The sequence below is a fragment of the Edaphobacter sp. 4G125 genome, from assembly GCF_014274685.1.
Lineage (GTDB): Bacteria > Acidobacteriota > Terriglobia > Terriglobales > Acidobacteriaceae > Edaphobacter.
Map to the genome: position 1 here is coordinate 2,886,598 of NZ_CP060393.1, position 57,671 is coordinate 2,944,268.

The window sequence follows — 57,671 nt, forward strand, 5'->3', positions numbered from 1 at the left end:
GTTGCTACGAATGCATTGAGCCCCAGGTCTCCAACCTCTTCAAGCGCGAGACCCTCTCCGGGGAATTCATGCAGATCAATCGCTATCTCGTCCAGGAGCTGAAACAGCTCGGCCTGTGGTCCGAAGCCATGAGGACGCAGATCAAACTGGCGGAAGGTTCCATCCAGGGAGTTAAGGAGATTCCTGAAGAGGTACGTTCCACCTATCGGACTGTCTGGGAGATTCCTATGCGCTCCCTCATCGATATGGCTGCCGATCGCGGAGCATTTATCGATCAAAGCCAATCGTTAAATCTCTTCGCTGAATCCCCCAACATCGGCAGACTCAGCTCGATGTATATGTACGCGTGGAAGCGCGGAATCAAGACCACCTATTACCTGCGCTCGCGACCTGCAACCAGAATCGCCAAGACAACGGTCTCTGCCGCCGCGCGTGAACAAGTTGTGCCTACCATGAATGCCTCTGCGAGCGTTACCTGCTCGCTCGATAATCCTGAAACCTGCGAAGCCTGCCAGTAACGGAGATCCATTATGTCCACCGCCACGCCCCATGCCATCCTCGATCCCGGCCTCTCCCTCACGCTTCGGCCCATGCGTTATCCCGTCTTCTTTGAGATGTTCAAGGATGGAATCCGCAATACCTGGACCGTCGAAGAGGTCGACTTCTCAACTGATCTTGTCGACCTTCGCTCGCGCCTGACTCCTGCGGAGACTCACCTGATCCAGCGCCTCGTCGCTTTTTTCGCAACCGGCGATTCGATCGTCTCCAACAATCTCGTCCTGAATCTCTACAAGCACATCAACTCGCCGGAAGCCCGGCTCTACCTCTCCCGCCAGCTCTTTGAAGAGGCCGTGCATGTGCAGTTCTATCTCACCTTGTTGGACAACTACGTTCCCGATCACGAAGCGCGTGCCGCAGCCTTTGCTGCAGTCGAGAACATCCCTTCCATCACCAAGAAGGCGCAGTTCTGCATGCGTTGGATGGATTCGATCCAGAAGCTGGACGAGCTGCGCACGCCACAGGAGCGCAAGCAGTTCCTCTTGAACCTGGTTTGCTTTGCCGGATGCATTGAGGGTCTTTTCTTCTTCGCCGCCTTTGCTTATGTCTACTTCCTTCGTTCCCGTGGCCTGCTCAATGGATTAGCAGCCGGAACCAACTGGGTCTTCCGCGACGAGAGTTGCCATCTTGAATTCGCTTTCGAAGTTGTCAACGTCGTCCGCGCTGAAGAACCCGGGCTCTTCGACGAGGAACTCCAGCAACAGATCGTCGAGATGATGAAAGAAGCCGTCGACTGCGAGCTGCAGTTCGCTGCAGACCTTCTCTCCGGCGGAGTCGCTGGGCTTTCCGTTCGCGAGATGCAGCAGTACCTGGAATATGTCGCCGATTCACGTGTTGTACGATTGGGAATGCAGCCGATCTTCGGGTCGAAGAATCCCTTCGCGTTCATGGAACTGCAAGACGTGCAGGAGCTGACAAACTTTTTTGAACGGCGCGTCTCGGCCTATCAGGTCGCAGTCGCAGGGGAGGTCGCCTTTCACGAGGATTTCTAAGTAGGCAAAGTCCTACCTAACCACAATCATCATTAGCCTTCGCGGTGCCGATCTCAGTATCGGCTTAAAAGGGAATCCGGTAAGAATCCGGAACTGCCCCGCAGCGGTAAGCAGGAACGAAAGCTTCAAAAAGCACTGGTTCAAAACTGGGAAGCTGAAGCAAGTAGGTAGCCTGCAAAGTCCGAAGACCTGCCGTGAAGGTATTACTCGTCCGCCTCCGAGGGGAGGGAGAGATGGCAATGGCGCATAGATCTGTGTAGTCCCATCGTCACCTTTCTCTTCTCCTTAGGCCGTAATTAAGGAGAAAGAAATGGCATTTCCAAAGACTGGTAATCTCGGATTCCCGCGCATGGGAGCGCACCGCGAGCTGAAGTTTGCTCTCGAAGGCTTCTGGAGCGGCAAGCAAGACGAAGCATCCCTGCTTAGCGTTGCGCGTCAACTGCGCACTGAACACTGGAAGTTACAACACGCAGCAGGAATTACCACGCCTCCTTCCAACGACTTTTCTCTCTACGATCACGTCCTCGACATGGTAGCCACTCTGGGAGCAATTCCAAAGCGGTACGCTCACCAGGGCGGTCCCGTACCTCTCGCGACTTACTTTGCCATGGCTCGTGGCTCTGCCAACGCTCCTGCAATGGAGATGACCAAATGGTTCGACACGAATTACCACTACGTCGTCCCTGAGTTCGAACCAGGAATGAAGTATGCTCTGCTTTCGGCTAAAGTTGTCGACGACTATCTCGAAGCCAAGTCGCTCGGTATCGAGACAAGACCAGTTCTGCTTGGCCCCGTCTCCTTCGTTCTCTTGGGCAAACCGACGGACAATAACGTCACTCGCACGAGCGTACTCGAAGCTATTCTCCCGCTCTACTCCACGCTGCTCTCACAACTCCAAGCCGCTGGTGCCGAGTGGGTCCAGATCGACGAACCCTGCCTCTGCCTCGATCTGAACGACGAAGCGCGGTTGTTCTACCAAAAGGCCTATGCAATCCTGCGGGGAGTTGTATCGCCCAAGCTGATGCTCACAACTTATTTTGGCGATCTCGCCGAAAACCTCGATCTTGCCTTAAGCCTTGGCACAGAAGGCCTGCATCTCGATCTGGTCCGTGCACCACAACAACTCGAGGCTTTGACTTCAAAGGAGATTAACGGCCCTCATCTCTCGCTTGGACTCATCGATGGACGCAATGTCTGGCGCACTGATCTCGATCACGCCGTCACACAGATTGAATCCGCCGTTGCCCACTTCGGAGCCGACAAAATCCAGATCGCTCCCTCGTGCTCTCTTCTCCACTCCCCTGTCGATCTCGATCTCGAGCACAGCCTCGATCCCGAGATTCGCTCCTGGATGGCATTCGCCAAACAAAAACTCGACGAAGTTGTATTGCTGGCACGCAGCATCGGCGGCAAAGACAAGATCGCGGCAGAACTTCAGACAAATGCGAAGATTCTGACCTCCCGGCGCTCTTCTCCGCGAATTCACCGCGAGGAAGTGCAACAACGCCTCGACGCTATCGACTCACCGATGCTACAGCGGCACGGCCTTTACCCCGCTCGCCGCAAAACTCAGGAAAAAGCCCTCGCACTTCCCTTTCTCCCTACCACCACAATAGGCTCATTCCCTCAGACCACAGAAGTCCGCAAAGCTCGTGCAGCCTCTCGCGCTGGCAAACTCGATGCAGCAGCTTACGAAAACTTCCTCCGTCAAGAAACCGAGCGCTGCATCCGCTTTCAGGAAAGCGCTGGCCTCGATGTGCTCGTTCACGGTGAATTCGAGCGCAACGATATGGTGGAGTACTTTGGCGAACAATTGGAAGGATTCGTCTTTACCTCCAACGGCTGGGTGCAAAGCTACGGTTCCCGCTGCGTCAAACCTCCCGTGATCTTTGGCGACGTCTTCCGCCCTCAGGCAATGACCGTGCAATGGTCGACCTACGCACAGTCACTCACATCATCTTTGGTGAAAGGAATGCTCACTGGCCCCGTTACCATCCTGCAGTGGTCATTCGTGCGCGACGATCAACCGAGGGCGCAAACCTGTCAACAGATTGCGCTCGCCATTCGTGACGAAGTTCAGGATCTGGAAGCAGCCGGAATCAAAGTCATCCAGATCGACGAGCCAGCAATCCGTGAAGGGCTTCCCTTGCGCCGTGCCGATTGGCCAGTCTATCTCGCGTGGAGCGTCGACTGCTTCCGTCTTGCGACCTCCGTCGTAAGAGACGAAACCCAAATCCATACCCACATGTGCTACTCGGAGTTCAACGACATCATGGATGCAATTGTTCGTATGGATGCCGATGTCATCTCCATCGAATGTTCGCGTTCGCGCATGGAACTGCTGGATGCATTCCATCGTGTCCGTTATCCCAACGAGATCGGACCCGGCGTGTACGACATTCATTCCCCACGTATTCCTTCTGGCAAAGAGATGGAAGACCTGCTACGCAAGGCGCTCGAAGTCCTCACTCCGCAGCAGCTCTGGGTCAATCCAGACTGCGGCCTCAAAACACGAGGATGGGAAGAGGTTCGCCATGCCCTGACTGCAATGGTCCACACAGCCAAACAGGTACGCGCATCGCTATCAGCCTGATAAAACGAATGCGCGGCTCTCACCCCGGGAGCCGCGCATTGCAACAACTATTCCACGAATGGTGAAACCGAAAGACCAGCGCCTGCCTTATCCCGCGACAACAATCTCCGAAAAATCCGCGATTCCAGAGAAACTCTGCAAGATAGAGTGCAGAAGCGCAAGCCTGCTTCTGCGCACTGCCTCATTTGGATCCATCACCATCACCTGGTCGAAGAAGGCATCCACCTGTGGCCGCAGAGTTGCTACTGATTCCAACGCAGCGCCATACTCTTGCTGTGCGCTCAAGCCACCGACCTTGCTGCCAACTTCCTTCGCAGCATTCGTTAGAGCTAACTGTGCAGGATGAACCTCTTTTACCTCATCACCGGAGGTCGTAAACTGCTCACCCTTTTCCTTGGCCTGCGACAGAATATTCTTCATCCGTTTGAAGGCTGCGCTCACTGCTTCAAAGTCCGCCGATCCACGAACCGCGCTCACTGCTTCAGCCCTGGCTAGGGCATCGCGAACATCATCGCTGCCTGCAGCAAGAACAGCCTTCACAACGTCATAGGCATGCTTCTTCGCCTCGCGCAGATAGAACTCTAACCGTTCCACAAGGAACGCACGCACACGCGCCTCAACAGCTTCATTCTCTGTCGCACGTCCAGCGACCTCGCTCAGGGTCAATGGCAATGGAGTCACACTCTCTGCAAGAATCTTCACAATGCCATTCGCCGCCCGTCGTAGCGCAAATGGATCCTTCGATCCCGTCGGCTCCATCCCGAGCCCAAACATTCCCGCGATCGTATCCGCCTTGTCTGCAATGGCAAGCAACGAACCTTCAACCGTTCTCGGCACCTCGTCTTCCATCGACTCAGGCAGATATTGATCATAGATCGCAGTAGAAGCAGCATCAGAAACACCCTGGGCCTTCGCATACAACCCACCAACAATTCCCTGTAGTTCAGTGAACTCTTTGACCAGATCTGTCGTCAGGTCTGTCTTCGCCAGCGTTGCCGCCTCGTCTAGAGCGGCGATATCAACTTTGCCACTACGAGCAATCACCAATTCAGACAAACCTATTGCAAGTTTGCGGACACGCGTTGTCTTCGCCGCATAGCTGCCCAACTCCTTCTGGAAGGTGACATTCTCCAGCAGCTTCACTCGCTCTTTCAGAGCAATCCGTTGATCAAACTCCCAGAAGAATCGTGCATCGTTGAACCGCGCCCGCAACACGCGTTCATTGCCATGCCGAATCACCGCAAGACCTTCGTCATCGGCCTCCATGTTCAACACCGCAAGAAAATACGGGGCGAGTTTTCCAGTTGCATCCTCTACCGCAAGATACTTCTGGTGATCGCGCATCACCGTCACCAACACCTCTTCCGGCAGCGCCAGATACTCTTGCTCAAACCCACCTAGAATTACCGATCGATCCGAGGCCCACTCTGTCAGATGTGTCAGCGTATCGACCAACGCATGATCTTCGCGCCACCGAACGCCATCGACTGTGCGTGCCACTCGATCAAGAGCTTTGCGAATCTTCTGCCGTCGAGCCTCCACATCGGCAATCACATAGGCGGTCAGCAGAGCCTCCTCATACTTTGCCGGAGCTTCCAATCGGATCGCAGCTTCGCCAAACAGCACGCGATGGCCATAGGTCACAGCTCCTGCGGTCTTGCCCCCAAACGCCACTGGAACAATTTCGCCACCCAGCAAAGCCAGCATCCACCGCACCGGCCGAACAAACCTCTCCGGCTTGCCCGCACGCCAGTACATATTCTTTGCCCAATAGATTGCAGCAATCTCTTTCGGCAGATCCTCGGCAATCACCTCAGCAGCAGAACGCCCCGGCTTCACCACCGTCGCCGCCAGATACTCCCCCTTCGGGGTTGTGATCGTTTTCAGGGCTTCAACTTCAATACCAGCCTTCTTCGCGAACGCCACTGCCGCCGGAGTTGCAACACCATCTTTGTAGCCTACTTTCATCGAAGGCCCGGTCAGTTCTTCGCTCGCGTCCTCCTGCCTTTCGGCTACGCCCGAGATTAGAACCGCAAGCCGTCGCGGCGTCGAGAAGCTTTTAGCATCAGAACCCGCCGCAATCAGCCGCTCACGCTCCAACAGAGCGACGACACGCCGCTTCAACTCAGTCTCAGCTGCCGCGATCATCCGCGCCGGAACCTCTTCCAAACCTATCTCAAAGAGAAAATCTGCCATTCACTCACTCTCTATGCGCTGACTTGCTGACTCGCAGTTTGCTGGCTCACCGACTCCGCCAATAACTCGCCTTGTTCCGCGTAGGCTTTCGCTACTCCCGTAACCAACGTGCGAATTCTGGCCATCACGCCCACGCGTTCTGTTACTGAAATTGCGCCTCGCGCATCCAGCAGGTTGAAGACATGCGAGCACTTCAACGCCAGTTCATATGCTCCCAGTACGGGGAACCGTTTCAGAGTCAGCGCATCCATCCTTTTCATGCCCTTCGCTTGCTCCAGCAAATCCAGGCACTCTGCTTCATATAGCTTCAGATGCTCCCATAGCTTGGAAACTTCAGCGTAATCGAAGCTATACGCCGAGAACTGCTCTTCTTCGGCCAGACGCATCTCGCCATATGTCACCTTGCGGCCAGTGTCCGGCTCGACAGCCCAGACGATGTCGTAGATCGAGTCGACGTCCTGCAGAAACCCCGCGATCCGCTCCAGCCCATATGTGATTTCTCCGCAGATCGGATCCAGATCCATACCCCCGCACTGTTGGAAGTACGTGAACTGTGTGATCTCGAGACCATCCAGCATCACCTGCCAGCCCACTCCCCACGCCCCGCCAACTGGCCACTCCCAGTTGTCCTCTTCGAACTTGATATCGTGCTCACGCAAATCGATCCCGATCGCCTCCAACGACTCGAGATACAGCTCCTGAATCCGTTCCGGTGGTGGCTTCAGAATCACCTGCAACTGCGTATGCCTATAGAGACGGTTGGGATTCTCTCCATACCGCCCATCCGCAGGTCGACGTGAGGGTTGCGCATAGGCAATCCGCACCGGCTTCGGTCCCAGCACACGCAGAAAGGTGTCTGGAGACATCGTGCCTGCGCCAACCTCTACGTCATACGGCTGCTGCAACACACACCCCTGTTCGGCCCAAAACCGCTGTAGCCGGAACAGAAGCTCCTGAAACGTAAGCACTTTCTTCTCGTCTTTGCGCGTCACCCGCTTAACTCACCGTCCAGATTGATCTTTTCTTGATTCTAAATGCATTGCGCTACGGATTAGGTCCATTCGAGTGTATGAAAGCCAACAGATCGCTGGTGAACCGTTCCGGACGTTCCCAGTGCAGTGCGTGCCCGGTCTCTGGATACGCCTTCAAGGATGCATGGGAAATGTTCTTCAAAAGCACTTCCTGGTCCTCCCTGTGAAAGATCGAATCCTTCTCTCCCCAAAGCAGCAAGGTAGGAACCTTGATCTTCTTCAAATCCTCCAATGGATCGCCCGCGCTGATACTGGCTCCCAACCCATGCCATGTTGCCGCCGGAACCCGTTGGGCCTCACCCACCATCATCTCGAAGAACCACGCTGGCACCGGATGGTAGATCGTGCTGGCCTGAAAATCGCGGGCAAACGTATACGGAATCGGGTCTGTTAATTTCGCAAATGGGCTGGTCACCTCGTCTTCCGACGAACCCGCCTTATGCGTCCCCGGCCCTGAGCCGACCAGCACCAGCCGGTCCAGATGCCCCGTATCCTGTTCTGCAACCTTTTGCGCAACAAAACTCCCCAGCGAGTGCCCAACAAGCGTTGCATGTTGAATGTGGAGCTGATCCAGAAATTCGAGGATATCTCCTGCAAAATCAGCGCGGGAGTATCCCCGTGCAGGATGGTCCGAAAGCCCATGACCACGCAGGGTTATGGCGTAGACACAATAGTTGGCAGGCAGTAGAGGAAGGACTCTGGCAAAAGAGTGCCAGGAGTCCCCTGCTCCGTGCAGCATTACGATGACCGGACCGTTTGGATCCCCTTGAACGGCATAGTTAAGAGTGATGCCGTTCCGAAGCTTAATCACCTGCGACGAGATACGGTCTTCATCTGACCAATGAGTAGAAGGCGTCTGCGCATACAGCCGTCCCCAAGCCAAAAGTAGAACAAGGAAAAAACTGGAGAGGGTGCCCCAACGACGCAAAAAACCTGAGTGCTCCATAAGATACCTTCCTTAACAGATAGGTCTTGCACAGCATGGAAAATGCCGGTTATATATGTCCGGCAGGAGTTTTTACCGATCGGTAACGTCACTCTACACTATCCGCCCTAGACAGTTTCGAATCGACAGGATGTAGACGATTTCAGAAACGAGGATCAGCGTGAGCAGATATACAACTCGAACACTGCTGACGATCCTGATGTATGCCGGGGTAGGTCTCTTTCTTCTTCCCTATTTCACAGGCAAAGCCTCGACGGCTCCGTTGCTGATGCTGCTCGGTGGAATCATCTCTGTCGTCTGCGGCCTGCTGCGTTGTTATTTGACGGAAGACAAATAACTTCCCTACCGCGAGGAAGTCTCTGAAGGAGTCATCGGCCCCGTAGCGGTTGCCACCTGAGCTGTCTTGAGTACGCGATATCCATCCCGCGTGCGAATACGATATTTCTGAGCATTCTCTCCAACCAACTTGACCGAAATTGATCTCCACCCTCGATTTGGATTCGGTTGAGGATAATAGCTCAGCGAATAGAGGTGTGCTAAATCTTCGCGGATGGAAGCAAACGCGTCTTTCTCATCCTTCCAGCTCTTCGCAAAATAGGCCTTGCCTCCCGTAGCCTTGCTCATCCTTTCGAAAACAGCGGTCGAGATTGGTTCGGCCTGTGCATCGCGTGTGCTGATCATGTAGATGATGGTGCCCGTGGACTGTGCTAACTCTGCAACATCCTCTGGAGGAACCAGGCTCGCATTATCTGGACCGTTGGAAAAAACAACGATTGCCTTGCGCCCAGTAAACTGCGCAGCGTCTTTTACCGTCATCAGAAGTGAGTTATAAAGAGCCGCATCATCTCCCGCCACAGTGCTGCGAACCCCTCGCAACACGGTCGCCCGATCCGACGTAGGAGGAACAGCTCGCAAAAGGTCGCGACTGTAAGAGTAGAGTGCTACCCGGGAAGCTCCTTCCAGCGATCTCACAAAATCAGCAATCGCATCCTGGGCAAATACAAAGCCGCGATACATGTAATTGCTGGTATCGAAAAGAATAAAAACATTGGAACCGGTTGGCATTGGACCAGCTGGCGCAGGAGTAGCTTCAGTCGCAGCCTCTCCAGAAGGAATGACGATTTTTTGCGAAATCATCTTTCCCTCCGGCGCGCTCCATACCAGGCGTCGCGTCGGCTCGTTACCCTCTTCAAATGTCGCAACCTTCTCTGGAATCTTGTCTTCCGTAATCACAAAGTCTTCTGGTTTAAGTCCACTGATGTAATTCCCTTTACGGTCCGTAACCGCTATATTCAGCTGCACCAGAACTACGTTCACCAGGATCCGCGAATCATCCTGAGCCGATACCTGCCGTCCCCCTCCAAGGGGCAACAGAAAAGAGGAAAGGACTGCCATCGAAAGTAGATCTTTTCTCATCGAGCACCTCCAATTGCGGTCTCTCGCGAATCCACTTGAGGAGATCGCAACGATACAGCCGTCGTTACAGGAGACGGCGCAATCTTACCTTGTAGAAACTCCTGACCGGTCTCATACATCGCACGCTCCAGCGCAGGCCAGTCTTCCAGGTCTGTTGCAAAGATCTTGGCTGTCATGCTCTTCGCAAGTTCTGGAACCAGTCGATTGAGCGCTGCCGGTTCATACCCCTTCTCATCCGCGAGACGCGCCCAGTAAAGGTTGTTCGATTCCCACGACTCCCCAAACAAGCGACTCGACTCCCCACCAAATGAGGGAAAGGGTTTGACATACAGCAACCCCGGAGCATAGCTCCGCGCAAGAATCGGATGCGGAACTCCAAAGTCCTGAGAAAGACGTTTCGCCGAAGTCTCCTCCGGGTTCTTCGTGCAAAGAGTATCCAGTTCCTGGTTTTCCGCTCCGATCGAAGAGGCATGCCCCGGGTATCGGCTCCGAAATTCCGTCGAAAGATAAAAGGTATCGGCCGGCATCGTCTGCGAAAGCACCGCGACCGCATCTTCGTGCTGAACAAGAGATCTCTCAAGCACTTCAAGTCGCTGCGGCCCCATGCGATCGGCTAGGATCTGCACGACTTCACCCCGCAGCGCCGCGTCACCTTCGGCTGCTATCAATATCTCTTCTCCAGCTCGCTGATAAAGGGTCACCGCATGGAGCTCATCCCGGCTTACATTCCACCAGCGTGGAACAGTCGCACTCACCAACAGGTCAGGAACCAACTCCTTCCAGATGAGCGCCTGCACATTCTCAGGAGCAATAAAATCCTGCTCCGTCGCAGCCAGAGCGTACGGAAGGTCAGCAAGTGAACCCATCAGGTAGGCTCCTCCACCAGCTGGCGTCCCTACTCCCATCAACTCTGGAGCAAGCCATGAGTGCTCTGTTGCAGATACCGAGACGCCCGAAAAATCGTGGGAACGTACGAAGAGCGAGTTATTGTGCAACACCTGCGCCCCAGGAGGCTCGTAATACGCATAGTTGAGCCCGACCAATGCGTCCCGCAGGAATGGCATCAGTTGTCCACGTGCTGTCTCAAGCTGCCCTTTATTGCCCGGCCCTTTAATCACCTTTGTCAGGTCCGTTTTAATCTGCAATTCCGCGTGATGCGTGGAATACACTCCGGGGGCCCAGTTGATCTTTTCGCTATTGGTAAAGATCGGACGCGGCATCTCAAACTCGCGTAGCTCCCCAGCCATGGCCAGCATATTGGCTGGAGCTGGCGCCCCTTGCTCCATCGCGCTTAGACCATCGCTCAATCCGAAGAGCGTATCCAGCGAGACGAGCCTCTGGTCCTCCAACACATTCCGAATGCGATTCGCAATCTCCTGACGGGCTCTCTGAGCTTCTGCCCCAGGCTGCTGCGGCCCTGCCAGAAGCTCAACCAGCTGGTCCTGGGTAAAGTTTGGTTTGCTCGCAGCCAGCATCACTTCGTTCAGAGAAGAACGCGTCGCATCGAACAGTTCCGTGGACGAAGTCACTTTAGCGAAAGGACCAATCATCTTCAACCACGAATCGTTCCACTCACTTTCAGGAATCTCCCTCTGGCGCGCAAGAATCTGCCACAACCCAACGTTCGCCTGAAATGCTCCAACTGCATTTCCCCGTAGTGTTCCGTTCGAGGTGTTTCCGACAGACTCCGCAACAGTCATGAAGCGTGTAATCGACTCATCCGTCAGTTCAGGAAACTCAGAAAAGATCAGATACCATGCTCCAAAGCGCGGAAAGTTTTTGGCCAGAAGCTGAGCTGTTGCAGGGGAAAGCCCTCGATCGGCTGGTCGCCTCGAATCAATCTCGCTCAACATCAGATACGTTTGCAGAGGGCCGGTATCTGAGTCCATGCGCGAAAGAGACGTCATCCCCTCCAATAATTGTTCTGGGCTGTTCCATCCGCGAGCACGTTTCGTCCAGAAGTGCACCAGTTTGTAATCAGACTTTTGGGCAAGATCATCCTTCCATACGGTTAGGCCCCCAGGCACATGAGGCTGGCCATCAGGATCCCATGCCACGCGAGTAAACAACACCAGCATGCCAGGAGCTTTACGAAAGACGCTTGCCGTAGAAGCAGGCTCAATCCCCGGCGAACGAAGGGCTTCATACATCCGTTTCAATCGATCGGGTTGCGTCAGGTGTTGTTGCTGCGTCTGGCTTACACGCGAAAGCGCATCATAATACGCTGCGAGCCAGCCATTATCTTTCGCCAGAAGACGCAGAACAAACTCTCCCGGATTTTCAGGGCTGGCCCCTACCAACTCTTTCCATACCGGTTCCGTACCCACTCCTCCCGGTACCAGAACTCGATTATTGCGAATCGAGATCTGATTGCCATAGAAGTTCATCACGGGTGCAAAAGGCAACAGTCTCCCTAACCCGGGGGATTTCGCTAATGCAAGATTCGTCTCCTCGTCATTGCGAGACATTGCCCAATAGAGCCTGGCGACTACTGGATCTCCCAGAAGAAGGTCCACCAGATTGGCTGCAGGGTGCTTTCGCCCCACCTCCAGCCAATCTGCTTCATGTAGGAGAACCGGAACGCGAGTCGACGGAAACTGATATTGAAACGGTATCCCTTTCTGCAGGCATTCTTCCAGCGTCATTAACGGAAACCCTGAATCGATCGTCAGAAACGCCCGGTCAGGATTCGAAGTGGCCAGAACAAGATTTCTATCTCGGCAACTCCCCACCACCCGATAGCCAAGAATCTGAATCAGCGTACCCACATCGCCGCAGCCTTGGACTGTAATTGTCTCCGTGCTACCGGCTAGGATCTGCAACTCGCGGGCCTGCTGAACATAACGATCCAACAGAAGCAGGAACTCAGTAGGCTTATTTTGACTGTACCCCTGCATAAAAACGTTTCTGGCCAGTAATGGCAAAACATCCTCAGACGGGATCTTCTGACTGATGCCTGCCATACGAAGAAACGAGCGCAGAGGGCCAGGAAGAACCACCTTTTCCGACGCGTGCGAAGCTACATCTCCGCTTCGCGTTGTTCGATCAGATCGTTGTACTGAAGCAGGGTTCGTCTGCGCTTCGACCAGAAGCGGGCACACAACACCACAAAGAAGACTCAGGAAGAATGAAACGGGCCGTCGAGGAAGTAACTTCATCACAGACACCTCATCAGAACCACTGAGATGTGTCAGTTCACGGAACTCTGCCGAGAGAACAGTCGGGACCTGTTTTCAAACGCCTGCCACACGCTCTCGGCGTGAATTGGCACTCGTGAAACCACCTTTCGGCTTCACTTTTGTCGAACCAATATATACATCATCTTTGGTTCAAGACCAGTTTTTGCGGGGCCCAAAAGTCAGAAGAATGTAAATTTTTCTCCCTTTAAAGAAAAACCCACCCTTTTTGGATGCACTCTGCCTTCCCAAAGGGAGCTTTCATTCCGCGGCTATCGCTATCCCACAAGAATGACGTCCAGAAACCGCGGACCGTGGACCCCCTTGATGCGGGTCATCTCAATATCTGCTGTCGCAGAAGGCCCTGCAAAAAACGTCGTCGGCAGCTCTGCAGACTTTTCCAGGCGGACGATCGCTTCAGGCACCGTTTCAACCACATCCTCTACCCGAACCAGGCAGAGATGATAGTCAGGAATCAGCGATGCGGCCCGCCTTCCCTGCCCCGGTACATTCTGCAGTACCACTGATCCCGTAATTGCAATGGCACAGGTAGAGGCCGTCATCACTCCCTCAAAACCATCCAGTTCTGTATAGGAAGCCTGCCCATCCACTACAAACTCAACTCCCGCCGGAAGCCAGACAGGGTTCAGCCCCTGCGGTATCAATATCCTCCGCAAGCCGCGAGCGCCCAACATCTTAGCAACAGCATCCGCAATCGCTGACTCAGTAGTTCGAACCACATGGGCATCGTAGTCGCGAAGCCGATCTTCCAGTAGATCAACCAGCTGCTCCCGAGACAGACTCGCTTCTCTCCGATAGTCTCGTTGAATTTCTCTCCACTGCTGCGCCGCCTGCGCGCCATCCGCAGCCCCGCCATTCGCAGCACGAATCCTGCGCAAAACTTCGGCCCGCGCTGCCGAGGAATCAATCCCGGTTATCTCAGTTGCCACGGCTCCCCCGCTTCTCCCACCATTCACGGAAGGTTTCCTTCGGCATCTCCTTGAGATCCCTCACCTGCGTCCATCCTCCGAGCAATCCAGGAAGCCAACCAATCCATCCCTCTCCGCTCCCATCCTTCCGGACCAGCGGCGTCTCGGCGATCCTGCCTAACCGCTGCGCCGCCCGAAACCTGCGCTCGGAACGGAAGATAGCCCCTGCAGCCTTCATCGCCAACGCCTCAGGGTTCAACGGTCCCTTTTGCTTCACCACCTTATTTCGTAGATGGATCAGCACCTCAGGGATATTGATCTTCACCGGACAAACCTCATAGCAGGCTCCGCATAATGACGATGCATACGGCAGCGTCTGCGCATGGTGAAGTTGCTGCAACTGCGGCGTAAGGATTGCCCCAATCGGCCCTGCATAAACCGAGCCATAGGCATGGCCGCCGGTCTGTCGATAGACCGGGCAGGCGTTCTGACATGCGCCGCAACGGATGCAGTTTAACGTCTGCCTTCCTTCGCCATCTGCCAGAACCTCGGTACGGGCGTTATCCATCAGCACCACATGAAAGTTCTTCGGCCCATCTCCTGCGTGCACACCGGTCCAAATGGAGTTGTACGGATTCATCCGCTCGCCTGTAGCCGATCGAGGCAGAAGCTGCAGCACGACCTCCAGGTCCTGATAGCGCGATAGAACCTTGTCGATTCCGGCAACAGTAATCAGCGTATCGGGGAGCGTAAGGCACATCCTTCCATTGCCTTCGCTCTCTACGATGCACACGCCACCTGTCTCTGCGATCAGGAAATTCGCCCCGCTGACCGCCGTCTTGACTCTCAGGAACTTCTCCCGCAGAAAACGCCTTGCTGCATCGGCAAGATCCTGGGGCTTCTCTCCCAGCTCCGGAAGGTTCATCTCCCGCTGGAAGATTTCTCGAATCTGCTGACGATTCTTGTGCAGCGCGGGCACCACGATGTGTGAGGGCTGATCATGCCCAAGCTGAATAATCAGCTCCGCCAAATCTGTCTCGTAGGCTCGAACACCGGCTGCCTCCAGCGCGAGATTCAGATGAATCTCCTCCGTGGTCATCGACTTGATCTTGATGACCTCAGAGGAACCGCTCGCCTTCACCAGCGCAGTAACGATCTGTTTGGCCTCTTCCCCATCCCTGGCCCAGTGGACCTGTCCACCGGCACGCGTGCAATTGCGCTCGAACTCCTCCAGGTAGAAGTCCATATTCGCCATCGCATGCTCGCGAATCTGCCGTCCACTCTCGCGAAGTTCCTGCCAGTCCGGCATCTCGCCCACCACGCGAGCCCGTTTATTCTGGATCACCTCCGTCGCATGACGAACGTTCTTTCTCAGCTGTGTGTCTTCCAGCGTTGCGCGTGCTGCGATTGGAAACGTTGGCGAGGTCTTCGGATCGAGGACCGAACCTGCTGTGCTCACAGGACCTCCTCTTCCGTGCTGGCTAGAATCTCCGCCAGATGAACCGTCTTGACTCCGGTCCGCTGCCGGTGCAGCGCCCCCTGGATATGCATCAGGCAGCTGTTATCACACGCCGTACATGCCTCAGCACCCGTATTCAGAACCGCCGTGGTCTTCTCCGACAGCATCGCGCTCGAAACATCCGCATTCTTCACTGCGAACGTTCCACCAAAGCCGCAGCACTGCTCCATATTCTCAATCTCAACTAGGTCGATTCCCTTCACCGACCGCAGAAGACCCAGGGGACTGTCTCCCAGTCCAAGATTACGCAGTCCATGGCAGCTGGCATGATAGGTCACCCGATGTGGGTAATATGCGCCTACATCCTTCAATCCCAGCCGCTTCGTCAAAAACTCAGAGAACTCATAAACACGAGGCAGCAACTCTGCCACTTCAGCCATCAGCGTCTTGTCACCAATCTCCTCGGCCATCTTCGGATAGTGATCTCGCATCATGGCCACGCAACTTGACGAGGGCACCACCACCGCCTCCGCATGACGAAACTGCTCCACAAACCTTCCCACCAGAGGCAGCGCTTCCGCCTGGTAGCCCGTATTCCAGTGCATCTGGCCGCAGCAGGTCTGTCCCGCGGGAAAATCGACCGTATGCCCCAGCCGTTCCAGCACTTTCACGACGGCCTTCCCTGTCTCAGGGAATAAAGTGTCGTTATAACAGGTAATAAACAGCGAGACTTGCAGAACAACCTCCAGAACAATTCCGGCCACTATTCAATAGAGAGTTTATTTCCAGATACAATTTGTTGTCAGCTAAGATACGCGCTTCACGCAATCTCTGTCTTTTATCATTCCTCAATTTGGAGTCTTTGTGGGACCTAATCCGTTTATCGGCGTCATCTATCACTGGATCGGCGGTTTTGCCTCTGCCACAAACTTCATTCCCTTCCGCAGCATCAAGCGCTGGTCGTGGGAGATCTACTGGCTGATCCAGGGCTTCGCCGCGTGGATCGTCGCCCCCCTGGTGCTCGCCTTTATCTTCGTCCCCAATCTCTCCAGCATCCTGCACACCGCTTATCAGCAGGCCCCCTCCACCTTCTACTACACCATCCTCTGGGGAATCCTCTGGGGTATGGGCGGCCTCACCTTCGGGCTCGCCATCCGCTACCTCGGCTTCGCTCTTGGCTATGCCATCGCGCTCGGCCTCTGCACCGCCTTCGGAACCCTCATCCCCCCCATATACTCTGGCGAAATCACCAGCATCATGCATGAACGCTCCGGCCAGACCATCCTGCTCGGTGTCATCGTCTGCCTGATCGCAGTCGCCATCAATGGAATGGCTGGCGTCTCTAAAGAGCGCGAGATCTCCGAAGAAGACATGATCGAGGCCGGCGAGCGCGACTACTCCTTCGGCAAAGGACTCGCCGTTGCCATCTTCGCCGGCATCATGAGCTCCTTCTTCGCCTTCGGCCTCAAAGCAGGAGCGCCCATCGCCGTCATTGCGAAACAGCAGCTTCTCGCGCATCACCACCTCGATCTCTGGCAGAACCTTCCCGTTCTGATCGTCGTTCTCTGGGGCGGCTTCCTGACCAACTTTGTCTGGTCCGTCATCCTGATCTTCAAAAACGAATCCATCAAGCAGTTTGCGGGGCAGCCCGGATTGAATCCGATGCGGGCCACTCACGCCTCCGGCGATACCATGGTCGACTTCGACCCTCTCGATCCCTCCACCTACGACCGTCTTTCGCCTCGCACCTTGCTTGCCAACTACTTCTTCGCGGCCCTGGCTGGAGTCATCTGGTATTTCCAGTTCTTTTTCTACTCTATGGGCCAGACCAAGATGGGCAAATACGACTTCTCCTCCTGGACCCTGCACATGGCCTCGATCATCATCTTCGCCACGCTCTGGGGAATCGCTCTCAAGGAGTGGCGCGGAACCAGCCTGCGCACGAAAGCACTCGTTACTCTGGGTCTGGCTCTACTCGTCGGTTCCACTGTGATCGTTGGATACGGCAACTACCTGAAGACACTCGAAGCCCCAGCCACAGCTCTTCTTCGCTAGGTTGTATCCACAATATAGCTTTGAAGGGGGACCGACTTGAGCCGGTCCGTATTGGGGGCAAATTTATGTTTTCTTTTTCCACTCTTTGCCCGTTGGCGGCGAGTGGGGAAAAAATGAGCGGGCATCCTCATCTAGAAATCGCTTTTTTATGAAGTGTGATCCTGAGCATAGTGAAGTCGAAGGATCTGCGGCGCCGTCTCCATAAACTCCTCCCTGATGTGTCATTTCGACCGAAGTTGCGTAGCAACGAAGCGGAGAAATCCCCGCATTTTCACAGCTAAACAGCCTCCTTACCAGGCATTACAAAAGTCTTACACCCGTCTCGCTCTACTCCTGTTAGCTTCGAAATAGAAGTTCTAAAGAAGGAAGCGATCAGCAGAAATGAACTCTACATTGACACCTATCGAAGAGATATCCCAGACACCAGCCATTTCATCAGAACAGCCGGGGATCTCCGCCGCTTCCCGCACCGCCCAGAAGGTTCGTGAAGACCTTCGTATGGGCCGGGAGTATCAGGAGGGGCGGATCAACTGGATCACCTCCATCGCAATGGGCATCTTCCACGTTGGAGCTATCGCTGCACTCTTCTTCTTCTCATGGACAAACCTTGCCGTCGCGGTCGTTATGTACTTCTTCGCCATCAACGTCGGCATCGGAATGGCCTACCATCGCCTGCTGACGCATCGTGGCTATAAAACACCCAAGTGGGTTGAGTACTTCCTGACCACCTGCGGCACCATGGCTCTTGAGGGCGGACCAATCTTCTGGGTCGCCACCCATCGCGTTCATCATCAGAACTCCGATCACGAAGGCGACCCGCACACCCCGCATGACGGAACCTGGTGGGCGCATGCCGGATGGATTCTCTCAGGCCGCGCTCTGCACTCCGAAACCGCGTTGCTTGGCCGCTATGCTCCAGACCTCACCCGCGACCCGGTCCATGTCTGGCTCTCGAAATACCACTGGCTCCCCCTCACCGTCGCCGGCTTCCTGCAGATCGCTCTTGGTGCCGCGCTCGCCGCTCCCGGCCATCGTCTCGTCGGAGCCATCGGCATGGTGCTCTGGGGAACCTTCCTCCGTGTCTCTCTTGGCCTGCACGCTACCTGGTTGGTCAACTCAGCCACTCACCTGTGGGGCAAGCGCCGCTTCGAAACCCACGACGATTCCCGCAACAACTGGTGGGTCGCCCTCCTGACCGGCGGCGAAGGCTGGCACAACAACCACCATGCCCATCCCGTCAGCGCCCGCCACGGCCTCGCCTGGTACGAGTTCGACGTCAACTACTACGGTATCTGGCTGCTGGAAAAGGTCGGACTGGCCAAGAAAGTCCAGATCGCGAAGTTCGACCCGGCGAACCCCAAACCCGCCGGCATGTAGCTTCGCTTCAACTTCCATTCATAAAAAGAGCGCAGACTGATTTCACGGTTTGCGCTCTTTGTATTGCTTCTATAAAACCTGTACTGTCGGATATATACTTTTCGTCCAAATTATGCATCCATTCGACATAGCAGGCTGAGAGGAGTATGTTCTTCCAGCGAAACGTTTTGGGTCCCATTTACATTGGATTTTCTGAGAAGAGAGGCGTCTCATGATTCTGAAATTTAGGCTTCTGCCATTGATCTTTCTTTCCTTGCTTGCCTGTATGGTCGCGATCAAACCGCAGGCTGCTCATGGCCAGACGATCTACTGCGCTTCCGATGATGGCGGACGTCACTATTGCAACGCCAACACTCGTGGCGGCGTTCAGCTCACCAACCAGCGCAGCGGCTCCGCCTGCATTCAGGGGCGGACCTGGGGCTGGGACAACAACGGCATCTGGGTCGACAAAGGCTGCCGAGCCGAATTCACCACCAGGAATGGCAACGGCAATGGATGGGGCAACGGCGGTGGATGGGGCGGAAACAACGGCTCCGGACAGACCCTCTATTGCGCCTCCGATGATGGCGGACGTCACTATTGCAACGCCAATACTCGTGGCGGTGTACGACTCACCAACCAGCGTAGTGGCTCCCCCTGCAACCAGGGACAGACTTGGGGTTGGGACAACAACGGCATCTGGGTCGACAAAGGCTGCCGAGCTGAATTCACTGTCGGGAACAGCAATGGCAATGGCTGGGGCAATGGCCATGGTAACGGTTGGGGGAACGGCGGAAGCGTCGGCCAAACCTTTACCTGCTCCTCCAACAACGGTGGCCGCAACTACTGCTCGATTCCCCGCGGAGTCAACCCCAACAACATCACTCTCTCGCGCCAGATCAGCGGTTCTGCCTGCAATCAGGGACAAACCTGGGGTGTAGATCGTCGCGGCCTCTGGGTCGACAAAGGTTGCCGGGCTGAGTTCCGTTCGAACTTCTAGATCTCAACTCCTCCAGCACAAACGGCCAGGATCATTCCTGGCCGTTTTCATGTTCCACATCCTCAACTCCTCCTCCTAAAAAGAAACCCATATACTTCGCAAGAGAGCCGAAATGAACTTTACCCGACGCCGAGGAACGATCGCCTTCTTCATCACGCTTGGCGCTCTCCTCGTCGGCCTTGCGATCACGCTCCAGATCGGTTGGGTTGTCCTCAACGAACGCACCGTCGCGCTCGCGGTGCTTGGCATCATCCTCTTTGCTCTGCTTATCGCCGGTGTTGTACTCAATACCATCTTTCTGGTCCGTGAGATCCGTCGCAACGAACGTCAGGACTCCTTCCTCAACGCCGTCACCCACGAGCTCAAAACTCCCATCGCCAGCATCCGGCTCTATCTCGAGACCCTCCAGCGCCGATCCGTCGACGAAGCCCAGCGCCAGCAGTTCTACGTCAACATGCTTGCCGATTCCGACCGTCTCCTCGCCACCGTCGAACAGGTTCTCAAAGCCGGAGAACTTGGCCAGCGTCATCGACAACAAAACCGCACCCTCATCGATCTCGAGCCCCTCGTCGCCGAATGCGTCGCCATCACTCTGCAGCGACACCATCTCCCACCCGACGCCATCATCCTCGAACGAGTGCCCGGAGACGTCCGGCTTCGTGTCACGGGCATCCTCGAAGACCTCCGCACCGCCGTGCTCAACATCCTCGACAACGCCGTCAAATACTCCCCTGAAGGCGTGCTCATCCGCTGCTCTCTCTCCATCACTCACTACACCTGGGCCACGCTCCGCATTACAGATACCGGCCTCGGCCTTCCTCCCAATCAACACAAACGCATCTTCCGCCGCTTCTATCGCGTCCCCGGCAAAACCATGCTTCGCATCAAGGGCACCGGCCTCGGACTCTTTCTCGTGCGAAATATCGTTCGTCAGCACGACGGGACCGTAGAGGCCGCCAGCCCGGGACTCAACCAGGGAACAACCATCACCCTTACGCTTCCTCTCGCCACCAATCCTCCAGCCCCAAACAAGCCATAATAAAGACATGGCCGCCGAAGACCCTCCGCCTCTTATCGTCCTGGTTGAAGACGAAGAGCATCTCGCTCAAGGACTGTTGTTCAACCTTCAGGCCGAGGGCTACCGCACCCATCACGAATCCGATGGCGACAGCGCCTTAGAGTACCTTCTCAACACCGCCGAGCCCATTGCCGCCATCGTGCTCGACTGTATGCTTCCCGGAAAAGATGGCTTTGAAATCGTCCGCGCGCTCCGCGAAGCCCAGCGCTATACCCCAGTACTCATGCTGACGGCCCGCTCGAGCTCCAGCGATATTCTTCAGGGGCTCGAAGCCGGGGCCGACGACTACCTCGCCAAACCGTTCGACCTCAGTATCCTTCTTGTCCGCCTCAAATCGCTCCTCCGCCGCACTGCATGGCAGAGAAATCCTCAGATCGAAACCACGGAACAACCCGAGGCATCCTCCACCTATTGTTTCAATCACCGCACCATCCGCTTCGACGCGCTTGAGCTGGTCGCTCCCAACCGCATGACCCAGCTCACTCTGATGGAGGCAGACCTCCTGCGTTACCTCACCGAACGCGAAGGCCAGATCGTCTCGCGCAAAGAAATTCTCGAGCAGGTCTGGCGCGTCCACGAAGATACCGACACTCGAGCCATCGATAATTTCATCGTCCGCCTCCGCAGATATATCGAAGATGATCCCGCGCATCCTCAGCATCTCCTCACGGTGCGAGGGGTGGGTTATCGCTTTATCGCCAACCCTGCCTGATCCTTCTCAGCATTTCGACATATCCCGTCATTCTGAGCGCAACGAAGAACCCCTGTATTTGGGAGACCGCTGGTTTTCCGTTCAATCACGAAGTGCCATCCAGAGCGGAGCAACTTGCGCATTCTGCAAGTTACGAAGTCGAAGGATCTGCGGTTCCATCATGCAATATATGGAGAACACACGAACGCAATCATTTCGTCACAAAATCCCTCCTCCCCTATTGCCATCCCATAGAAGCTCATGCCACACTCCTATTGCATAACAATAGGAGATCGAATGGGCGATAAAACCGATGTCTGGCAGGGCACTCTGGCCCTCATGATCCTCAAAACACTCGAAACCATGGGACCGCTTCACGGTTACGGCATCGCTCGCCGCATCGAGCAGACCAGCGGAGATCTCCTCGCGCTCAACTACGGCACTCTCTATCCCGCCCTTCTTCGTCTCGAGCAAGAGGGAGCCATCATCTCAGAGTGGGGCTTCTCCGAAAACAACCGCAAGGCAAAGTTTTACTCACTTACCCGCGTTGGCCACAAACTCCTGAGCAAAGAAGCCCGCTCCTGGGAGCAGACCACCGCCATCCTCGCTCGCTTCCTCACACCTTCGGAGGAAGCATGAGACGCATCCGTGTATGGCTCCTCAAAATCTTGGGCATTGTCCCCAAACAGACCCACGAGCAGGACTTCTCTTCTGAGCTTGAAAGCCACCTTCAACTCCACATTGACGATAATCTCCGCTCCGGCATGAGTCCCGAGGAGGCCCGCCGTAACGCCATCCTCAGGCTCGGTGGCGTCGAGCACACCAAGCAGGCTCACCGCGAAGGCCGGACCATCCCCTTCCTTGAAACATTACTTCAGGACATCCGTTACGCTCTTCGCCAGCTGCGCCGCAACCCCGGCTTCACTATTACTGCCATCATCATGCTCGCCCTCGGCATTGGAGCCAGCGTCGCCATCTTTAGCTTCGTCGATGCTGCGCTGATCCAACCGTTACCCTATGCCAATCCCACACGTCTTGTGGATGTTGCCGAGCACGGTGCCTCGTTCTCGCGCTCCAATCTCTCTTATCTCGACTACGTTGATTGGAAACGCTCGAATAAAGTCTTCTCCTCTCTCGATGCCTATACTGGCTCCGGTTACCTCCTCAAAACACCCTCCGGCACCGAACCCGTTCCCGCTGCACGCGTAAGCGATGGCTTCTTCCGCACCCTTGGCGTTCACCCGATCCTCGGCCGCGATTTCTATTCCGGCGAGGACCAACCGAACGCCCCGGCTACCGTCATCCTCACCTATGGAGCTTGGCAGCAGCGCTTCGGAGGACGCAAAGACGTCATCAATCAAATCGTCACACTGGATGGAACCCCGACAATCATCATTGGTGTCCTTCCCGAAAACTTTCAATTCGCCCCTCGCGGTCGTGCTGAGTTGTGGACCACGCTCCACCAACTCAGTAACTGTGAAAAACGACGTACCTGTCACAACCTCTTCGGCATCGCTCGCTTGAAAGATGGTGTCTCTTTTGAGACTGCACAAACTGAAATGGCCGCCATCGCAAAGCAGCTCGAAATTCAGTACCCCGGGTCCAACCGCGACCAGGGCGCACATATCGGGCCGCTCTCTGAGCTCATCGTTGGAGAGATCCGTCCTATCCTGCTCGTTCTTCTCACTGGGGCCTGCCTCCTGCTGCTCATCGCCTGCGTCAACGTCTCCAGCCTTCTTCTCGTTCGCTCTGAAAGCCGACGCCGCGAGTTCGCTGTTCGTAGTGCCCTCGGGGCCTCTCCCGCACGCCTCGTCCGCCAATTCATAACCGAAGGCCTCATCCTCGTCACCGCCGGAACTCTCTCCGGGCTTGCCGTAGGAGCTATTGCCATGCGGTTCATGTTGAGCCTTATCTCGAAAGACATGCTCTCCAGCATGCCCTACCTCAATCACCTCGCCATGAGTCCCCGCGTACTTGGCTTCACAATGGTCATCTCATTTCTCGCTGCGACCGTCTTCTCGCTCACACCTGTGCTGCGACTTCCAACTGCGTCCATGCGTGAGGCACTTAATGAAGGAGATCGCGGCTCCGTCGGGGCTCTCTGGCGTCGCATGGGAGCTAACCTCGTCGTTCTGGAACTCACCGTCGCCGTCGTTCTCTTGGTCGCCGCCGGGCTCCTGGGAAAGAGCTTCTATCGACTGCTCCACGTTGATCTCGCCTTCGACCCTTCAAACCTCGCCACCGTAATCGTCGAACTTCCCGAACAGACCTACAACAAGAACGAAACCATCAAGGCCATCACCCACAAGATCACAGATCGAGTCGCTGCCCTGCCCAGTGTTACCTCCGTGGGAACGACCAGCGAGCTTCCAGCCACTTATAACGGCAATACCAATTGGATTCGCATCGTCGGCCACCCTTTCCACGGCGAACACAACGAAGTCAACTCCCGCCAGGTTAGCTCCGGCTTCTTCAACACCATCCGTGCTAGTCTCATCCGCGGTCGGCTCATCACGGACCAAGACGACAGCACCCGTTCCAGGGTCTCTGTCATCAACAAAGCCTTCGCGGATAAATACTTTTCTGGAGAAGATCCCATCGGGAAAAAATACGGTGATGGTGATCTGAAGCCCGACTCCATGCGCGAGATTGTTGGTATCGTCGATAACATCCGCGAGAGCAGCCTTGAGGAAGACATCTGGCCCGCGGAGTACACCCCAGCCAGCCAGGAAGCCGACTCGGAACTTATACTCATCGTTCGCACCTCAGGCGATGACAAATCTCTACTCCCTACCCTGAGCGCTGCCATCCACCAAATTGACCCTGGCATCGGCACAACCAATGAGCAAACCATGCTTCAACACATCAACAACTCCCAAACTGCATATCTCCATCGCTCCGCAGCCTGGATAGTCGGAGGCTTCGCTGCGCTCGCTCTTCTCCTTGGAGTCATCGGCCTTTATGGAGTCATTGCCTACTCCGTCAGCCAGCGCACCAGAGAAATCGGAGTCCGCATGGCCCTCGGAGCGGCCCGCGGCTCCGTCTACCAGCTCATCCTCAAAGAAGCGGGCCGACTAACCATCCTCGGAATCGCCGCAGGCATCTTCTGCTCCATCGCCTCCGCCGCGTTCCTCCGCAAACTCCTCTTTGGAGTCCGTTCCTGGGATCTGGCGACCCTTGCAACCGTAGTACTTCTCCTCAGCCTCGCCACCTTACTGGCCAGCTTCATACCGGCCCGCCGCGCCGCCTCCATCAATCCCGTCGAGGCCCTCCGCGCCGAATAGCCAACAATGAACACCACTTCGGGTGCCCCATCTTCGGCTTGGGACGACTCCAGTCGTCACAAGACTAAGGTGGGTGCTGCGGGTACGGGTGCCCCATACCTGGCAGCTTGATCGCCAGATGTGGGACATTCGCGCGTCAGCGCGAACGCCTTGCTTAACACGGCTTTAGCCGTGCCGTAAATAGTATCGAGAAAGGGGCTTTAGCCCCTGATGCCCTTCTTCAAACTTTCCCGCTACTTAAAGCGAAGCATCCTCGATTGAAGCCCCTCCGCAACCGATTTCCACCGTCCCCCTCTTGACACTGCCTGCTATTCTTAAATTAAGAAGGTAATAAAGCCCGGCCAATGGCCGGGCTTTTGCTTTAACAAACCCCGCACATCGGAGGTACGAGCCTAAAGTATCTGCTTCGAATACTTTGCACACTTTTGGTAGGGGGAGGGGGATCGCGTAAACTCAACAGAGAGCATCCAGAAGCATGCGCATCTTTACCCGGTACATCCTCCGCGAAGTCACTTCCTATGCCGTCCTCGGCGGAGTGTTATTCACCTTTATGCTCTTCATGCGCAACCTCGGCGATATCGTTGCGCTCGTCGTCCGAGGTTCGGCCTCGCTCATGGATGTCCTGCGTATCTTCGCATACCTGTTACCCAGCTTCCTCATCATGACCATCCCAATGGCGGTCCTGGTAGGAATCCTGCTAGGGCTCTCCCGACTCGCTGCCGACTCCGAGATCACAGCGATGCGGGCCTCCGGCGTAGGCGTCTTCCAATTTATCCGGATCATTTCGATCCTTGCTCTGACCGCCCTCGTAGGCAGCCTCTTCAACTCGCTTTATCTCGCGCCGAAATCGGCCGCCGCGACTCTGGCCCTCCAAGACTCGCTCAAATCCACCCAGGCCTCCTTTGAAGTCCAGCCCCGCGTCTTCTATGAAGATTTTCGCAACTACGTCCTCTTTATTCAGGACGTAAAACCGGCATCAGGAGCAGCGCTCTGGCGCCACGTCTTCCTCGCCGATCTCACTCAACCTGCAAACCCAAACATCACCACCGCCGACGAGGCGGTCGTCGTCTCCAACGATCCGCAAAGTATCCGGCTGCATCTCGTAAATGGCGGCCAGCACCAGACCTCTCCGACGGACCCGAACCAATACAACATCTCCACCTTCGCCTCCACGGATCTGCCGATCCAAACCGGCGTGCAGGAAGACTCTCATCTCGGCCGTTCCAACACTCCAATCCTCGCGCTCCCTCTCTCCAATCTGTGGAGACTCGGGCACTCGCCGGACAATACCGTGCCGGGGGTTCGCGCGAATGTCTACCGAATCGAATTTCATCGCCGGCTCTCTTATCCGTTCGCCTGCATCGTCCTGATGTTGATTGGAGTTCCTCTCGGCCTCTCCTCAAAGCGCGGTGGAAAATCAACTGGCTTTGTTCTGACGATCGCCCTGGTCTTTATCTACTACTTCCTTTCACAGATTGGCATCGCCTTCGCTAAAAATGGAAAACTGTCTCCCTTCTTCGGGGTCTGGGGAGCAAACCTTCTCTTCGCTGCCTTTGGACTGGCTCTTCTTTACCAGATGTCTCACAGCGGCATCGCACTTGGGCTTATCTCGTCCGTCGGAACAGGGCTCAATAAACTGCTCAACCGCATATTGCGAGATCGACAGTCGGCGTCGAACGGCAATTTCAACATAGCAACTGCGTTACGCCGCTTTCGCAGCACCTTTCACATTCAATTTCCTCTCCTGCTCGACGACTACATCATGCGCAGCTACGCATCGAACTTTGCGCTGATCCTACTGTCCTTTTCTTCTGTCTTCCTGATCTTTACCTTCTTTGAGCTGATCGGAGATATCATCCGAAATCGCACCGCATTGATAACTGTTGGCGATTACCTGATCAACCTCATCCCCTACATCCTCTATAACGTCACCCCTCTCTGTGCTCTGGTCGCAGTGCTGATTACCTTCGGCGCGCTCAACCGTTCCTCAGAGCTCACCGCGATGAAAGCAACCGGAACCAGTTTGTACCGTATCGTCACCCCGGTCCTTGTTACGACGTTACTGATCGCAATCTCCCTTTTCGCCTTCGACGAACTTTACCTACCTACTGCCAATCGGCGGCAGGAGGCCCTGCGCTCTGTTATCAAAGACAAACCTGCCCAAACTTTCCTTCGCCCCGATCGCAAGTGGATCTCCGGCCAGGCGGGCCCTTCAGGTTCATCCACGCGAATCTTCTACTATCAGTTCTTCGATGCAACCAAAAATGTTTTTGCAAATCTTACCGTCTTTGAATTCGATCCAGAGACCTTCGCGTTGAAACGGCGCATTTTTGCCGCCTCCGCTCACTGGAATGATCGCATCGATCAGTGGGTCTTCGAGAATGGCTGGCAACGCACCTTTGAAGGAGAGACGATCGCATCGTATCAACCCTTCACGATTACCGCTTTCCCAGACATTCACGAACAGCCCTCATACTTTGTAAAAGAGGATCGTCCCGCCCAGGAGATGAGCTATAACGAACTCTCCCATTACATCTCCGACCTCAATCAATCGGGCTTCGATACGAAACGGCTCAGCGTTCAACTCAACCGAAAGATCGCCTATCCCCTGATTACGCTCGTAATGGCGATTCTGGCTGTCCCCTTTGCACTCTCTATGGGAAAGCGCGGCTCGCTCGCCGGAATTGCCACAGCTATCGGCCTCGCCATTGCCTATTGGGTTGTGGATGGACTCTTCCAGGCCATGGGCAATGTCAATACATTACCTGCAGCTCTTGCCGCCTGGACGCCCGATCTTCTCTTCGGAATCGCTGGAACTTATCTATTACTACGAACCTCAACCTAGGATCTTCAAGCAATCCCCCTCCTCAATAAACACCCTGGCCTACACTGGAATCACAATGATCTTTCGCCCTTTATTTTTTGTAACTCTCTTGGCAGCTACGGCTGCAGCTCAAACAGCGACAACATCTCCGAAAAGGCCAGCCGCACATCGCTCTTCGGCAACTACGGTGAAACAGGCTAAAGTGGCCCCAATCTCCAACCCTGCAGATAATCCACCGAACGTCCCTCAGATCGAAGGAACCCCACAAAATCTTTACGCTCTTCGCTATATCGACATCCAAGTGGGTACGGGAGAACTCGCAAAACCGGAGCAGTACTATACGGTTCACTACACTGGCTGGCTTACCGATGGCACCAAATTCGATTCGTCTCATGACCATCCGGGCGATGAACCCATTGTCTTTCCCTATGGCGCACGCCGGGTGATTGCAGGCTGGGATACTGGGTTTGAAGGAATGCACGTTGGCGGAAAACGCCGTCTTTTCATCCCCTATCAGCTTGCATATGGCGAGATGGGGCGTCCGCCGGTTATTCCTCCCAAGGCCGACCTGATCTTCGACATCGAGCTGGTGTCTCAGTCCGATACTCCGCCAGAACCAAAGGAAGCCCCTGCGCCTTCCTCTCCAGCTAATCAGGACACCTCCCCGAATCAGCCTGCGGTGCAGCCTTTAGCCGGTTCCGCAACAGAACAGCCACATTCTTGAACATTCTGAAAAAAATGGCGCTGGGGGAATCTCCGAACCTCCTGCGCCATTTCGAGTATCTAATCTTTGCGGCTTAGACTATCTCTGTATGATGCTGAATCGACTTAAACCTCTTGCCCCCTACCTCAAACGGTACTGGAAGGCTCTTGCCTGGGGTGGAGTCGCTGTTGTTTTCTACAACGTCATCAAAGTGCTGATTCCGATCGTCATTGGACACGCCATTGATGACATGCGTCAGGGCATTACGCAGCAGAAGATTCTCTTTCATGCCCTCCGACTTTTGCTGATTGCTGCAGGCTCCGCCATATTTCTTTACATTACCCGTCAGGTCATCATTGGGGCTTCGCGTGAGATTGAATACGACCTGCGCAACGATCTCTTCGCCAATCTTGAACGTCAGTCCCCGAACTTCTACCACACGCACCGTACCGGTGACATCATGGCTCGCACAACCAATGACCTGAACGCCGTGCGCCAGCTTCTCGGGCCCGCCATCATGTACAGCGCGAATACACTGGTCTTTACCTGTGCGGCACTGCCCTTCATGTATCGCATCAGCCCCAAGCTGACTTTCTTCGCTTTTGTTCCTCTTCCCGCAGCGTCGGTACTTGTTCAATATTTCGGTAATCGAATCCACCGCCGCTTTGAGCGTATTCAAGCAATGTTTTCTGACATCTCGGCCAAAGCGCAGGAGAATTTCTCTGGAGCTCGCCTTATTCGCGCCTTTGCACAGGAACAAGCCGAAATCGAATCTTTTGAAGAGGCAAATCGCGAGTACATTCGGCGGAGCCTTCATCTCGTTCGCCTGATGGCGATGCTATGGCCCACACTGGAGTTTGTTCTTGGCCTTTCGCTGATGATCACGCTTCTGATTGGAGGTCATGAGGTCGTACAGCACCATATCAGTGTGGGCGAGTTCACCAGCTTCAACGTCTACATGGTGCAGCTCATCTGGCCGATTATTGCCATCGGCTGGGTGGTCAACCTCTTTCAGCGAGGAACCGCCTCAATCGTCCGTATCGATGAGCTTCTCAAGCAACAACCCTCCATCACCGACGATCCTGCTCTCCTGACCTGCCGGCCCCATCCTGAAACACCCTGTACTGACACCGTGAACTCGTTGGTCTCGCTCCCTATCTGTAGTCTTCATGGTGACATCGAACTCCGGAATCTTTCCTTCGCTTACCCCAAAGGCCCTACGGTTCTTCACCATATCAATCTCCAGATCCCCGCAGGCTCTTCCCTGGCGATTGTTGGCCCGACTGGATCCGGGAAGTCGACCCTGGTCTCCCTTATCGCGCGATTACAGGATGCTCAACCGGACATGGTTTTCATCGATAATGTTCCAATCCGGTCTTTCCCACTAGCTGAATTGCGTGCCAGCATTGGTTTCGTTCCGCAGGAAACATTCCTCTTTTCAGATACAATTCGCCATAACATCTCCTTTGGCTCTCCTAGCGCCACGGATGAACAGATCGAAGAAGCCGCCGCTATTGCGCATATCCTCACCGAGATCCTGGAATTTCCGCGCGGTTTTGAAACAATCGTAGGAGAACGAGGCGTAACCCTCTCTGGCGGCCAGAAACAACGCACAGCAATTGCCCGCGCCATCATTCGCGATCCTCGCATTCTTGTACTGGATGATTCTCTCGCCTCTGTGGACACCTACACCGAGGAGCGCATACTCCAGGGTCTTGCTCAAATTATGCGTGGTCGTACCACGATCTTTATCTCTCACCGCATCTCTACTGCTCGCAATGCAGATCAGATCGCTGTACTCGTCGAAGGGCGAATCGCAGAACTTGGAACACATGAGGAATTGTTAAACCGCAACGGTTATTACACGAGTCTCTACGAAAAACAACGTCTTGAAGAAGAGATTGCAGTTATAAGCTAGATCGTTTTACTTAAATTAGATTTTCCAATTTGTGCGCACTTTTTTCACTTTAAGTCCAATAGATAGGTGTAAAAACTAATAGATAGGCTTTCCCGTTTTACCTGTTGGATGATAAAACGCAAAAAGAAGGTAAAACGTCATATCATAAGCAACTGTATTTTTGGGCCACTGGCCAACCGGGATGTGATGATTAAATTTCCAGAAACCTATCCATGGTGGTTACGCTACGCTACCTCCATCTTCGCGGCATCCGTTGCGTGGAGCCTGTCATGGTTCTTTGTTCATCACGGGCTTCGCCTGCATTCCAGTTTCATGCTCACGGCTGTCGTCATTACAGCTTGGTTTGGAGGTTTTGGACCCGGCGTCCTAACCTTCGTTCTAACCATACCCGCTCAAATTTTGTTACGCGATCCAATCAATATCTGGTCCATTCGTGGTCATTCTGGATGGGCTGGTTTCTGCATCTATATCGTCAATGCCATTGTCGTTTGCAGCCTCTTTCGAAAACGTTACTATCAGAAATCGCACTCGACAGTCTCTCCGGTCGCCGTGACAGGAGGATGGATGTGGAAGTTCGATCCGGCTGATGGAGGAACCATCGAAACCAATTCTCCTGAGTTTCCCAGCCTATCGATCACCCGTACGTTCGCCATGTGGCTTGAGACAGTACATCCAGATGATCGAGAATACCTGCAAAAGCAGATTCAACAAGCGCTATCCAACGGCCAGTTCGCGGCTCGGTACCACGTCGTGCACAACGACGGCGAAGTGCGGCTCGTCTCAATGTTTGGCGTCAAAATCAACGACAATAGCCTTCGCAGAGACTATCTGATCGCAACCTGTCTTGAGGTTGGCGCTAGAGAGAATCCGGAGCATCTTGAATGGCATGCCCTCCCGCTTGGGTAATAACTCCATTCGACACGCAGGATTTCTATCCCAGAGTGTAGCTGTTGGAAAACTCCCTTAGCACGACGCTGGTCGCCATTTCACTCCGAAGGATCGACATAACTTCATGCAGCAGGGTCCATCCTGCCTGCTCTGCCGTAAATCGAGATTGAAAACACTCACCTGCTCTCGACCGAAATCTCTTTCGCTCCGCATCGTCCAGGTGAAGCCAGCGTCTGAGTAATAATTCAGTCCCTTGCAGGTCATCTGTTTCCACCAGCCCTGCTCCCGACCGGATAACCTCACGCCAGATCTGAACCTTGTTGCTGAGTAACACAGGAGTATGAACCGCTAATGACTCGACAACTGCGATCCCGAAGTTCTCTTGATGTGAAGGAAGCACAAACGCATCCGCCGAACGTATCAATTCCCACTTGACATCCCCAGTGATCATTCCAGTCCAGATCACCCGATCTTGCAGGCCCGCCGTAGCAATCGTGTTTCTCATCGATTCGATATAAGAAGATTCCCCTGGGCCAGCCATGACCAGATCGATGTCCGGATGGTCCTGCGCAACCCGGGAGAACGCCTGTATCAGAAGCTCACAGCCCTTTTTAGGATGAATTCTTCCAAAGAACAGTAAAAAGCGGCGCCCTTTCAACTCGGGAAATCGGGACTGAGTTGATGGAATGAATCTCTCTGCCGGGGGTGGAGCAATGCCTAGAGGAGCCACCATCCCCTTCCAACGAAATGGAAAGAACGACCGAATTGATCGTTCCATCTCTTCTTCTGTAGTAAAGATGATTCCGGTTGCTTCGTCCAGAACTTTGCGAAGCTTAGCGCTCCAAAAGAACGTCTTCTTGATGTGCTTCAGAAGAAACTGCTCATTGAACCAGGGATCAAGCATCCCATGGGTGTAGACAAAATAAGGAACTTTGCGTGAGAGTGCAGCTTGCACTGCATTAGTCGGATACTGCCATAAACCATGAGCGATAACAGCATCAAAGTGTGGCCCATGCTGCTCGAGCCATCCAGCCATCCTTGGACAATACACGTAACTTGTTTTTCCTGGCCCTAATGCATGGACAGGAAAAGGCATCTCATCAAGATGAACAGATCCAGGCGCATCGGCAGATGCGACTTCGATCGTGTGCCCTAATTTTTGGTGAACTAACCCAAGCTGCAAGAGCGCCTCGACCGGCCCTCCCGTTTTGCGATCTACAGACGTAATGACGTGAAGAAAACGCACATACACCTCGGAGAAAAGTTGTTCAGATCTCTTTTCTTTCAACTAAGCGGAAAACGTCGCCATTCTTCAGTCTTCTATTTTAATATAGTGCGCTTCTTGTTCGAACGAAATCAAGGCCGAGAACAAGAGAAAAATACAGAGTTGCCTGAACTATCCGTCTGCGATTCTTTCGTGTCGGCAGGGGGTACCCCAGAACCGCAAAGGTCGGCGGCTTTGAGCCCCATTTCCTAGCGTTGCAGGGTCCGCAAGCAAACACATATTATTCGGATGAACTTATTATTTCCCGACAGTGGAATACAAGATAGCCGTCCTCATGGATCTTGCACTAAACGAGTTCGCCAGCCAGCACGGGATTATCCGCGTGCTGGCTGAAATCCAAAGACAATTGCGGACTCATCTGACTTGGTACAAGAAAGCCCCTTCAAAGCCGCGCTGCACTAACTCATCGCTGATACGAACAACCAGGCTTTCTCACATCTGTTGCTTTTAGAATCCCCCCAAATATCTTTCGATAAATGAAACACAGAGAGATGTCTTTACGACATGGTCGCAATAGCAGACGCTGAACGGATCTTCCAGGCTCCACGCGTAAAATCCGGAAATTCAATTGGAGTGCTGCCTTTAGCTACCGAAGTAACGCTGAGCGGGCCAACAGAAGACCATGCTGCCGTATCGTAAACATCGATATCTGGTGGTAAACCTTCGCGCAAGCACTGCAGCATACGATAGTGCATAATCATATCCATTCCTCCATGACCGCCAGTCTTTGCAGCGAAGTCTCCCTCTTTCGCCCATAGAGGATGAGTGTAGCTCTTATACTTATCAAGCGAGCCAAACACTTCTTCCTTATCGCCCTCGAGATATATGCGCGGTGGATAGTCCTCGAAGATTCCCTTGGTGCCTGCGATCATATTGATGCGACTGTAAGGATTCGGCAACGAAACCGCATGTTTGACGGTAATCGTGAGTCCCTTGGACGTTTTGATGAGAGATGTGTTCATGTCCCCGCATATATATTTTTCAGACCAACGTGGGTCTCCTGGCTGAAGATGTTCTTTGCGGTAAATATCGAGCCCCCGCTCAATGGAACTCATGGATACTAAGTAACCAAAGCGATCGCCACGGTTGATATTCATATAGTTCGCGACTGGGCCAAGACCATGAGTCGGATATAAATTTCCATTACGTTTGGTGTGTTCCGCACGCCGCCAAAGACCATTCGCCTTGTTTTGGAATAGCTCTTCGCGGATGTCATGGATATAGGCTCCCTCGCCATAGATGAGTTCGCCAAAACGTCCTTCGTTCGTCATACGCAGGACAAGCGTCTCGTTATATCCGTAACAGCAATTTTCCATAATGAAGCAGTGCTTTCGTGTGCGCTCGGAGGTATTGACGATATCCCAGCACTCTTCCAGAGTAACGACGCCCGGCACCTCGATACCAACATCTTTGCCATGGTTCATGGCAAAGAGCGCAACCGGAGCATGCCAGCTCCACGGCGTCGCAGTGAGCACCAGGTCTATATCATTGCGCTTCAGCATGTTCTCGAAATCATGCGGGCCAGCAGTATACAGGTCTGGACGCTTCTTGCCGCTCTTCTCAACAAGAGCAGCACCGTTCTCAGCCTTCTCTTTCACTACATCGCAAATAGCGACGATCTGTGCGTCGAGCGCGATCAGCATCTTCAGATGACCAGTCCCGCGCACTCCTACGCCAACCAAAGCAATTCGGGGGTTACGCTTTGCGAAAGGGACTCCGATCATCGTGGCGTGGCCGACAGGAGCAGCAGCTTTCTGCAAAGCAGATGCTGATGCAAATGATTTCGTAAGAGCAGATGCAGCCCCAAGCTGAACGAATCGACGGCGAGACCATGAACTAAAGTTGAAATCCATTAGAAGCTCCTCACAAGGTTGGCTATATGGTTGATCGATCATCATCACATGCTGAAGACATGACGCTGACCGCTATATCTTGCACTCAATTACTCACGCAGTACTACTCAACCAGTCGAGACAGATATGCAAATTATCTGCAGTTGTGTTACGGAAATTCAGCCATGATCCGGCAGCATATTTAGCAGAAATCCTCTCGTGATATTGCCCGATCGCAGAGGCTTTCTGCATCGTCGTACCATCTCCGTTCGACGGATTGTTGATCCAGACTGGATGCGGCGATATAGCAGCGATGATGTCTGGTAGATCAAAATGCTTCAAGATTCCCGGTACGAACCATTCGAGATCCAGCATATAGTCTTCCGTACTGACAATTGATTGATAAGTCAGCGGGACATCGCGAAGTAGCAGAGATTTGATGTTGGCATCCAATGCAACAGCCATTAAAGCGGCTAAACCGGCCGGTCCTTCTCCCATTACATAGATGTGCGTTGGATCAACATCAGACCGAGTACGTAAATAGCGAAGAGCAGCGAGAAGATCAACGACACGTTGACCAATAACCGAGTATCCCAATGACAGATTGGTCCAGGCATGGCGCTCAAAGAGGTTCATCCCTCGATAAAATTCCGGCCCGCGGTCAGGAGATCGTGGCAAAGAAACCCCCAAACCGCGCAGATAAATAGAACACGTAGCATAGCCAGCATCTAATATCTCTTCAAAGCGCCCTCCCTCAAAAAGAGGATCGTTAGTCTGATATGCGCTGGCATAGAGCAGCACTGGACGTCGCTGCACCGCTTTCTTTGTCGAATGGACATGCCATCCTACGGTTCGAACCCCAGGCTCCGGCTCAATCTGAAACTCATCAATGCTTCGCGTCGGCCCCGAGTTCGTAGACAGGATGGCTGCGCGAAGATTCCCTTCAGCAGCAGGCAGAGCAAGTAGGGACCGCAGCTCGGAGCACACGTAATCACGCGCAGATGCTGGTGTTTCATCGAATGGGCTCCGAGGGAGAAGCTGTTTCATGCGCTCGACATTCAACTGAGTAACAGTTCGACCTCTGAAAGCTGTCAGTACCTGACCGGTAGTTGTGCAGTTCAATTCGTTGATCGGTGCCGAATCAAACTCAACCTCTTCTGCAGTTGCGGCTCCATTACGAAGCCAGCGATTGAAGCACTCGTAGACCGCTCGCCGCGAAAGCGCATCGAGGGCATGCGGGAGATGACCCACAACAACATCCAGACGATCTGTCGCACCAGAAAGTCGGTAGAGTCGAGTCAGATCTTTCAGATTTTCTGCTATGCCCTCCTCATAGACAGGAGAGTAGGTCTGCCCTTGATCATGCGCCGTATAACAAATACGAAGTGGCTTCGGTGCGAATGCATTAAGAAGATCACCACGGTCAAGACCTAAAGGAAGGCCGCCAATGATGTCCTGCTCGGCATCGCCGATTGCTCCGGGAGCCTCATAAAGCGGTCCTGCAAGATTTTCGAAGTTGGCTTCACATGGAACTGCAACCTTGATTCTCTCCTCCAAAGCCATTAGGTACATCGTCATGGTCCCACCACCAGAGTGGCCTGTACAACCAATACGCTCACCATCAACCTCTGACCTGCTCACAAGGTAATCCAACGCGCGGATTCCATCCCAAACCCGATGGAGAGCAAAGCTACTACCGAAAAGCACCATGGGGCGCCCCGTCTGGAGATGTTCGGGAACAACATCGAAACGCGGACGCTTAGAGTCTCGATCAAGATATTGTCGGCGCTCTCCCTGACCAAACGGATCATAGGCAATGACCACAAAACCTTGTCTTGCGAGATTCTGAAAACAATGCTGATAGCTTCGATAAGACTTGCCTTCGGTTGTATGTCCAAGAGGAGCAAGAATTCCGGGGTGCGGACCTTGTATGCTTGGCAAATAGAGGTGGGCAGTAACGTAAATCCCCGGTCGGCTTTCAAAGATGATTTTTTCGATGCGATATATTCCGCGATCGATACTACCCACGACTCGCGGATTGAGCGGTGTACGTTCAGGAGAGCCACCAAGAACTGTCCAGAGCTGTTCCCGAACAAGAGCAGCACGTTTCTGTACATCCTGCGATGTCCGGACGCTGTCGATCATCTTCCGGCGCGTTGACCTGACCGCATGCATCTTTTGCGCAACGAAATCAGGCCAATCATTCCAAAAGTCTCGGTCGATGCGCCCATTCGCATCACAATTGGCCATCGATTCCGAAGAGGCAGGACTCTCAGCCCAAAGTGGTGCAGCAGAACTAGCAACCAGCGCCGAGATATTAGTCCCCAGGAAGTGGCGACGGGTGACGACCACGAAAACCTCCTTGAAGTAAGAGAGCCTAACCTCAGGACTCCTTTATCTAGAACGTGAACTTAAGAGCCAGCTGCATAATGCGGGCATCACCGTTCGTGGAAATAATTCTTCCGGCCGAACTGGAGTTGACAGTGCTGACAGGGGAACTAAAGTTAGGATGATTTAGAAGATTGAATGCTTCTGCACGGAACTGAAGACTGTTGCCTTCCAGTCGTCCACCAAACGGGAACTGACGCACGAGCGAATAGTCGACATTCGAATATCCCGGTCCAATCATGAAATTTCTCTTTGTGTTGCCGAAAGTTCCAAGAGCATTCGCGGTAAATGCTGCCGGGTTATAGAACATCGCTACCTTCTGAAGATCGCTACGACCACTGGGAAGATTCGGATTCCCGACCATATCCGCTCGATCCATACCAATGCCGCTGGTCGAATTGTCGATACCCGAAGATACGGTAAAGGGTGTTCCGCCCCGGAGTACAACAATACCGTTCATCTGCCAATGGCTCAGGATGAAGTTAGGAGCATCCCAGGCAAAGTGCGTAGACGGAACATTCCAGACGACCGAGCCTTTAAATTGGTTTTTAACATCGTAGGAACAGCGACCGTAATCGATCTTCGGATTGGGGGTGGAATACCCGTTCGCATTGAAGAATGCACCTTCGCTTTCATTCATGCATCTCGACCAACGATACCCTGCGAGAAAAGTTAGACCACGGGCAGCCTGACGCTGTACCGAAACGATAAGCGCGTGATAGTTCGAGGTGCCGACATTCCTGCCCAAGGGAAGGCTCTGATAACTGGAACCCATCGGACGACGAATATTGTAGTTAGAAATATTCTGAAGATAAGTCTTCGTGGGATCGTAGATTGCGGCATTGCCCTCTACAGAACCGAAGAGATGAACGGCATTCTGCCCTTCGTATGCGAGACGAAACAGGGTCCCATATCCGACCTGTTGCTCAGCCGTTAGATTCCACTGCTGAATAACTGGAGCCTTCATATTTCGGGTCATCGGATTTGCTGCCATCGGAATCTGAAACGGTGTCGTTACCGGAGCAGGCCCAGGAGGTAGCGGGAAAGGGTTCACCTGCCCCTGGTAAGGATTGGCGAAACTAGAGGGATTGGTAAACGTGACGGACGTACTAAAAGGGCTGAACGTGGGGTTGATCGTATTCGCCGTCATCTGATCCTGATACATTCCATAGCCACCACGCAGGCTTGTGCGGCCATCGCCAAAAACATCAAGCGCAAATCCTATACGCGGATTGAAGCGACGGTAATTGGAATCGATCACGCGAGACGGTACCGTCGGATCCCCAGCCAATAGCAATCCGGCAGGCAGGGTTGGATATTGTTTCGAATGGATATTTGCGGCGTACGCTTCGGGATCAAAAAGTGCCTCTTCGTGATAGGCCGTATCAAATACAGGGACAAATGGGTTCCAGCGCAGACCAAGATCGAGAGTCAGGCGACCCGTAATCTTCCAATTGTCATTGATGTAGAGTGCAGGAAGCGTGCGAGTAGGAACGAAGTAAAAGTTGGCTGCTTGATTGAAGGTCGCAGCCTTACCCAACATAAAATCAAGGGCCCCATCCCCGGAAAGACCTCCAGAGAAAACAAAATAGCCATTGCCCTTGAAGTCTTGATTCTTGATGACCTTACTGGTAAGAACCTCTCCACCAAACTCAAGCGTGTGTCGACCGATTCCCCAGGTCCATTGATTTCCGATTCCGCCCTCAGTCGCAGGAATCGTATAAAAACCGTTCCAGGTCTTCGTGAAATAGTTGCTCACGGCCAGATAAAACGACGTATGAGGAGCTGCCACCATGTTCGGCACGTTGACCCCGAGATCACTCCAACCGGGAAAGCCCACTGGGGATGTAGCAGCATTTGTACGTCTGCTGAATGAACCAACTAGCGTAGTCGTAAGAGAGGGGCTGAAGATATACGTAGCGTTGACAACACCGAACTGACTAAGCCATTTCTGATCGGTGGTAGCTGACAGCAGATTTCCCTGAATCGAATTACCCGGCTGTTGGAAGCTGTCGTAAATATAGCTGCCGTAGAGTTTCAGGTGCGAACCAAAGTTCTGGTCGATACGAGTAACAAACTGGTTTGTATTTGTCTGATAACGAGAAAGGAAGCGCGTAATCCCAGTAGAATCGCTGGCCGGCAGCATCTGCAGAATCTTAAGAGAGATCGGATCATAACGTGAAGTAGGGACCTGATTCCCTGCAAATGGAAGCCCGGTCACAGGATCGACGAGTTGTCTTTTGATCATCGAAAAGTCGCCGCTTCGCTGCGCAGCGGTCGGCACAGTGAAGGTCGTAAGAGCATTCTGACGGACCGTGGTTCTCTGATAAGAGAAGAAGGCGAAGGTCTTGTCCTTCACGATAGGGCCGCCAATCGTGCCACCAAACTGATGCCGTTTAAGACCATCCGGCTTTGTCCCAAAGAAATTGATCGCGTTGAATGCGCTGTTTCTTACGAATTCGAAGAGAGTTCCATGAAACTGGTTCGTACCCCCACGCGTGACTGCGTTCATCACACCGCCTCCGCGACCTGAAAACTTAGCACTGTAGACGCTGCTCGAAAAACTAAACTCCTGGATAGCGTCAGGATTGGGATAGACATTTGCAATCTGCGTCAGCGCATCTTCATTCAGAGCGCCGTCAAGATAATACGAAGTTGAGTCTCCCCTACCGCCGCTGGCTCCAACATAGCTGTTCGCCTGATCAGGGCGCGAAGCACTTTGCTGATACGAAGAGACAGCTGTAACGCTTGTATCAGGTGCCAGCTGCATTAGTTGAAGGATGTTGCGGCCGTTCAGCGGTAGCTGGGTAGTCATTTGGTTGTCGATGGAGGTCGAAACCATCGGAGACTCAAGATTCACCGTAGCGCCACCACCGCCCGTTACGGTTATGGCTTGACCAACGCTCCCCACTGCGAGCACCCCATTAATCACCAGGCGCTGTCCCACGGCAATCTGAAGCTCCTTCTGCTCGTAAACCTGAAACCCATCGTGGGAGATGCGCAGGTTGTACATATCAGGAGAAAGGCCCAGGAGCACATAACTCCCTTCATCATTCGTCTTGACCTGAACCACCGCACCTGTAGCGATATCGGTAGCACTGACATCAGAGCCCGGAAGCACAGAGCCCGAGGCATCGGTTACCTTGCCCGAGATCGTAGCCGACGTAAGTTGCGCCCAACCAACCGAGCCTCCCAGACCAATACAAAGCACAGCCGAGAGAAATCTACTATTGATACCCATTTCCGGCCTCCTGAATGCCGAGATCTAACGTTCTTGCCCCGAGATAGAAAGGGAGGTTCATTTCGTTATGTTTGAATAAATATATTTAACGTTAAACGTTTGTCAATTATATTTTTATGATTTATAGTTTTTTTGGAGGAAGATAATGATTGCCCCTGTAAACGGAACTCATATCTATGGAACTGCAAAAGTTCAGGTGTTCTCGACTCGCGCCGAACTGGGGGTAGCGGCAGCGGCCGATGTTGCCCACCTTATTAAAGAAGCTGTTCGAGAGCACGGCCACGCACGAATCATGATTGCGACCGGCAACTCACAGTTGGATGTAGTCAAGGAGCTGGTTCTCCGGTCTGATATCGAATGGCCTAAAGTCGATGTATTCCACATGGATGAATATGTTGGTGTCGATGGTGATCATCCAGCAGGATTCCAGCGCTGGATTCGTGAGCGCGTCGAACAGAAGGTCAATGCCCGGTCGATCAACTACATCTCAGGCCTTGGCAGCACAGATGAGGAAATCGCACGTTATACGGACCTTTTAAATGCAGGACCAATTGACATAGCCTTTGTAGGCATCGGAGAAAATGGACACATCGCCTTCAACGATCCTCCCGTTGCAGATTTCAATGATCCGCAGATGCTGAAGCGTGTTGTATTGGACGCAACCTGCCGCCAGCAGCAAGTGAACGAAGGCCACTTTGCAACGATTGATCTGGTTCCGAAAGAAGCGATTACGGTGACGTGCAGCGGTCTGTTTCGAGCAAAAAATTGGATATCGTGTGTTCCGGAAGCGCGTAAGGCAAAAGCTGTACGCACCGCCCTGGAAGGTGAAATTACAACAGCATGTCCAGCATCTTTGGCTAAGAGACACCTCAATACGACCATCTATCTGGACACTCAGTCGGCCTCGCTGCTGACGCTTTAGAATGATGAGGCTCTTCAGATTACTGAAGAGCCTCATCACTTAATTCAATGCTGGAAAATGAACGACATCATATCGATTGGCAAGTGCCGAAGCTGTCGATCCCAAGAATCAATGTTTTGCGTGCCGCCATAGTCGGCCCCTACCACGTCGCCATCCAGACATAGAAACCAATAAACGCTGCGACCATTGCCCAGGCTAAAAGGAAACCCACAAGATCAATGCGATATCTCCCCCAAGAGAATCGTTTTGGAAGATGCAAAAAATCAACGATCAACAAATCGTTCCCTTTTTCCTCGCTCTCCATTTAATTCTCCTCTGCTAAAAGTAGATCTTGCTCATCAATGGGCAGCCGCAGGTTCTTATAGATTCTAGAAAGCTTTTCTTCTGGCTCCGAAGGAGTAAAAAAACTCACGGATATAATCAGGATCACGCCGGTAACAATACTGTATAAAGATGACCACGAATTGGAGAAACCAGCCCATTTAGTGGCATAGAAGATCGCCGCAGAGCCTAAGGTGCTGGTCCACGCACCTGCTCTTGTTGCTCGCGGCCAGATGATACCAATCCAAAAAGCTATCCCGATGAAAGGAAGAATACTGATGAACTCAACTGTCGCAGAGATGACGGAACTCATCGTTAGTCCTAGAACAAATCCGAGGAGAGCAATACAGATCGAGGAGATCCGAGCCACCTTCAAAAAGTGAGCGTCGTCTCTCGGCTTTTTGAGCATTGGCCGGTAAAGGTTCTCTGTAAATAGGGCCGAGCCATCAACCATAAAGGCAGAGCAGGTTGACATGACAGTTGCCATCAATGATGCAGCCATTAGCCCGATTAATCCTGCGGGAAGCAACATAGTGACGGCAAGCCCAAATACCTTCTCTCGATCGTGAAAAGGAACGCCTGGAAACAATGCAGCCGCGAGTAGCCCCGTCAAAGTCCAGCCGATCGTACAGATACGTTTGACAAAGTTTCCATATGTCCATCCGATCCTGCAATTCATCTCTGTCTTTCCGCTGGCGCCGACAGCCATCATATGGGGCTGAACAACAATTCCAGCCAAACCGCTGATGACCAGCATCGCCACATTGAACGGAGTAAGTTCTCCTCCGGACTGGCTGAATATCGAAAAGAAATGATCGGGCAGAGCATGCCTTAAGCCAGTCATACCACCAACCTTGATGACTCCAAAAGGAACGACGAGGAAAGAAAGAAGCACAATCAGAAAACCCTGAACAAAATCTGTGATCGCCGCCGCAACGAGTCCTCCGGTAACTCCATACAGAGTGAAGGTGAGACCTATGGTGATCGCAATTAACAGTTCAGGGATACCTGTTATTGCAGATACGGTGACCGCTGTTCCTTTAATAGCTATTCCCTGCCAAAGCGCAAAGAGATAGATACAGAAGATGGCATACGCTATGCTGTAGCTCCTGCCGTAACGGACTTCAAAAAAGTCCGCAATGGTCACCATACGCAAGCGTCGAAAAACTGGGGCAAGCAACCAGTAGAAAGGAGTCGTGAATAACCATATCCACTGATACCAAATCCCCGAAAGGCCAGCGGTATATGCAGCTCCTGCAACGCCAACCGCTTGATCGGAGTGAGTACCAGTACCAAGATTCTGGGCGATCATGATGGCTTTCCCGAATGCTCGGTTCCCCATGAAAAACCCTTCTGAAGTACGTACTCTCTTACTGACATAGAGACCGAGAGCGGTCGTGCCACTCAGATATGTCCCAATGACGATCCAATCTATGATCGAGAGCTTGACATGCATATTCTTAATATAACTTTTATCGTTAAATTATAATAGTCTCGAGTGAGAATCAATCATGGGTTTTTTTGATTTGCAGGTCAATGGCTATGCCGGGGTCGATTTCAACAGTGACGAACTGGACCAAGAACGACTGGAAGCTGTTTGTAAGCGCCTTCTGGAACAAGGAGTCGACGGCATTCTTGCCACAGTCATTACTGACTCGCTCCCTCAGATGGAACATAGACTTAAAAGGATTGCACAGCTGCACAGTGTTTCTCCTTTGATTCGACAAGTGATCAAGGGCATTCACATCGAGGGCCCCTTTTTGAATCCATCACCTGGTTTTCGAGGAGCACACCCCGCCGATGCAATTCAGCCAGCCACCGAAGAGAATGCCAGCAGACTTCTTGAAGCAGCAGGTGGACTCACGAAACTCGTCACACTTGCTCCAGAACAGGACCCAACGGGAAGGGTTATCCGTATGCTTAGTGACCAGAAGATTACGGTCTCTGCCGGACATACGGATGCAACCCTCGATCAATTAAAGAGAAGTATTGACTCAGGTCTTTCGATGTTCACGCATCTTGGCAATGGATGTCCAGGTACGCTAGCACGTCACGACAACATCATCCAGAGAGCGCTTGCCCTTCATGACAAGCTCTGGCTGTGCTTCATCGCTGACGGGGCACATATACCCTTTTTTGTCCTCAAAAATTATCTGGATCTGGCGGGTGTGGAAAAAAGTCTTGTTGTCACCGATGCGATTCTCGCGGCAGACCTTGGCCCTGGAAACTATCGCTTTGGAATCTGGGATCTTTCGATCGGAGAAGACCTTGTCCCTCGATCACCGGACAATTCGCATTTGGTCGGTTCAGCCATTACTATGCCACGCAGCTTTAAAAACCTATGCCAGCATGTTGGCTTGACTACGGAACAGGCTCAGCTGCTGCTTGAAATCAACCCCAAAAAGACCGTTCCACTTCAGTAGAAATATCGTCATCAATATGCTGGACTATTCAATACCAGGCATATGCTCATCGTCTGTCAGCGCACTCTGCATCGACTCTTTCATAAGTGCAATCGAATTCGCGATATCACCTGAACTGATCAACTCCAGAAGGCGCCGATGAACCATGGCAATTTTCAGTAGCTTCTCTGAGGTTGGATGGACGCGCTGAATAATGCTGAAGGTCATCAGCTTCGGAACGAGTTGCTCTAAGCAGGCATGGAGACTTTCATTTTGTGTCGCCTGCCACAGAGATCGGTGGAACGCGAGATCGGCCTGATAAAACTCTGGAGCCATACCTTCCCTTGCGAACTGTTCCATCCGAAGTACCTCATGCCAGCTGGGAGCAAGATCAGGCGCTGACATCCCGGCGATTAGCTCGACAGCCAGCGTCTCCAGACGAGTCCGTACCCGATAGATATCGCGAATAACGTCACGAGTTAAAAGCGTCACTCGCGTATCTCGTGGCCCTTTGCGTTCTATAAAACCTAGAAACTCTAGCTCCAATAGAGCTTCGCGAATTGTAGGTTGACCAACGCCGAGTTTGCGAGCTAGTCCAAGCTCCGTTACCTTCTCGCCAGCTTGTAGTTCGCCGCGCTCGATAGCCTCTCGGATCTGCTGGACCGCAAGGGCTTTCAGTGTAGTGCGAGGAATGGACGTCAATCCCCCCGTCTTCGCGGACTGATCCCTATGGATGGATGTGCTATGGTTCAACGCCTGGCTCCAATATCTATCCTTTTATAACGCAAATATGAGATCAAAGCCGGGAACCTGATCCAATCCGCAAAATCTAGTGAGGGATATCGGTTTGAATGAGTTCGTCCGACAGTACGTTGATGAGATAGCCCCGTTGGTCGAACACGCTGGAAATATGAATTTTACAAAGAATCCGACCTTCGAGAATTAGTGAACGCTTTGCAGCCAAAAGAGATTTCTAGCTAGCCCAATGCTTGACCTCTGAGAGTCGTGTCTATTTCCAGGATGATTCGTATTCCTCTCCCTGCGAATAATCCACAAGCATGAGATTTGAGTGTTTCTCTACTGCCAATAGCAACCTCTGCTCTTCATCATCAAGGAAGATAAGCTTCGATTTCGACCTAATCCAGGGCGGTCGACAAAACATTCAAACCTGGATTGGCGGTCAGGCCGAAACTCCACTCTTTGACAGCATGGGATCAAAGTGCCCTATCGCGGCAAGTCACTGTACTTACGGAGAAATCTTATCTTTGGTGCCGGGAGGGGGGGTCGAACCCCCACGACCGCAAGGGTCGGCGGATTTTGAGACCCTACATCCTGCTACAGCCAACACCGTAGAATCAAGAATCTAAAGTAACTTACGATTACCGCGGTTCCTGTTCAGTTGCGGTTTTTGATGATCAGAGAACACTGTTCGGGCAAAGTTTGGACAAAGCCTATCGAACAATTTCTTCTCGTTCTCAATATACCAAGTAAATCAAAATGCGGCATTGTGAATCACCAAAGTGGAAATCAACCGATGGACAATTGAGCTATAAAGCCAAACCATCAATATCGATTCGATTGGGAAGCTCGTTGCTCATATGACAGGCCAGGCCGACAGAACTCCATGCCCTCCAAGAACCCACGACATAGAGATTCTGCCTGGCTCGAGAGACGGCGACGTTCAAAATGTTCGGCGTCCGCGCAGCCCATTCTCGGGCACCATTCTGCGATTCAGCAGGTGCGCCTAGCAGCAGGATGACGGTATCAGCCTCACGCCCTTGAAATGTATGGATCGTACCTACACGATCTTTCAACCATTGAGTACAATCATGGCTAAACCTGCGCATGAGATCCGGCCGGCCCTGCAAGAAACGAGTCATCTCATGCACAACGATGCGGAAAGGCGAGATCACGAAGACATCTGGATTTTCTATAGTCGATACCAACCTCGTGAGTAGATCAATCACGGCCTTGCCTTCCGCAGGAGACCACTTCGAATCCGCGGTTCCTTCTACATCAATCCATGTGGACGGCCCAAGTACATCTTCAACATCCAGTTTCCTGGAACCAACGACCTGGACCATCTGACCGGCATAGGCGATTTTGTTCGAGATGGTAAACATTGGATTCTGGCAGCGCCGATGCACAAGCAAGGGGAGACCAACGCGCCTCTCACCCGCAACGGCTTCGAAGCTCGATTGATAGCGTGAAGCGCGATCCACGAGTGTCTGCGTTGATGCCGCTGGAGCTGTCCAATCCAGTTCCTTCACTTTAAAGAAATCGCAGATGTCTGCGTTCAGTCGCTCCGGCAACGAAACTACGGGTTGGATCTGCAGAGGATCGCCCACAGCAATAGTTCGCTTTGCTCTCAGAATTGCGCCAACTGCAGACTGTGGCGTGGCTTGGCCAGCTTCATCAATCAGGAGCCATCCCAGGGTGCTTGGTGGCAGGTCACCGAGCATTCGTTCGACCGAAGCAAATGTGGTCGAGAGAACAGGCACAACAAGGAAGAGTGTGGACCAGAGATCCCCGAGCAATTTGCGCCACTCTTCGTTCTTCTGCATCCCCGTACTCGACACTTGGAGCGCGCCAAGATTGTGGAGAATTTTGGAAGCCGCGGCATCGATGAAGGCATGGTGGAGATCCAGAGCAGCGATGAAGAGACTCTCACGCTTAGCGTTCAATGCCTCTGTAACCCAAGGTGTCGATTGATTCCAGCTTACGTGTCCTTCCTGAAATTTCTCTTCATCAACAATCCGGCCGCCAAGTCGAATGCGATGCTCTGAGATGATTTGCGACTGCGTAGCGAATTGTCCGCGTTCTCTTTCGAGATCTGTTTCAAAAACCTGTGCCTTCGCTGACGCGAACGAACGAGCACGCTCCGCTTTCTTGAGGCCGTCTTCTGACACAGCCAATTGCCGGGTCGCTACATCTAGCGGTCTTCGCCAAACATCAGCTTCCTCCTTCCAAGCCCTTGCATCGTCCGTACGCGCCAGGCGCGCAAACAATCCAGGCCGCGAACTTTTGTGCCGATTCCAGGCTGTTGAAGCTTGTTTGTAACGTGCAGAAGCTTGATCACGCTCTTTACGAAGTGTTTCCACTCTAACGGCAAGTTCGTCATGTTCTGTTTGCAGAATTTCAAGTTCCTTCTCTCTGCTGGCCAACTTGCATCGGGACTCCTCGAACACAAGGCAAAGGCACCGCACCTCTTCAAGTGCCTGCAACTCAGCGTCTATCTCTGCCTTGACAGCAAGAAATCGTATTCGCTCTTTCCGCCAATTTTCTTTTGCCTGTTGCGAAGAAGGCGGGTGCTCCCGTAGCACAACTTCGGGAGTTCGCTTTTCGACGATGTCCGTGACTGGATCTCGATGCTCAACCAGAACGGAATGTCCCAATACAGTTTTGAGATAAGTTCTGAAGCTGCGATCCTCGTTCCACCAAAATGCTTTCCAGAAAGCCGAACGATTGCCTTTGTTGCCGAGTACCGCTGCGATCAGACCCCACGTCTTCACAGGCTCTGGCGTGATGCCCTCTTGAGCTTCTTCTTGTTCCTGTTTGCGTGGACCGTGGACTAGATCACTGATCGACTTGAAGTAACTCAACTGGTCACGCGAGTAAGACACGGCACCTTCAGCAGGCAGTTCCTTGCTGACATTCTCGACCGCCTTGTTATTGCTGGAGGCAACCAACATCTCATGCCCCTTCAGGCTGTCGTCCAAACGATATATATCAAAGGAAGTTTTCCCTGCTTCGACTCTTTCCTCCGTCTTGGTAAACGCATCCTTAGGATCATCGAAGGCGCTCATGGCAATAGCCCGCTCAAGAACACACATAGCAACAACGTCACGTAAGAGCGTGGTCTTTCCTGTACCAGGGGGACCGTTCACCGCAAGAAGCCCTTCCTTACCGTTTAGCTCCTGTCCGACCAGGTTTACCGCAGCCTGTTGCAACATCACGAGTGATCTACCCTCTCCGGCGGGCCACTTGGCTGCAGGAGTCTTAGTAGGAGCAACCGCCTCCTCCAAGAGAACCTTATCTTTGAGTACATCCAGAGGGTTGTTCTCTGTAATTGCGCCAAGATATCGCAGGACGCTCGTGGGGGCCGTTTCATTCTTGACGTGGCGAGCGACGCGAGCCAAATCATGCAGGAAAAATGAATTGAGAAGGAGAGCCTCCGGTTGAGTCTTCGACCCAATCGGATAGTAGTGGCACAACACGAAGGTCGGGCGTTCGATCAGCCCATTTGGAACTTGGCACTTCTCGACTAGCCACTGATTTGCCCACTCCATCGTTGAGATGTCGAGTGGAATGGGCTTACTGTCGGAATCGATCCGGTGCACGATCGCATCCAACCCGCTTTGCAACTCCTCTTCTACTGTCGGCCAGTTTCCAAGCTCTTTCAGCTTAAGCTGAAGTGCAAGAGGAAGCGCCCATGGAAAGCTGGAAACTGTGATTGCCTTCTCGGCAAGCACAACGCCATCCTTGTCTAGCAGAATTTCCGCCGCGACCGCCCTCTTCTTCGAAAGGCTGACTCTCGCCTCATCATCACCAAAGACTTTGATAAGAGCCTTGGTCGCCGTGTCCATCAGCATGGACCCCAGAACGACGCTGTAGAAGATCTGTTTTCCCTGTGGAGGCTTTGTGGGTATTGTCCAAGGAAGCGGACCATCCTCAAAGCGAATGACTCGGCTCCGATCACCGTATACAAGATCATGCGGAGCATCGTAAGTTGCAGGCGAGAGCGCTTCCAGCGCCGACCATGTACTGAGAGTGGCCGCCAGTTCGGCTTTGGTCTTGCCAGTCACGGTCGACGAGAGCATCGGTGACAAAACTCTGAGTTCATGTCAAATCCTTCATCCTCTGTAGGATTATCACTCTGTGCCGGTCTGAAAACGACCAAACCAAAAGTCCACCCATTTGTAGCTTTGCTAAATGATTCCTGCTCTATGGCTAAGCTCAGAACCTCGGAGCTATTCAGGGAACAATAACTATTCAGAAATCGCTTCCGGTAAGGTCACAGGACCTGCATCTGCAAGCTCTACTATTCTTCTCCAATGAAGACATCTGTCGGCAGCTAAACCTGGCGCTCAGTTTTCGGACCTGAGCCAGCGTGAACTTCCGCTGTCCGGCCAGAAACATCGAGACAGCGCTTTCCGAGCCAAATTGAGGAATCAGATCACGTTGCGTAAGGTGCTGTTCAATGAGAAATCGAACGACTTCAATCGGATCAGACACAGGAATAGGATAGTGTTCTCGTTCGTATCGTTCCACTAGCAGTGTCAACAATTCGATGGCTTCCGCTTCTGACGAAGAAGGATTGTCCAGAGCTGTCAGTCGAAAGAGCGCATCAGTATAGGCTTCCAATTCCGCATCACTGTGAATGATGCGCGGAGCACCATGCGCGATCATCTCCGCCGGGTTAGCAAGAACTGTGCTCATTTGCTTCCGAACCTCCGATTTCGTCAGGCCATCATGCCATCGGCAAAGAACGCCATTGCTAACTATACCGATCAACACGCGGAGAAGGGGCCTTAGGGAAGTGTGGTGCCTATTGCCAAAGGGCCTTTGAAGCCGGTGGAGTAGATACACGTGGTCGTCCAGTCGATGCCAAGGATTGGGGGCAACTCTGTTGAAGAATGGAGCCACTGTCATCTCTCCAGGCGGCTACACGCTACAGCAGGCTGATGCGGCTGTGTTCGCTGGAAGTGACGCTCATCCGCATGATCATATCACGATCTACGATGGCAAGCAGTGGGTCTCTGACTTCAAACAAAGAAAGATGTCTTCGTACAGGACAGCAGCTCCGCCGGGGACGATCCATCGGTTTTCCCAGATAAACGTCCAATGTGATCCGCGAGTTTGCATGACGCAGAAACCCCTACGCCGTCTTGAGGTCCGCACCTGCTGCCCGCAGATTGGCCGCAAGAGAATGGCGGAAGCTGTGCCACCCGATGGGGTCTTACTCCTTGATTCCGGCTCTTATCACTGCTGGCCGAATGATCTTGTTGGGCAAGGTGTCGGGAGATAGAGGCTGTTTGCCTTCACGCCGAACCGACGGGAAGATGAAGTGCTCATCATCAGGATAGAACGATTCTTTCCGCCATATCTCAAGACACTTCACCACAGCCGGATGAAGAGGAACGGGTTTCCGACTCGCCTCGATTTTCGTGTCTCCGAAATGATTCCGCACACAAGACCGGAGAACATGAACCAGCATCAAGATCAAGGTCGCTCCATGTCAGCGCGACAAGCTCTGATCCTCGCAGGCCAGAGCTTCCCGCCAACATCACCATCGCTCGTTCCCGCAGATCAAGTTCCGTGATGAGCGAAGCAAATTCGACCGGTGCCGCCACGTCCGGCTCGCGCAATCGCTTTGTCGAAGTTCTCACCTTGGTGACAGAGTTACGATCCATCCACTCATCGACATCGCGCCTGCAACTAAACCAGCTGCCCCTGCAACCATAATATTTCTTTGTGTTCCATGCGCCACTGCGACACCGAGTACCAGACTGCTGGTAGACAGTATCCCCATCGTTTGCACCCAGGACCGCAGCCCGCAACCAGCCAACCCGGTCGGTGCGATGTCGTTCGACTTGAACCTTTGGCATCTTGTCTCCTTCGTAAAGCTTATAAAGCGTAAGTAACACCTAGGAGGTGTGAGAGAGCACGGAGAGCTTCCCACATCTCTACTTGGATCATGACGCAGAAATCAGGTTCCCAGCATGAGTCGGTTCTTCAGATTTAGGAGATCTATCGAACCAATCGTAGAGCGTTGGTAGCAAGAACAGCGTCAGCAAGGTGGAACTGATCAGCCCGCCGATAACGACGGTCGCGAGGGGACGCTGTACCTCGGCACCAGTCGAAGTGGAGACGGCCATAGGAACAAATCCGAGACTGGCGACGAGCGCCGTCATCAGTACCGGTCTCAAACGACGTTTCGAACCCTGAAGAACTGCATGATGCAACGATCCCCCTTCGTCTCTCAATTGGTTGATGGAACTGACAAGCACCACACCATTGAGCACGGCGACGCCAAGCAATGCGATGAAGCCGATCGATGCCGAGAGATTCAGGTTAAGATGAAAGATCCACAGAGAGGCAATACCGCCCACAAGTGCAAACGGCACGTTGATCAGGATAAGTGCGGCTTGTTTAATGGAGTGGAAGGTCATGTAGAGCAAACCGCATACGATTGCTAGCGCCAGCGGGACCACCAGCAGAAGTCGTCGCATTGCTCTTTGCTGGTTCTCAAACTGGCCGCCGTAGGTGATGGTGTAACCAGCTGGCAACCTAACACTGCTGTTCACCTTCTGCTGGACCTCCGCCACGAAACTGCCGAGATCACGGCCTCTCACATTAGACATAACAACGATGCGACGTTGGCCTTCCTCGCGATTGATCTTCTCGGCTCCGCGCGTTATTTCTACGTCCGCGACCTGTCCCAGCGATACAACCTCTCCACCTGGGGCGTGCAATGGAATCTCTCGCATCGATACGAAGTCTGTGCCATACCTATCGGGCAATCGGAGAGCAATGGTGTAGCGACGTTGGCCGTCGATCACCTCCGATACCAGAGCTCCCGAAGCGCCCGCTTCCACTGCCTGTCGCACATCGGTAACATTCAGATCATAGCGTGCAAGCGCATCTCTGCGAACCTTAACGCTCAACTCCGCGACGCCCGAGTTAATCTCCATTTGTGCGTCTTCGGCACCCCGCACTGTATTGACCTGACGAAGCACTTGTTGCGCAATCGCGTCGAGTTGCTGGAAGTCATCTCCGAAGATCTTGACGGCCAAATCAGCTTTCACTCCGGAGACGGTCTCATCGAGGCGCATCGCCATGGGCTGTGTGAAGTCGTAGTTGATGCCTGGAATCTGCGCAAGCGCTTTGTCCATGGCATCGATAAGCTTTTCCTTAGCGTGGAACCTCTTCCAGGTTTTGGCTGGGGCGAGGGCAACATATACATCACCTTCATTGATGCCCATCGCCTCGGTGGCAAAGTCAGGTCGGCCAATCTTTGTTGTTACATCCTGAATCTCTGGAAAGGTACGAAGCGTCTCCTCGACACGCTTCGAGATCTCGATGGAGTCTGTGAGAGATATGCCGGGAAGCTTGCGCGTCTCTACCAAGATGGAGCCTTCGTCGAGACGGGGCATGAACTCAGTGCCAATGAACGCTAGTGAAGCTAAAGAAGTGATCATGACGATTGCCATTGCGGCGATGACGAGTATCCGATGACGGATGACCCAGGAGAGACCTGCGGTATAGCGGACGGTCAGCTTATCCATCCATGATCCGCCTTGCTGGTGGCTCTGCTTCTTGCGAAGACCCTTGCGGAAGACAAAGGAACTGAGCACGGGAATAACGGTTAGGGCCAAAAGCAAAGATCCGAGGAGTGCCGCGCAAACGGTGATGGCCATAGGGCGGAACATGCGGCCCTCGAGTCCTTCGAGAAAGAGGATCGGCAGGTAGACAGCGATGATAATACCGACGCCGAATGCCATGGGCCGTGCGACCTCAAGACCAGCATGTGCGATCGATGTTGCCGCGTCTTCGTCCTCGCCATGTTCCTGCATACGATGGACGGAGTTCTCAATCATGACGACTGCGCCATCGACGATCATGCCGAAATCAATGGCGCCCAAACTCATCAGGTTGGCACTGATGCCAAATAATTTCATCCCCAGGAAGCTAAAAAGCAGAGAGAGCGGAATGATCGAGGCTGTTACCAGAGCAGCGCGAAAGCTGCCGAGGAACAGGAGCAACACCACGGTGACAAGTATGAAGCCTTCAAAGAGATTGTGTTCAACAGTATGAATAGTTCCGTCGATGACCGTCGATTGATCATAGAAAGGTTTAAGAGTGACACCAGCGGGAAGATGAAGGGTAGCAATCTTTTGTTTCACCAACTCGATAACCTGTTTGCCGTTCTCACCCTTCAGCATGATGACCATTCCTGAGATAGCTTCGCCATTTCGCAATACCGCACCCTGCCGGGGCGCCGGGGCTATCACCACCTGTGCGACATCGTGCAGCATGACCGGTGTCCCTTGGTTTGCAAGCAAGACAATGTTGCCGATATCGTTGAGGCTGGCGGCCCGTCCCTGGCCACGTAAAGTGTATTGCTCATAGGCGTGCTCGATATAGCCGCCGCCGAAGTTGGTGTTGTTCTCGGCGACGCGCATAGCAACGTCTTTCAACGTGAGCCCGTACTGCTGGAGAAGGGCGGGGTCGGCTTTGATCTGATATTGTTTTGTCTCACCACCCCAGGTGTTTACGTCGCTAACGCCGGGAATAGTTCGCAGCTGAGGTTTGATCTCCCATTCCTGTATATCCTTCAGGTCCATCGGGGATAAACCACTTCCCGTCAGTGTGTATTGATACAGCTCACCAAAGGCAGTCGACGGTGGGCTGAGCACAGGTTGAATTCCAACAGGGAGAGAGGTGGCTACTTGTTGTAGACGTTCGTTGACGAGCTGGCGTGCGAAGTAGGTTGGCACATCGTCGTCGAAGACTACAGTAACCATCGAGAGCCCCAGTTTGGAGAGCGAGCGTACCTGCTGCTGCTTTGGCATTCCCAGCAGGGTACGTTCGATAGGGTAGGTGACGAGTTGCTCTACTTCCGTTGGAGGCATCGATGGGGCATCCGTCACAATAACGACTTGATTGTTGGTCAGATCTGGAAAGGCATCGACGGGAATGGTGTTGACAACCCAGCCTCCTAGCGCCACAAGAACGAGAACGGCGAGCAATACCACCCAACGATGAGCAAGGGAGAAAGTCAGAATCTTGGCGAACATAGTGTGGTTAATCTCCCTGCATGGATGCTTTGAGGAGTTGTGATTTCAAGAGAAAGCTGCCTTGAGTCACGACTTCTTCGCCGGGGTGAACTCCATCTTCTAAGACGGCTTTGCCGTTCACGGAACCGCCGACGCGTACCGGACGCAACATGAATCGGTTGGCGGCCTTGCGAACAAAGACAATATCCTGACCGTTCACTTGCTGAACGGCTTCCGGTGCAATCAGGATGAGCGGGTGCGTCTCACCGACAGCAATCTCTGCTGTTGCCAGCATTTCGGGGCGCAGGATGTCTCCCGCATGATCGAGATCAATACGAACCTGAAGGCGGCGGGTTGTGGGGTCAAACTCTTGACCTAGATTGCTAATCCGCCCTGCGAATCGTTGCCCCGGAATCCCCGGAAGAGTAACCCATGCGCTTTGCCCCACCTTCAGCTGACCGAGAAGTTCCTGGCCGACTGCAGCGAGCATCCACAAATGCCTTGGTTCTCCAAGAACAAAGATATCGGTGGCTGGTGCCACTGTTGTGCCGGGAGTCGCGTTCTTCTGTAGAACATATCCGCTTGCTGGCGCGACGATCGGAATTAGTTCGGCGGTTTCGTCATGCGCATTTGCTGGCAGGTCGGCGGGGATTCCAAGGTTCTCTTCGAGATGCGTCTTGCTGCGGATTACATCGGTCTGTCCGTTCTCAAGGGCCGTCTTCGCATTGACCAGTTCTTGACGCGCCTGTTCGGTTTGCTCTACCGAAGCCGCGCGGAGCGCATAGAGGCGCTGCATACGGTCATAGTTGACCTGCGCTAATGTAGCAGCCGACTGGAGACGGCTCTTTTCGGCAACCGCGATTGCGTAGGTTGCCCGGGCGTCATGTACATCGTGGCTGTGCATGCGAGCAAGCACAGCACCTTTATGGACGTAGTCACCAAGATTTGCGTAGACATGTTCAATACGGCCTGTTGACAGTACGCCGACATGCCAGCTTTCATTGTCCGGTAAAACGATCTTCCCTGGGAACCGCAGCAGATCGGGGGCACTCTGAACAGCAAGTGTGGTTGTAGCGATGGTACCCTGCTGTTCCGTGACGGGAAGAACGATCTCTGCTCCTTCACCCGCGCTCTTTGAAATCGCATTCTGATTGGATGCACTAGTTGAAGCTTCGTTGTTGTTGGCTGATGAACGATGACATCCGTTCAAAAAGCCTATACTCACCACAAGGACAGTAAGCATCACCCTCACTCTGACGGACTGTGTCCACGTGTGCTGTTCCATTCGTTGCCTCATATCGATCTGCCCTCGCAATTCCAAATCGAATTCCATGTTCATGGCTCAAGCCCTTCAGCGTATTCCAGGGAGACAACGCTCTGGTGATAGTTGCCTAGTGCTTCCACCCATACTCCCTGCGTGTCCACGCGCAACTTCTCCGCATCCAGCAGGCGAAGAAGGTCTGTCCCACCTTCTCGATAAGCGGCGCGAGAGATATTTGCAATATCGACAGCTTGGTCTAGCAGTGGCCTGTAGCGGTCCGTGATCTGGCGCTTCCATGTGTCATAAGACATGCGAGCCAATGCCAGGTCGCTCGCGCTTTGCTGTTGAACCGCCGCGAGGGTGGACCGATTGGCTTCGATGTCGAAGCGGGCCGCTGCTACCGCTCCCTGATTGCGATCGAAGATGGGCAGATTGAGCTGAAAGCCAGCGATCATCGTATTAAAGCCAGCCGTATGCTTGTATCCCAATAGCGCATCGACGTCGGGCCGTCCTTGAGCCTTCTGCGTCATCAGATTCGCGCGCGCGGTATCGATCGCTTGTCGCGCTTGCCTTATCTCGATGCGCTCCCCCTGTGGCGTATCCGTCGAAGGAGCTTCTTTGGGAAGATTTAATACATCAAAGGGCTCGCTCAAACGCCAGCTTTCCGGTGCAGCCAATCCCATCTCTCGGGCCAGCTTCTGCTTCCCCTGTGCCTCGGACAGCCTGCTGGAATCCGCACTTGCTTCGGCACGTGCTTCTTCCAGACGCACACGAAGCAGATCGACTGCGGCAATTTTGCCCTCATTGAAGCGTTTCTCGTGGTAGTCGAGAATCTCGCGATAGTAACCAACATTTTGTTCCGCTAGCGTGCGCAGATACTGTAGCCGAAGCGCATCCCAGTAGGTCTGGGCGACGTGCAGTTCGATAGATCGTTTCTGCTGTTCCAACATGAGTTGAGAACGGTTGACAAAACTGTTGGCTGTTGCGATCCGCGCTCCCCGCTTGCCCGATACTTCGAGGACCTCGGTTGCGTATGCAAAGGTATCAACGCCCTGTGTGAAGTCCACTCCAGGTCGTAGATTCTCCGATTGATAAAAGAGCCTTGGATTGGGAAGAAATCCTGCCTGACGGCGTAGTTGAAGGGCTGATCCCTCAACCTGTGCTGCTGCCTGCAGCTCCGGTCGTTTGCTTAGAGCCGAGACGATAGCATCGTGGAGAGATAGTGCCCGTAATGATGTATCCTCCGCGAAGATGCTGGGCGGCAGCGGCACAAGAACAATCCCGATGACAAATAGAAAAAGTCGCGATTTGAATATGTTTGTTTGCCTCATGTGTCTGCCATGAATAAGGCAATTGGAAGGCCAAACAAATCATGAGAAGGCTATTGAAATAATGGACTAGAAGAAACTCTATCGTTCCTCGTGCGGACGAGAATTCGAACGCTAGTTCAAGATTTTGAACAATGTGCCACGCCAGCTATAGGCCATACTTCGAGAGCTTGTAGCTAAGATCGCTTTTGGAAAGACCAAGCCTGCGAGCCGCCTCCGTCTTCGATCCATTGGTCTTCGCTAGGGTCTGTTCAATAATCGTTCGTTCCCAGGCGGCGAGCGTGCTGCGCAAATGAAATTCGTCAGGAAGCTGTGCTCCGCTGAAAACCGGGAAGCCGGACCCCGTTGAGGCTTCGTCCTGGAGGATTTCCGGTAGATCGAACCAAAGTATTTCCGGACTGCTCGTCAGGATACAGGCGCGCTCCAACAAGTTACGAAGTTCGCGTACATTGCCGGGAAAGTTGTAGGACATTAACTGTTGCAGAGCATCCGGGTGAAGCGTGCGCGCCGCTGTCTTCAGATCGCTTGTGATCTGCCGCAGTAGATATTCCGCGATCTCAGGAATATCCATGACCCTTTCGCGTAATGGAGGGACCTCGATTGGCACGATAGCTAGCCGGTAGTAGAGATCCTGTCGGAAGTTTCCTTCTTGTACTTCCTTCTTCAGATCGCGATGCGTAGCTGCCAGTACCCGAACATCGACATCTCGTGCAACAGTGGAGCCAACGCGGGTGATCTTTCCTTCCGCCAAAACACGCAAGAGTTTAGCCTGTGCTGCGGCGGACATCTCCCCCGCCTCATCCAAAAAGAGCGTTCCCTCGTGCGCCGCTTCGAAGAGCCCGTGGTGTACCCTGTCCGCTCCAGTAAATGAGCCCCGTTCATGTCCAAAGAGCTCACTCTCAAGTAAGGTCTCGGAAAAGGCAGCACAGTTAACGCTGATGAGCGGCTTGTTCGCCCGAGTACTGCTTTTGTGGATTGCTCGCGCTACAAGTTCTTTTCCCGTTCCGGTTTCTCCGGTTATGAGTGCCGTGGCTTCAGTCGGTCCCACCCGCGAGATAAGTTGACGTAACTTTACAACGGATGGGCTGCTCCCTCGGATCTCCGATTGTCCTTCAAGCCTGTCAACCGTGTTGCGCAGTAGATAATTCTCCCGCTGCAGTGAAGACCATTCTGCAGCACGACTCACAACCGCTCGGAGGTTGTCTGAAGAGAAAGGCTTGGTCAAAAAGTCGAACGCACCGCTTCGCATCGCTTCGACCGCAAGTTCGACGGTGCCATATGCCGTCAGCACAACTACTGCGGTTGACGGCTCTGACTGCTGAATTGCCCGGAGTACCTCCGAACCCTCCCCATCAGGTAGCTTCTGGTCGAGCAGCGCAACCTCAAAATCATTGCCATAGACTGCCTGCAAGCCGTCTCTAACAGTTGCAGCTTCTACTAGAACGTGCCCGTCTTGCCGAAGGTTAGCAGTCAGCACCTTTCGCATATTGGGTTCATCTTCGACAACGAGGACTCTGGCCATGCTAAGACTCCGTAGCAGGATACGCTTGCAACACAACGTTTTTATTGGCTGAAGGAAGAGTCATTGTGAAGACGATATGGTCTACATCATTCCGCTCAAGACTCAATTCACCGTGGTGTCTATCTACAATACTTCTGACGATAGCAAGACCGAGACCGGTGCCACCTTCCTTCGCGGTAAAGAATGGCTCAAAGATATGGTGCATGACCCGAGGCGGGATCGCAGGACCGGGATTTTCGATCTTGATTTGCAGACTCTCTCTGGAGAGGGGGGCAACGGTAAGGCGGATGAGACCAT

General features: G+C 53.4%; 41 protein-coding genes and 1 riboswitch (2 of these 42 only partly in view). Of the genes, 18 read left to right on the forward strand and 23 right to left on the reverse strand.

The annotated features are described in order from the left end of the window. The 3 genes from H7846_RS12030 to metE all read left to right on the forward strand — a co-directional run. Positions 1 to 518, forward strand: the end of a protein-coding gene (locus H7846_RS12030) for a ribonucleoside-diphosphate reductase subunit alpha (RefSeq protein ID WP_222597497.1). The gene continues 1,882 nt to the left of window position 1, outside the view; 518 of the gene's 2,400 nt are visible here — the last part of the coding sequence; its start codon lies beyond the left edge, outside the window; its stop codon occupies positions 516 to 518. Between the two features lie 12 nt (positions 519 to 530). Continuing rightward, positions 531 to 1,550 (forward strand): ribonucleotide-diphosphate reductase subunit beta, encoded by a 1,020-nt coding sequence (locus H7846_RS12035; RefSeq protein ID WP_186692375.1) that lies wholly within the window; start codon positions 531 to 533, stop codon positions 1,548 to 1,550. A 25-nt stretch (positions 1,551 to 1,575) separates the two neighbouring features. Beyond that, a riboswitch (cobalamin riboswitch) is annotated at positions 1,576 to 1,761 on the forward strand. A gap of 99 nt (positions 1,762 to 1,860) precedes the next feature. Further along, the gene (metE, locus tag H7846_RS12040) at positions 1,861 to 4,143 is read left to right on the forward strand and encodes a 5-methyltetrahydropteroyltriglutamate--homocysteine S-methyltransferase (RefSeq protein ID WP_186692376.1); all 2,283 of its coding nucleotides are present in this window, start codon (positions 1,861 to 1,863) and stop codon (positions 4,141 to 4,143) included. Between the two features lie 87 nt (positions 4,144 to 4,230). Here the strand turns inward: metE and glyS are convergent, their stop codons facing one another. The 3 genes from glyS to H7846_RS12055 form a co-directional block, all read right to left on the reverse strand. Further along, on the reverse strand, positions 4,231 to 6,339 hold the full coding sequence (gene glyS / locus H7846_RS12045; protein WP_186692378.1) for a glycine--tRNA ligase subunit beta: 2,109 nt from the start codon (positions 6,337 to 6,339) through the stop codon (positions 4,231 to 4,233). Positions 6,340 to 6,350: 11 nt separating this feature from the next. Then, positions 6,351 to 7,307, reverse strand: coding sequence for a glycine--tRNA ligase subunit alpha (locus tag H7846_RS12050; RefSeq protein WP_186692380.1), 957 nt, complete (start codon positions 7,305 to 7,307; stop codon positions 6,351 to 6,353). 76 nt (positions 7,308 to 7,383) lie between these two features. Then, on the reverse strand, positions 7,384 to 8,316 hold the full coding sequence (locus H7846_RS12055; RefSeq protein ID WP_186692381.1) for an alpha/beta fold hydrolase: 933 nt from the start codon (positions 8,314 to 8,316) through the stop codon (positions 7,384 to 7,386). 160 nt (positions 8,317 to 8,476) lie between these two features. On the opposite strand from H7846_RS12055, the gene H7846_RS12060 reads away from it, so the two are divergent. Continuing rightward, positions 8,477 to 8,653, forward strand: a complete 177-nt coding sequence (locus tag H7846_RS12060) for a hypothetical protein (protein ID WP_186692383.1) — start codon at positions 8,477 to 8,479, stop codon at positions 8,651 to 8,653. 5 nt (positions 8,654 to 8,658) lie between these two features. Here the strand turns inward: H7846_RS12060 and H7846_RS12065 are convergent, their stop codons facing one another. The 5 genes from H7846_RS12065 to H7846_RS12085 form a co-directional block, all read right to left on the reverse strand. Then, a complete protein-coding gene (locus H7846_RS12065; RefSeq protein ID WP_186692385.1) occupies positions 8,659 to 9,732 on the reverse strand; it encodes a VWA domain-containing protein in 1,074 nt (357 codons plus the stop codon). After that, positions 9,729 to 12,890: a hypothetical protein gene (locus H7846_RS12070; RefSeq protein ID WP_186692387.1), complete on the reverse strand. Its 3,162-nt coding sequence runs from the start codon at positions 12,888 to 12,890 to the stop codon at positions 9,729 to 9,731. The genes H7846_RS12065 and H7846_RS12070 overlap by 4 nt, the downstream gene beginning before the upstream one ends. 296 nt (positions 12,891 to 13,186) lie before the next feature. Then, a complete protein-coding gene (locus H7846_RS12075) occupies positions 13,187 to 13,858 on the reverse strand; it encodes a LutC/YkgG family protein (protein ID WP_186692389.1) in 672 nt (223 codons plus the stop codon). Next, complete coding sequence (locus tag H7846_RS12080; protein ID WP_186692391.1) at positions 13,848 to 15,296, reverse strand: LutB/LldF family L-lactate oxidation iron-sulfur protein; 1,449 nt, start codon at positions 15,294 to 15,296, stop codon at positions 13,848 to 13,850. The genes H7846_RS12075 and H7846_RS12080 overlap by 11 nt, the downstream gene beginning before the upstream one ends. Further along, positions 15,293 to 16,033, reverse strand: coding sequence for a (Fe-S)-binding protein (locus H7846_RS12085; protein WP_186696354.1), 741 nt, complete (start codon positions 16,031 to 16,033; stop codon positions 15,293 to 15,295). Before H7846_RS12085 ends, H7846_RS12080 begins: the two co-directional genes overlap by 4 nt. A gap of 127 nt (positions 16,034 to 16,160) precedes the next feature. Between H7846_RS12085 and H7846_RS12090 the strand changes: the two genes are divergently transcribed. From H7846_RS12090 to H7846_RS12140, 11 genes are all read left to right on the forward strand, one after another. Next, positions 16,161 to 17,351, forward strand: coding sequence for an L-rhamnose/proton symporter RhaT (locus H7846_RS12090; RefSeq protein WP_186692393.1), 1,191 nt, complete (start codon positions 16,161 to 16,163; stop codon positions 17,349 to 17,351). 381 nt (positions 17,352 to 17,732) lie between these two features. Next, on the forward strand, positions 17,733 to 18,728 hold the full coding sequence (locus H7846_RS12095) for an acyl-CoA desaturase (protein ID WP_186692394.1): 996 nt from the start codon (positions 17,733 to 17,735) through the stop codon (positions 18,726 to 18,728). 211 nt (positions 18,729 to 18,939) lie between these two features. Continuing rightward, positions 18,940 to 19,707: a DUF3011 domain-containing protein gene (locus tag H7846_RS12100; protein ID WP_186692396.1), complete on the forward strand. Its 768-nt coding sequence runs from the start codon at positions 18,940 to 18,942 to the stop codon at positions 19,705 to 19,707. A gap of 112 nt (positions 19,708 to 19,819) precedes the next feature. Next, positions 19,820 to 20,746: a sensor histidine kinase gene (locus H7846_RS12105; protein ID WP_186692398.1), complete on the forward strand. Its 927-nt coding sequence runs from the start codon at positions 19,820 to 19,822 to the stop codon at positions 20,744 to 20,746. Between the two features lie 7 nt (positions 20,747 to 20,753). Next, positions 20,754 to 21,497 carry a response regulator transcription factor gene (locus H7846_RS12110; protein ID WP_186692400.1) on the forward strand — a complete coding sequence of 248 codons (744 nt, stop codon included), beginning with the start codon at positions 20,754 to 20,756 and terminating at the stop codon, positions 21,495 to 21,497. A gap of 276 nt (positions 21,498 to 21,773) precedes the next feature. Further along, positions 21,774 to 22,115: a PadR family transcriptional regulator gene (locus tag H7846_RS12115; protein WP_186692401.1), complete on the forward strand. Its 342-nt coding sequence runs from the start codon at positions 21,774 to 21,776 to the stop codon at positions 22,113 to 22,115. Next, positions 22,112 to 24,760 carry an ABC transporter permease gene (locus tag H7846_RS12120; protein ID WP_186692402.1) on the forward strand — a complete coding sequence of 883 codons (2,649 nt, stop codon included), beginning with the start codon at positions 22,112 to 22,114 and terminating at the stop codon, positions 24,758 to 24,760. The genes H7846_RS12115 and H7846_RS12120 overlap by 4 nt, the downstream gene beginning before the upstream one ends. Positions 24,761 to 25,235: 475 nt before the next feature. After that, positions 25,236 to 27,605: an LPS export ABC transporter permease LptG gene (lptG, locus tag H7846_RS12125; protein ID WP_186692403.1), complete on the forward strand. Its 2,370-nt coding sequence runs from the start codon at positions 25,236 to 25,238 to the stop codon at positions 27,603 to 27,605. A gap of 166 nt (positions 27,606 to 27,771) precedes the next feature. Next, positions 27,772 to 28,308, forward strand: a complete 537-nt coding sequence (locus H7846_RS12130; protein ID WP_255460601.1) for an FKBP-type peptidyl-prolyl cis-trans isomerase — start codon at positions 27,772 to 27,774, stop codon at positions 28,306 to 28,308. A gap of 91 nt (positions 28,309 to 28,399) precedes the next feature. Beyond that, on the forward strand, positions 28,400 to 30,205 hold the full coding sequence (locus tag H7846_RS12135) for an ABC transporter ATP-binding protein (protein ID WP_186696355.1): 1,806 nt from the start codon (positions 28,400 to 28,402) through the stop codon (positions 30,203 to 30,205). A gap of 186 nt (positions 30,206 to 30,391) precedes the next feature. Then, on the forward strand, positions 30,392 to 31,111 hold the full coding sequence (locus tag H7846_RS12140; RefSeq protein ID WP_186692405.1) for a PAS domain-containing protein: 720 nt from the start codon (positions 30,392 to 30,394) through the stop codon (positions 31,109 to 31,111). 25 nt (positions 31,112 to 31,136) lie between these two features. Here the strand turns inward: H7846_RS12140 and H7846_RS12145 are convergent, their stop codons facing one another. From H7846_RS12145 to H7846_RS12160, 4 genes are all read right to left on the reverse strand, one after another. Continuing rightward, a complete protein-coding gene (locus tag H7846_RS12145) occupies positions 31,137 to 32,339 on the reverse strand; it encodes a glycosyltransferase (protein WP_186692406.1) in 1,203 nt (400 codons plus the stop codon). 536 nt (positions 32,340 to 32,875) lie between these two features. Continuing rightward, positions 32,876 to 34,231, reverse strand: coding sequence for a Gfo/Idh/MocA family protein (locus H7846_RS12150; protein ID WP_186692407.1), 1,356 nt, complete (start codon positions 34,229 to 34,231; stop codon positions 32,876 to 32,878). Positions 34,232 to 34,324: 93 nt separating this feature from the next. After that, the gene (locus H7846_RS12155) at positions 34,325 to 36,562 is read right to left on the reverse strand and encodes an alpha/beta hydrolase family protein (RefSeq protein ID WP_186692409.1); all 2,238 of its coding nucleotides are present in this window, start codon (positions 36,560 to 36,562) and stop codon (positions 34,325 to 34,327) included. Positions 36,563 to 36,608: 46 nt separating this feature from the next. Next, the gene (locus H7846_RS12160; protein ID WP_186692411.1) at positions 36,609 to 39,839 is read right to left on the reverse strand and encodes a TonB-dependent receptor; all 3,231 of its coding nucleotides are present in this window, start codon (positions 39,837 to 39,839) and stop codon (positions 36,609 to 36,611) included. Positions 39,840 to 39,984: 145 nt separating this feature from the next. Between H7846_RS12160 and H7846_RS12165 the strand changes: the two genes are divergently transcribed. Continuing rightward, complete coding sequence (locus H7846_RS12165; protein WP_186692413.1) at positions 39,985 to 40,761, forward strand: glucosamine-6-phosphate deaminase; 777 nt, start codon at positions 39,985 to 39,987, stop codon at positions 40,759 to 40,761. A gap of 304 nt (positions 40,762 to 41,065) precedes the next feature. Here the strand turns inward: H7846_RS12165 and H7846_RS12170 are convergent, their stop codons facing one another. Further along, positions 41,066 to 42,538 carry a sodium:solute symporter family protein gene (locus H7846_RS12170; RefSeq protein WP_370561242.1) on the reverse strand — a complete coding sequence of 491 codons (1,473 nt, stop codon included), beginning with the start codon at positions 42,536 to 42,538 and terminating at the stop codon, positions 41,066 to 41,068. A gap of 55 nt (positions 42,539 to 42,593) precedes the next feature. Here H7846_RS12170 and H7846_RS12175 point away from each other — a divergent pair, with 55 nt between their 5' ends. Further along, entirely contained in the window at positions 42,594 to 43,505 is a 912-nt protein-coding gene (locus tag H7846_RS12175; protein WP_186692415.1) for an N-acetylglucosamine-6-phosphate deacetylase, read from the forward strand. A 24-nt stretch (positions 43,506 to 43,529) separates the two neighbouring features. On the opposite strand, the gene H7846_RS12180 is transcribed toward H7846_RS12175, so the two are convergent. From H7846_RS12180 to H7846_RS12190, 3 genes are all read right to left on the reverse strand, one after another. After that, positions 43,530 to 44,237, reverse strand: coding sequence for a GntR family transcriptional regulator (locus H7846_RS12180; protein WP_186692416.1), 708 nt, complete (start codon positions 44,235 to 44,237; stop codon positions 43,530 to 43,532). 794 nt (positions 44,238 to 45,031) lie between these two features. Then, entirely contained in the window at positions 45,032 to 48,304 is a 3,273-nt protein-coding gene (locus H7846_RS12185; RefSeq protein WP_186692417.1) for a DEAD/DEAH box helicase, read from the reverse strand. A gap of 172 nt (positions 48,305 to 48,476) precedes the next feature. Continuing rightward, positions 48,477 to 48,923, reverse strand: a complete 447-nt coding sequence (locus tag H7846_RS12190) for a helix-turn-helix domain-containing protein (protein WP_186692418.1) — start codon at positions 48,921 to 48,923, stop codon at positions 48,477 to 48,479. A 190-nt stretch (positions 48,924 to 49,113) separates the two neighbouring features. Between H7846_RS12190 and H7846_RS17995 the strand changes: the two genes are divergently transcribed. Further along, complete coding sequence (locus H7846_RS17995) at positions 49,114 to 49,512, forward strand: hypothetical protein (protein WP_255460603.1); 399 nt, start codon at positions 49,114 to 49,116, stop codon at positions 49,510 to 49,512. 79 nt (positions 49,513 to 49,591) lie between these two features. On the opposite strand, the gene H7846_RS18135 is transcribed toward H7846_RS17995, so the two are convergent. The 7 genes from H7846_RS18135 to H7846_RS12220 all read right to left on the reverse strand — a co-directional run. After that, a complete protein-coding gene (locus tag H7846_RS18135) occupies positions 49,592 to 49,897 on the reverse strand; it encodes a tyrosine-type recombinase/integrase (protein WP_370561243.1) in 306 nt (101 codons plus the stop codon). Further along, a complete protein-coding gene (locus tag H7846_RS18180) occupies positions 49,870 to 50,016 on the reverse strand; it encodes a VIT1/CCC1 transporter family protein (RefSeq protein WP_449240077.1) in 147 nt (48 codons plus the stop codon). Before H7846_RS18180 ends, H7846_RS18135 begins: the two co-directional genes overlap by 28 nt. A gap of 163 nt (positions 50,017 to 50,179) precedes the next feature. Then, complete coding sequence (locus H7846_RS12200) at positions 50,180 to 53,284, reverse strand: efflux RND transporter permease subunit (protein WP_186692419.1); 3,105 nt, start codon at positions 53,282 to 53,284, stop codon at positions 50,180 to 50,182. Positions 53,285 to 53,291: 7 nt separating this feature from the next. Then, positions 53,292 to 54,548, reverse strand: coding sequence for an efflux RND transporter periplasmic adaptor subunit (locus H7846_RS12205; RefSeq protein WP_186692420.1), 1,257 nt, complete (start codon positions 54,546 to 54,548; stop codon positions 53,292 to 53,294). Positions 54,549 to 54,598: 50 nt separating this feature from the next. Then, the gene (locus H7846_RS12210) at positions 54,599 to 55,855 is read right to left on the reverse strand and encodes a TolC family protein (RefSeq protein WP_186692422.1); all 1,257 of its coding nucleotides are present in this window, start codon (positions 55,853 to 55,855) and stop codon (positions 54,599 to 54,601) included. Between the two features lie 145 nt (positions 55,856 to 56,000). After that, positions 56,001 to 57,374, reverse strand: a complete 1,374-nt coding sequence (locus H7846_RS12215) for a sigma-54-dependent transcriptional regulator (protein ID WP_186692423.1) — start codon at positions 57,372 to 57,374, stop codon at positions 56,001 to 56,003. Position 57,375: 1 nt separating this feature from the next. Then, positions 57,376 to 57,671, reverse strand: the end of a protein-coding gene (locus H7846_RS12220) for a sensor histidine kinase (protein ID WP_186692424.1). It continues 1,009 nt past the right edge of the window; only the last 296 of its 1,305 coding nucleotides appear in the window; its start codon lies beyond the right edge, outside the window; it ends in the stop codon at positions 57,376 to 57,378.

Excerpts from the sequence above, each read along its gene's own strand:
- lptG (WP_186692403.1), top strand. The coding sequence starts at position 25,236 with ATGCGCATCTTTACCCGGTACATCCTCCGCGAAGTCACTTCCTATGCC.
- H7846_RS18180 (WP_449240077.1), bottom strand. The coding sequence starts at position 50,016 with ATGGGGATACTGTCTACCAGCAGTCTGGTACTCGGTGTCGCAGTGGCG.
- H7846_RS12175 (WP_186692415.1), top strand. The coding sequence starts at position 42,594 with ATGGGTTTTTTTGATTTGCAGGTCAATGGCTATGCCGGGGTCGATTTC.
- H7846_RS12165 (WP_186692413.1), top strand. The coding sequence starts at position 39,985 with ATGATTGCCCCTGTAAACGGAACTCATATCTATGGAACTGCAAAAGTT.
- H7846_RS12035 (WP_186692375.1), top strand. The coding sequence starts at position 531 with ATGTCCACCGCCACGCCCCATGCCATCCTCGATCCCGGCCTCTCCCTC.
- H7846_RS12140 (WP_186692405.1), top strand. The coding sequence starts at position 30,392 with ATGATTAAATTTCCAGAAACCTATCCATGGTGGTTACGCTACGCTACC.
- H7846_RS12200 (WP_186692419.1), bottom strand. The coding sequence starts at position 53,284 with ATGTTCGCCAAGATTCTGACTTTCTCCCTTGCTCATCGTTGGGTGGTA.
- H7846_RS12095 (WP_186692394.1), top strand. The coding sequence starts at position 17,733 with ATGAACTCTACATTGACACCTATCGAAGAGATATCCCAGACACCAGCC.
- H7846_RS12100 (WP_186692396.1), top strand. The coding sequence starts at position 18,940 with ATGATTCTGAAATTTAGGCTTCTGCCATTGATCTTTCTTTCCTTGCTT.
- H7846_RS12150 (WP_186692407.1), bottom strand. The coding sequence starts at position 34,231 with ATGGATTTCAACTTTAGTTCATGGTCTCGCCGTCGATTCGTTCAGCTT.
- H7846_RS12170 (WP_370561242.1), bottom strand. The coding sequence starts at position 42,538 with ATGCATGTCAAGCTCTCGATCATAGATTGGATCGTCATTGGGACATAT.
- H7846_RS12135 (WP_186696355.1), top strand. The coding sequence starts at position 28,400 with ATGCTGAATCGACTTAAACCTCTTGCCCCCTACCTCAAACGGTACTGG.
- H7846_RS12190 (WP_186692418.1), bottom strand. The coding sequence starts at position 48,923 with ATGAGCACAGTTCTTGCTAACCCGGCGGAGATGATCGCGCATGGTGCT.
- H7846_RS12105 (WP_186692398.1), top strand. The coding sequence starts at position 19,820 with ATGAACTTTACCCGACGCCGAGGAACGATCGCCTTCTTCATCACGCTT.
- H7846_RS12120 (WP_186692402.1), top strand. The coding sequence starts at position 22,112 with ATGAGACGCATCCGTGTATGGCTCCTCAAAATCTTGGGCATTGTCCCC.
- H7846_RS12185 (WP_186692417.1), bottom strand. The coding sequence starts at position 48,304 with ATGCTCTCGTCGACCGTGACTGGCAAGACCAAAGCCGAACTGGCGGCC.
- metE (WP_186692376.1), top strand. The coding sequence starts at position 1,861 with ATGGCATTTCCAAAGACTGGTAATCTCGGATTCCCGCGCATGGGAGCG.
- H7846_RS12110 (WP_186692400.1), top strand. The coding sequence starts at position 20,754 with ATGGCCGCCGAAGACCCTCCGCCTCTTATCGTCCTGGTTGAAGACGAA.
- H7846_RS12210 (WP_186692422.1), bottom strand. The coding sequence starts at position 55,855 with ATGAGGCAAACAAACATATTCAAATCGCGACTTTTTCTATTTGTCATC.
- H7846_RS12055 (WP_186692381.1), bottom strand. The coding sequence starts at position 8,316 with ATGGAGCACTCAGGTTTTTTGCGTCGTTGGGGCACCCTCTCCAGTTTT.
- H7846_RS12215 (WP_186692423.1), bottom strand. The coding sequence starts at position 57,374 with ATGGCCAGAGTCCTCGTTGTCGAAGATGAACCCAATATGCGAAAGGTG.
- H7846_RS12070 (WP_186692387.1), bottom strand. The coding sequence starts at position 12,890 with ATGAAGTTACTTCCTCGACGGCCCGTTTCATTCTTCCTGAGTCTTCTT.
- glyS (WP_186692378.1), bottom strand. The coding sequence starts at position 6,339 with ATGGCAGATTTTCTCTTTGAGATAGGTTTGGAAGAGGTTCCGGCGCGG.
- H7846_RS12115 (WP_186692401.1), top strand. The coding sequence starts at position 21,774 with ATGGGCGATAAAACCGATGTCTGGCAGGGCACTCTGGCCCTCATGATC.
- H7846_RS12160 (WP_186692411.1), bottom strand. The coding sequence starts at position 39,839 with ATGGGTATCAATAGTAGATTTCTCTCGGCTGTGCTTTGTATTGGTCTG.
- H7846_RS12205 (WP_186692420.1), bottom strand. The coding sequence starts at position 54,548 with ATGGAACAGCACACGTGGACACAGTCCGTCAGAGTGAGGGTGATGCTT.
- H7846_RS12065 (WP_186692385.1), bottom strand. The coding sequence starts at position 9,732 with ATGAGAAAAGATCTACTTTCGATGGCAGTCCTTTCCTCTTTTCTGTTG.
- H7846_RS18135 (WP_370561243.1), bottom strand. The coding sequence starts at position 49,897 with ATGGATCGTAACTCTGTCACCAAGGTGAGAACTTCGACAAAGCGATTG.